Consider the following 42,601-nt stretch of genomic DNA (forward strand, 5'->3'; position numbering starts at 1 on the left):
CGCCTCTCGGCAAGCGCCTCACAACTCGCTTGCGACAGAGATTGCATACGCAGCGGGTCTCCGTGCACATGAATTGCTGAGCCTCCAAAGAACTCATCGCCGTGTAGCGGATGAACGTCCAACGCACGGGATGAAATTTGCGGGAATTCGGGAAACCACGATCAGCTACACCGTTCACGGTAAAGGTGGACTGGTTCGTGAGGTGCGTATCCCGATTCCGCTGGCTCAACGATTAGAGAGGACCCGGCTGGCGGCACCACGGGTCGTAACGGATCGCGGCATCAACTACCAGCAATTCTATGCAATAGGCGGCGGCCAGCCTTGGAGCAAAAGCGTCAGCACTGCCTCGAAGGAGGCTCTCGGCTGGTCAAATGGCGCACATGGTTTACGGCACACGTACGCTCAAGAGCGAATGGCTTCACTACAACGTCATCTCCCACGGAAACAAGCCTTGGAGGTGGTCTCACAGGAACTGGGCCACTTCCGCCCTGAGATTACCGAGGTCTACCTACGTTGAGCACCACCGTCGATCCAACCCTGATTCACAGCTGCCTTCTCTTCGTTTTAGGTGCTTCGCTCATTCTAATTGTCGTGCTCCTCCTACTACTTATCGAGAGCAAAGAAGCTATATCGCAAACTGAAACATTGCTGGATGCCAGCACTCAGCGACAGCTAGCTCTGCACAGAGAACAAGGCGAAGAAATTGAAGCTCTCGAACAGCTGCACCTTGAGCGCTTAGCTGCAACTGCAACGCATCATCGACGTGAGGTAGCTAGCCTTATGCAGATTCTCGGTATCGCAGACCAAGAGCGAGACGCCGCGATTAAGGCCGCCTCTGACGATCAGAGACAGGTCAAGTTGATGCACGACCGCATCGCTTACCTAAACGTGCTGATGGAGACATGGGCTACTGGCGACGATGCGACGGCCGCAGTCGTGAAACAAGCCCTCCAGAGGGATCGTAATCTCTTCACATAGTCAGTTATTAGCACCCAACTGCAAAGCAGCGATTAGATTTGATTAGTAAGTGATTAGCAGCCTCCCGTGGTACGGCCGACACCCTATTCCTACTGGGCTGGAGCGCGATTTTTCAAGTCGTCCAAGGGGTGCTGGAACGGTAATGGCGGGGGTGTCAGAACGGTATTCTAAGGGTGCTAGAACGGTATTCAGGGGCGCTGGAACGGCATCGGCAGGAGTGCTGGAACGGTATCGGCAGGGGTGCTGGAACGGTATCGACAGGAGCGCTGGAACGGTATCGGCAGGGGTGCTGGAACGGTATCGACAGGAGCGCTGGAACGGTATCGGCAGGGGTGCTGGAACGGTATCGACAGGAGCGCCGGAACGGCATCGGCAGGAGTGCTGGAACAGTATGACAGGAGCGCTGGAACAGCATCGCCAGGGGCGCTGGAACTTTATAAGTAGAAGGCTGGTACGTTACGAGCAGGAGTGCTGAAACGGTACCAGCGGGACTGGGACGGTATCAACGTTTCTTATCTAGGTGCCGCTTTTGAGAGGCGCTAGGAGTCGTCTTAACTTGGACCAAATGAGCTTCAACAAGATAGCTAAACGGTCTACCAACATTGGCACTTGCTTGCTTTACTGCCTCAAGAGACTTCAGCAAGTCCTTTTTAAAATCAATCAAGGAGCTTGCACGACTTCTGCACAACCTATGCAAAGTTTCGACTTTAAGATCATATGGCCGTGCGTGACTGGAATAGAATCCATGTAGCCACTGTGCAAGCGGCTTACCGCGCAGCGCATACCTTATTGACAAATCTACATCGGTGAATTGATCTTCACGAAAGAACACTCCGAGCTTCGGATTTAATCGTACGACATAAATTCGTTCACTTCGCTCATGATGATCGCGATAAACCTCATGAATCAAGCTGCCTTCATATGCGTACCGACCAACCTTCACCTGCAAAGCCGTAGCTTTCAAGCGACTGATGCTCAGGTCCAAAACACGTCGATTTTTACCCGAATCGGTTTTCCCCAAAACTTTTAAAAGGCGGTAGGCAGTAATTCTGCACTCGACTCCCAAATCTTGCATTCGCGCCAAATGTAGAACTGCTGTCCAAACGTCCAAATCACCTTGATCAAGGAGAGCACCTGTATAGAGGATACTGACACTACCTAGCGCATTGACCTCCATTTGTTCAACATAAGGACGCGCCCCCTTCCTCATGGCCCCAAACAACGCCGATCTAAGAGCCACATTAGGTACACGCCTAACTGAGTCGGACCAGTTTGGTAGTGATTCTCGCTTGGCTTCAACCTCGACCTCAACGTGCTTATCTTTTTCTTTACGCCTAGCAATAGAGCTCTTTCTAAGCTCCTCTATCTTGATATTTACGCGTGGTGGAAGTGGCGGATTTGTAGCCATCGTCAACGAACAGAGGAACTGATTTTATCCGCTACCCAAGCCTGTACCTGCTCGGCAGGCCATGCTACAGAATTCGCTCCGAGAGAGATTCCAGGAGGAAACTCGCCGGCTCGAATCAAACGGTAGATCTGAGACTTGCTTAGCCCTACTAGGGCACAGACTCCCGGCAGGCGAAGCAACAAAGGTGAAACAGATTGGTTAGCCATCTACAGGGCCTCCTGAGGCCGGATTGGATGGCTAGGCATTCAATGGCACCGCAGTAGAGGAGTCATGAGGAACCTCAAATTCTCATAGGGTTCCTCAAGATTTTCGCTAAGGATAAGTCACGCCTTTGTATCGGACTTGGACTGTATACCCATATATTTTCGCATGGTTCCATGATATGAAGGCATGTCAACTCCAGCCTCCTCCGCGAGAGCTATCAAGGTAGAGCACACATCAGAATTCTTACGCGGCGGGTTACTGAGCGTACAGGCATAACGTTTGATATTACTTGAGCTAACCTTATCATCATAATTAGTCGGCGACTCGCGATGAGCCTTATCAACTGCCTTTATTATATCAACCAGACCATTTACAATCTTGATGACAGTACCCAACTCCTGCTCGTTGAGCCCGCCATCGCTCCTACCCTTAGCTTTCTCAGCTAAATTAGTATTTAACAGAAAATCTGGACTTTCAAACCCTGCATTCAAAATCCACTCTACTAAGACGGACCCTGAAAAACAAACTACGCTATCAGGAACATCTATCGACCGCTGTGCCTCCTCACAATAACAGCTCAGTTTATTTTTATCACCCTTGCTCTGCGAGCAAAAAATCTCGTAGAAATACTTGCTCAACTCCTGAAAATAGATCACATGAGTTCCGGGGGATCGGTCATGACTTCCAAAACAACCAACCCAAAAAACATCATTAACCGAATTGGGAAGAAATCGATTTACACCGTACTCAACATATAATCTCTCAATCAGTTCATACAGCGCGTATGCAGCTTCTTGCGGGCTAATTTTGTAGAATCGAGCGTATCTCGGCACCAGATCAGACAGGCGCATAAAATCATCACTCACTGTGCACACTCTCTTCCTTTAATAGAAATCTCGGCAGCCCCACACGACAAAGCATCTAAATGGTTGGCATACCACTGAAGCATTTCACGACGCCCTTCAAGGTACTGAGCGTGATTATAGGTTCCTCGAATACTGTTCTTGTCCACATGCGCCAGTTGGGTTTCCACCCACTCGCTGCGGTACCCCTGCTCATGCAGGGTGGTGGACATTGTGTGACGGAATCCATGCCCTGTGGCTCTGCCGTCGTAACCCGAGCGTTTCAGCAGCTGATTGATGGCGGCCTCGCTCATCGGCTTAGCGGGGTCATTCCGACCAGGAAATGCGAGCGTGTAGCCACCGGTGATGCTTTCTAGCTCACGCAGTGCAGACACAGCTTGTTTCGGCAGAGGAACTAGATGGGCCCGGCGCATTTTCATCCGCTGAGCTGGAATCGTCCAAAGGGCATTTTCGAGGTCAAACTCAGACCACGGCGCCCCTCTGAGCTCAGCAGTCCGTACACCCGTGAGAATTAGCAAACGGGTAGCAATTTTCACCACGTCATGCCCTGGGCACGCCTGGAAGCCTCGAATCAGATCCGGGATTTCTGCGATAGGAAGGAAGGGGTAGTGCCGGGAGGTAGGCGTTTGAAGTGCCCCTCCGATATCTGCAATGGGGTTGTACTCGACCCTGCCGGTGGCAATCGCAAAGCGGTACACCTCTTGGCAGCGCTGTCGAACCTTGCGTAGCTTTTCTAAAGCCCCACGCGACTCTATGCGGCGGAAGACCTGTAACCACTGCATAGGCTTGATCTCAGACAGAGGCAAGCTTCCAACCTGCGGAAAGATGTCCAGCTCAAAAGCCTCGATGACGTCAGTCGCATACCCTTCTGACCAGCGTGCAGACTTATGCTGATGCCACTCCAGTGCGAGACTTTTGAAGGTATTGGCACGAGAAATTGCCGCCTGGGCCCGAGCGACCTTTCTCTCAAGGCCTGGATGCCGCCCCTGTGAAACCAGCTGGCGTGCATCAAACGCAAGCTGGCGAGCCTGCGCCAACGTCACGTTGTCGATAGTGCCCAAAGAAATGTGTGACTGCTTACCGTCCAGCCTGAATCGGAAGCGCCAAGACTTGCCGCCGGCGGCTCGAACCCAGAGGAATAAGCCACCTCCGTCAGCGAGGCCAAAGTCCTTTTCACGGGGTGCAGCGTTCTTCACTTGCAGCGCTGTCAAAGGCATGCGAGTACCCATAGATTATTGAACAGCGCAAAGGTACTCGCAGGGGTACTCAGATAGCAAGGGCTGGGATGGGACGGGATGGCACTGCATGAAACCAAAAGCCCGCACTAGGCGGGCTTCTGAGGGGTTTCATGCGACTGCTTGGCACTGCATGAACCTATTGACTGGTGCCGGAGACAGGAATCGAACCTGCGACCTTCGCGTTACGAGTGCGCTGCTCTACCGACTGAGCTACACCGGCGTGTAGCACAACGTACCACTGCTCACACCCGCAACGCAAACCCCTGTTTCCGCTAGTTTAATCCCCTACCCTCAAGCCCCCTTGCAACCCTTGGGCGCCAGGTCTTCCTCGATGTCAGTAGTGCACACCCACCCACTGGCCGAGCGAGTCAGGGTCAGTGCCTTACCCACCACATTGGCCGGTGCATCCACCAGCGTGCAAGCAATCTTCCCGCTGCCATCCGCCGCCTTGCCTTCGGCGGTGATCGCACAATGCGTCGTGGCAGATCGGCCACCCAGCTCGGCCACGCCCCCCACTTCTTTCCCGTCATTCAGGCGCAGGTCCATCGCTGTCTTCAGCGCGCTGATTTCCAGCAACCCGGCCGCCGCCTTGGAGCGTGCCTGGTGGTTGGTGTACATCGGTAAGGCGATGGTCGCCAGAATGCCGATGATCGCGACAACGATCATCAGTTCGATCAGGGTGATACCGCGTTGCCCTTTCATGAACGTATTTCCTTTTTCATTCGCTTACACGTTGAGGTCGGTTGCGCCCCAACCGGCAGCGGCGCAGTAGGCCTGAACAGACACCTTTTGTCACCCCTGCCCGCTTGGGCGTCATCTTCGCTGAACTACTCTAGTGAGCATCACGGACACGCGCCCTTGCATGGACGCGGCAAGCTGTTTCCAGGCTTGTCGCACGGGCAGAAAAAGGACCTTTGCATGACTTCATCTTCCCCCCTCTACCACTGGCATGGCACCGACGCCAACGGGACGCCGGTCAGCGGCCAAACACCCGGGCGCAGTCCGGCTTATGTGCGCGCCGGGCTGATTCGCCAGGGCATCACGGTGGCCAGTTTACGCCCGGCCAGCGGGCTGACGTTCAGTTTGCCGAAGCAGCGCGATAAGGCCGACCCGGCGGGTTTCAGCCGACAGTTGGCGACCTTGCTCAAGGCCGGCGTGCCGCTGCTGCAGGCGTTCGAGGTGATGGGGCGCAGTGGCTGCAATGCGGCGCAGGCGGCGTTGCTGGAGCGATTGAAACAGGATGTGGCCTCGGGCCTGGGGTTGGCGGATGCGTTGCAGCGCCACCCGGCATGGTTCGATGCGCTGTATTGCAACCTGGTGCGGGTGGGCGAGCAGTCTGGCACGCTCGATCGGCAACTGGAGCAGCTGGCGGGCATGCTGGAACAGCGGCGGGCGCTGCACAAGAAGGTGCGCAAGGCGATGATCTACCCGCTGCTGCTGTTGCTGACCGGGCTGGGGGTGTCGGCGATTTTGTTGCTTGAGGTGATTCCGAAATTCGAGAGCCTGTTTGCCGGTGTAGGGGCAGCTTTGCCGGCATTTACCCAGTGGGTGATCGACTTGTCCGCAGGGTTGAGTCGGTTTGCGCCGCTGTTGTTGGTGATGGCTGCGGTGTTAGGTTTTGCCGGGCGTCAGGTTTACCGGCAGCATGCGCCAGCGCGCCTGTGGCTATCTCGGCAGGTGCTGGGTTTACCGGTGTTCGGCAAATTGCTGGGGCAGGCGGCGCTGGCGCGGTTTGCGCGTAGCCTGGCAACGTCCTATAGCGCCGGGGTGCCGTTGCTGGATGCGTTGGGCACGGTGGCCCGGGTAACCGGTGGCGATCTGCACGAGCAGGCGGTGTTGCGGCTGCGCCAGGGCATGGCCAATGGGCAGGGGCTGAACCAGGCGATGGCGGGTGAACCGCTGTTTCCACCGTTGCTGGTGCAGCTGACGGCCATCGGTGAATCCAGCGGCACGCTGGACCAGATGCTGGAGAAGGCCGCCAGCCATTACGAGGAACAGGTCAGCCAGGCGCTGGACCAGTTGACCAGCCTGCTGGAGCCGGCCATCGTGCTGATCCTGGGCCTGCTGGTCGGTGGCCTGGTGGTTGCGATGTACCTGCCGATCTTCCAGTTGGGTAGCTTGATCTGAACATGACTTTATGGACTTTGCTGGCAGAGCAGCCGGCGTACTTCCTCACCCTGGCCACGCTGCTCGGCCTGTTGGTGGGCAGTTTTCTCAATGTGCTGGTGTATCGGCTGCCGATCATGCTGGAGCGGCAATGGCAGCGTGAGGCACAAGAAGTGTTGGGGCTGCCGGTTACGCAACACGAACGGTACGACCTGTGCCTGCCCGCCTCCCGCTGCCCACATTGCGCGCATCAGATTCGCGCGTGGGAGAACATTCCGGTCATCAGTTACCTGGCATTGCGCGGGCGTTGCTCAGCCTGCAAAACCCGTATCAGCCCGCGCTACCCGGTGGTGGAAATCGCCAGCGCGCTGCTGTCGCTGGTGGTGGCGTGGCGCTTTGGCGCTTCGGTAGAGGCGTTGCTGGCACTGCCACTGACCTGGTGCCTGCTGGCCCTGAGCCTGATCGATGCAGAACACCAATTGCTGCCGGATATGCTGGTGCTGCCGATGTTGTGGCTGGGGCTGATCGTCAATGCCTTCAACCTGTATGCCCCGCTTACCGACGCGCTGTGGGGCGCGGTGGCCGGGTACCTCAGCCTGTGGACGGTGTACTGGGTGTTCAAGCTGGTCACCGGCAAGGAAGGTATGGGCTATGGCGACTTCAAGCTGATGGCGCTGATCGGGGCCTGGGGTGGCTGGCAGGTGTTGCCGTTGACGCTGCTGCTGTCGTCGGTGGTGGGGGCGCTGGCTGGCCTGTGCCTGCTGCGTCTGCGCCGGCATGCCATGGGCACGGCGATGCCGTTCGGGCCTTATCTGGCGATTGCGGGGTGGATTGCCGTGCTCTGGGGTGATGAAATAGTCGCCTCTTACATGCAACTGCTTGGATACTGATGGCCACTGCAGCCTTTACCCCCTGGATTCTCGGCCTTACCGGCGGCATTGGTAGCGGCAAGAGCGCCGCTGCCGAGCGCTTCGTCGAGCTTGGCGTGCACCTGGTCGATGCCGATCAGGCGGCGCGCTGGGTGGTTGAACCCGGCCGCCCGGCCCTGGCCAGCATTGTCGAGCGCTTCGGCCCGGGTGTGCTGCAGGCCGACGGCCAGCTGGATCGCGCCGCCCTGCGCCAGCTGATCTTCGCAGACCCGGCGCAGCGCAAATGGCTGGAGCAACTGCTGCACCCGTTGATCGGGCAGGAGATTTTCAGCTACCTGGCCAAAGCCCAGTCGCCGTATGCGGTATATGTCTCGCCGCTGCTGATCGAGTCGGGGCAATACCATAAGACCCAGCGCGTGCTGGTGATCGATGCGCCGCAGGAACTGCAAATAGCCCGTACCCTGGCGCGGGACAACACCAGTGCCGAGCAGGTGCAGGCCATTTTGCAGGCCCAACTGGCCCGTGAGGATCGCCTGCGCCATGCCGATGACGTGGTGGTCAATGACGGCGACCTGGCCGCGCTGCATCAGCAGATTGACCGTCTGCACCACTTTTACCTGACTTTGAAAGGAGGCCAGCCATGAGCCAGCCATTGACCGTCGACTGCCCGACCTGTGGCGCACCTGTGGAATGGAACGAGAAAAGCGCGTTCCGGCCGTTTTGCTCGGACCGTTGCAAGCTGATCGACCTGGGGGCCTGGGCGGCTGAGGAACACAAGATTCCGGGGGCTGAAGAGTCTGAGGATGAGTTGTATTCGGGGGACCTGGAGCCGCGGCACTAAGCGGATTTCAAGGTGGCTGGGCTGGCCTCTTCGCGGGTAAACCCGCTCCCACAGAGAAAGTGCAACGCCAGTACCTGTGGGAGCGGGTTTACCCGCGAAAGCGCCGGCACAGCCACCACACATTTACCGATCATCTTCCTTCCACGGCGCCTGCAAGTACCGCGTGCGGTTGAACGTTTCCAGCCACTCCGGGCAAAACACCACCAGCGCACTGATCACCATGCCGTTGATGAACGCCTCGGGGAACATCATCAGCCACAGGTAGCCCACAAAGTCGCTCAGCCATTCCGGCATGGCGAAACGCCCATCCAGCCACAACACCCCTAGCGCTGCAGGCACGCAAACAAGCACGGTGAGCGCCGCAGGAAAGAACCCCGAACAAAATATATAAACAAACAGGTTTCGCGGCTGAGCGCGCTCGACCACGATCGCGCACACCTCGGTAATCAGCACCGGCAAGCCAATCAGCAACAAGCCATTCACCCCCAGCGCCGCCAAATCCTGCCGCCCCAACGCCAGCAGACCGAGCTGGGCCATGAACCCACCCAGCACCGCCAGGGGCCAGTCCAGCAACAGGGTAACTGCCGTCAGGCCGATGAAGTGGTACGACACACCGGTATCGAAATCACGCCTCACCAGCCACAACGCAAACAGGCAAAACACGGTGCCAAACAACAGATGCTGCCGGCGCCGGTCGGTGAACAGTTCTACCCAGCGCACCCGGCTGACCGCCCACACCAGCAACGGTACATAACCCAGCCAGCCAAGGGTAAGGGTGGTACCGGACAACACCTGCGCGCTGATCACCTGAGCAATGCCCCTTGCGGCCATGTGGATAAACCCGAGTCTACACCCATTCTCCGTTTCCTTCGGCTGCGGTAGGCTGGCGCCCTCATTCGATGCAGGAAGCATTGGCCATGCCGGAAGGAATCAACCCCACCCTGCTGCTGGCAGCAGCACTCAACGCCATCATTGGCGTACTTCACCTGGCTGTGATCGCCGTTGGGCCACGCTGGTACCGTTTGTTCGGGGCCGGCGAACGTATGGCGGTTGCCGCAGAAAAGGGCCGCTGGTACCCGGCGCTGATCACCGCCGCGATCGCCTTCGTGTTGCTGGCCTGGTCGGCCTATGCACTGTCGGCTGCCGGGGCAATCGGGCGGCTGCCGTTGCTGCTGCCGGCCATCTGCCTCATCACCCTGGTGTACCTGCTGCGTGGCTTGCTGGGGCCCAGATTGCTGGCGGGCACCGGGCGTTCGCAGCGTTTTATCGTGGTCAGTTCACTGATCTGCCTGGGCTTCGGCCTGGTGCACCTGGTCGGGCTGGTGCAGCAGTGGCCGATGTTGCGCTGATTCCCGCGCTTAAACAGCATCTTACCGTCATCGATTAGCGGCTAAGCTTGTCTGCATGGATGACTCAGACTACCTGCGCCTGCTTACCATCCAGGCCGAACAAGCCAATGCCTTTCTCTCCAACGCCCGCAAGTGGGAGCGGGAGCGTTGGGTGTGCCAGCGTCTGTTGCAGGGGTTGAACATTCCCTACCGCAGCGAGGACTTCACCCCGGCCGGCCAGGAGCCGCCAGACGTGCTGTTCCGCGATGCCGCGTTCGAGGTATTTTTCGTGCTCGACGAAGGCCGCCGGCTGAACGATGAATGGCGCGAAGAGCTGCAACGCCGGCGCAGTGCGTTTTCCCTGGCGCAGCTGGTGCGCCGCGAAGCGCGCCCCCGACGCATCAGTGCCACCGAGTTGCTGGGGCGCCTGGCGCCGACCTTGCGCAAGAAGGCGCACAACTATCGGGAACGCGGGCTGGAGCTGAACGAGCTGGACATCATCGCCTTCGCCAGCCTCAAGCGCGAAGTGCTCGACCTCAACACCCACTTCCCGCCGCCTACCGAATACCTGCGCCAGGGCTGGCGCTCGTTGTCGCTGGTGGGGCCGACCTTTGCCCGGGTGCTGTTCGCCCACCCAGACGCGCCAGACTTTTTGCGTGGCAACCTGGGCCGCAGCATCGTGTTCGACGTGGGCATCAGTCTTTGATCCAGTGCAGCGAATGTTTGCGATGGCGTACACTCGGCGCCAGGGATAGAAAGCATTATCATTTGTTTCAAGCGCTTGCGCGAACGCTGTAGCGTTTGCGCAGTCACAAACGTCTACCTGACGAGGCCCACCATGACCAGCCGCCTGAATCCGGAAGATCAGCGTCGTGTCGATGAGTATCTGCGAGCCCCCCAGCACCAAGTCGAGCGCAGGCCTTTCCGGCCGTGGCTGCTCCTTGTGCTGGTGGTGGCCGTGACCATCGGGTTGGGTCTCATCAGCCGCCTGCTCAGTGGACTGGTGCTATGAGCTGCTTCGCGCTCGCCCTCCCCTCGTGCAGTTTGCGGCAGGCCCTCTGGGCCACGAATTCCGTAAACCTTATGAGATATCCCCATGACTCATCGCATCGTGATTGTCGGCGGCGGCGCCGGCGGCCTGGAACTGGCGACCCGCCTGGGTAAAAGCCTGGGCAAGCGCAAGCAGGCCGAAATAACCTTGGTCGACGCCAACCTCACGCACATTTGGAAACCACTGCTGCACGAAGTGGCTGCCGGCTCGCTGAACTCCTCGGAAGACGAACTGAACTACGTGGCCCAGGCCAAGTGGAACCACTTCAACTTCCAACTGGGGCGCATGAGCGGCCTGGACCGTGAAGGCAAACAGATTCAACTGGCCGCCACCCTCGATGAAGAGGGCCGCGAGCTGCTGCCTGCGCGTACCCTGGGCTACGACACCCTGGTCATTGCCGTAGGTTCCAACACCAACGACTTCGGCACCCTGGGCGCGGCGCAGCACTGCCTGTTCCTGGACACCCGCAAGCAGGCCGAGCGCTTCCACCAACAGCTGCTGAACCACTACCTGCGCGCCCATGCCGGCGATGTGGCCAGTGAAAAAATCAGCGTCGCCATCGTCGGCGCGGGTGCCACCGGTGTGGAACTGGCGGCCGAGCTGCACCACGCCGCACACGAACTGGCGGCCTATGGCCTGGACCGCATCCAGCCCAAGGATATGCACATCACCATCATCGAGGCAGGCCCGCGCGTGCTGCCGGCGCTGCCAGAGCGCATCAGCGTGCCGGTGCACAAGACCCTTGAAAAACTGGGCGTGAAGGTGATGACCAACGCTGCGGTCAGTGAAGTGACCGAGGACGGGTTGAAAACCAAGGACGGCGAAGTGATCCAGGCCAGCCTGAAGGTGTGGGCGGCGGGTATCCGTGCGCCGGCCTTCCTGAAAGACATCGACGGGCTGGAAACCAATCGCATCAACCAGCTGGTCGTGCGCCCTACCCTGCAAACCACCCGCGATGACAACATTTTCGCTTTCGGTGACTGCGCCGCTTGCCCGCAACCAGGCAGCGACCGCAGTGTGCCGCCACGGGCACAGGCCGCGCACCAGCAGGCTTCGATGCTGGCGCAAAGCCTTAAGGCGCGCCTGGAGAACAAGGCGCTGCCGACCTACGAGTACAAGGACTACGGCTCGCTGGTGTCGCTGTCGCGCTTCTCGGCGGTAGGCAACCTGATGGGTAACCTGATGGGCAGCGTGAAGCTGGAAGGCTGGCTGGCGCGGATGTTCTACGTGTCGCTGTACCGCATGCACCAGATGGCGTTGTACGGGTTCTTCCGTACAGCGTTGATGATGCTGGGTAGCAAGATTGGCCGGGGTACCGAGCCGCGGCTGAAGCTGCACTGATTGAAAGCCAAGGGTCGCTGATGCGGCCCTTCTTTTTGCTCATCTACCGGCTGTGGGTTCAGCACTTTTTGCAAGGCAAAGAAAAAGGGCATCTCTTTCGAGATGCCCTTTGTTCATGGTGGGTCGTGTAGGATTCGAACCTACGACCAATTGGTTAAAAGCCAACTGCTCTACCAACTGAGCTAACGACCCAAAAATGGTCGGGGTGAGGGGATTCGAACTCCTGACATCCTGCTCCCAAAGCAGGCGCGCTACCGGACTGCGCTACACCCCGGGTCTTTCAAAAAAAAGGGCATCTCTTTGAGATGCCCTTCTTTACATGGTGGGTCGTGTAGGATTCGAACCTACGACCAATTGGTTAAAAGCCAACTGCTCTACCAACTGAGCTAACGACCCGGAAAATGGTCGGGGTGAGGGGATTCGAACTCCTGACATCCTGCTCCCAAAGCAGGCGCGCTACCGGACTGCGCTACACCCCGAGATTGGCTCCGCGACCTGGACTCGAACCAGGGACCCAATGATTAACAGTCATTTGCTCTACCGACTGAGCTATCGCGGAACTGAACTTCGGTACAACTTACCGATTTGCTACTCCGAAGACTGTGTTCGCTTCGGGCTCTTTGGCTTCTTCGCTTTCGCGTTGTCGCTGCTGAGGCCGGCTATTCTACATTCTTCGTTTTGCTTGTCAACCACTTTTTTTCAGTCAACTTACTGATTTGTAAGTTGTTTTGCGGTCACCGATGTCGCTGGTGATTCGCTTAGTGCCTGACAACGCGGCGTATATTAGGGGCACTCGGAAATTGATGCAAGCAAAAATTTCAAAAATTTCAGCAGGTTATCCAGAATATCCGCGAAACCCCGATTTTACTGGGGCCGGTATAGGTTAACGGCCAAAAAAAGCCCCGCAAATGCGGGGCTCATGGTGCAACAGAATCAGCCAAAGACGATTTCGTCGCCTTCCACCTTGGCGGTGATCGCCGTACCCGGCAAGAACTTGCCCGCCAGAATCAGCTGCGCCAGCGGGTTTTCGATCCAGCGCTGGATGGCACGTTTCAGCGGCCGTGCGCCATAAACCGGGTCGTAACCCACGGCAATCAGCTTGTCCAACGCCTCCGGGCTCAGGCTCAGCGACAGTTCGCGTTCCAGCAAGCGGCTGCGCAGGCGGCCCAGCTGGATTTCGGTAATGCCGGCAATCTGCTCGCGGCCCAGTGGTTCGAACACCACAACTTCGTCGATACGGTTGATGAACTCTGGGCGGAAGTGCGAACCCACCGCATCCATCACCGCTGCACGCTGCGCTTCGCGGTCGCCCACCAGTTCCTGGATCTGCGCCGAGCCCAGATTGGAGGTCATCACGATCACGGTGTTGCGGAAGTCCACGGTGCGCCCGTGGCTGTCGGTCAGGCGGCCGTCTTCCAGCACCTGCAACAGCACGTTGAACACATCCGGGTGGGCTTTCTCCACCTCATCCAGCAACACCACCGAGTAAGGCTTGCGCCGTACCGCTTCGGTCAGGTAACCGCCCTCTTCGTAACCGACGTAGCCTGGTGGTGCACCGATCAGGCGAGCCACGGAGTGTTTCTCCATGAACTCGGACATGTCGATACGCACCATGGCCTCTTCGGTGTCGAACAGAAACTCGGCCAGCGCCTTGCACAGCTCGGTCTTGCCCACACCGGTCGGGCCGAGGAACAGGAACGAGCCACTTGGCCGGTTAGGGTCGGACAGCCCGGCACGCGAGCGGCGCACGGCGTTGGCCACAGCAGTTACCGCCTCGCCCTGGCCAATCACGCGCTGGTGCAGCAGTTCTTCCATCTTCAGCAGCTTTTCCCGCTCGCCTTCGAGCATCTTGGCCACCGGAATACCGGTCCACTTCGATACCACTTCGGCAATTTCTTCCTCGGTCACCTTGTTGCGCAGCAACTGGTTCTCGGTCTTGCCGTGCTGGTCGACCATCTGCAGGCTGCGCTCCAGGTCCGGGATTACCCCGTACTGCAGTTCGGCCATGCGGCTCAGGTCACCTTTTCGACGGGCGGTTTCCAGCTCTTGGCGGGCCTGCTCGATCTTTAGCTGGATCTGCGCCGAGCCCTGCACTTCGGCCTTTTCCGAAGCCCAGATTTCTTCCAGGTCGGAATACTCACGCTCCAGCCGCTCGATTTCCTCGGTGAGCTTCTCCAGGCGTTTTTTCGCCGCTTCGTCTTCTTCTTTCTTCAGTGCCTGCGATTCGACCTTCAACTGGATCAGGCGGCGATCAAGGCGGTCGAGCACTTCCGGCTTGGAGTCAATCTCCATGCGGATGCGGCTGGCGGCTTCGTCGATCAGGTCGATGGCCTTGTCGGGCAGCTGGCGATCAGTGATGTAGCGGTGGCTGAGCTTGGCCGCAGCGATAATGGCGCCGTCAGTGATGGCCACCTTGTGGTGCACTTCATAACGCTCTTTCAGGCCACGCAGAATGGCGATGGTGTCTTCTTCGCTCGGCTCTTCTACCAGCACCTTCTGGAAGCGGCGCTCCAGCGCAGCGTCCTTCTCGATGAACTGACGGTACTCGTTCAGCGTGGTAGCGCCAACGCAGTGCAGTTCCCCACGGGCCAAGGCTGGCTTGAGCATGTTGCCGGCGTCCATGGCGCCCTCGCCTTTGCCGGCGCCGACCATGGTGTGCAGTTCGTCGATGAACAGGATGATCTGGCCTTCCTGCTTGGACAGCTCGTTCAGCAGGCCTTTCAACCGCTCTTCGAACTCGCCACGGTACTTGGCACCGGCAATCAGCGCGCCCATGTCCAGCGCCAGCAGGCGCTTGCCTTTGAGGCCGTCGGGCACTTCACCGTTGATGATGCGCTGGGCCAGGCCTTCGGCGATGGCGGTTTTACCCACGCCAGGCTCACCGATCAGCACCGGGTTGTTCTTGGTGCGGCGTTGCAGCACCTGCACGGTACGGCGGATTTCATCGTCACGGCCAATCACCGGGTCCAGCTTGCCTTCTTCGGCACGCTTGGTCAGGTCGACGGTGTACTTGTCCAGCGCCTGACGCGACTCTTCGGCGTTGGCATCGTTCACTGCCGCGCCGCCGCGCAGGTTGTTGATGGCATTTTCCAGGGCCTTCTTGGTCACGCCCTGGCTCAGCAGCAGTTTGCCGAGTTTGCTGTTCTCGTCCATGGCGGCCAACAGCACCAGCTCGCTGGAAATGAACTGGTCGCCCTTCTGCTGGGCCAGGCGGTCGGCCTGGTTGAGCAGGCGCGCCAGGTCCTGCGACATGTTCACGTCACCGGTGGGGTTCTGGATCTTCGGCAGCTGGTCGAGCTCTTTCACAAGCCCCTGGCGCAGGCTGTTGATGTCGAAGCCAACCTGCATCAGCAGGGGCTTGATGGAGCCGCCCTGCTGTTCGAGCAGCGCCTGCAGCAGGTGCACGGGCTCGATGGCGGGGTGGTCCATGCCAACGGCTAGGGATTGGGCATCGGATATTGCAAGTTGCAGCTTGCTGGTCAAACGGTCTATTCGCATGGTGTACCTTCCTTTAAAGGGCAGGTCGGAGCGATGGACAGCGCCTGTTTATGAAGAAACCTGCCTGAGATGACCTTATAGATAAGGCTGATTCTGGAAGATTCAAGCGTAGCGGGGTTGACCGGGGTCAACCTGTTGGATTGTCGCTGGGGCATTAGCGGGTAAACCCGCGAAGAGACCGGTACAGGCTAGCGCGGGTCCAGCCAGACCAACGATGCAAACCGCCCACCCTGCGGGGTACGGCGATAAGAGAAGAACCGCGCATCGCTGACCGTGCACAATCCGCCACCATACACAGCGGTCACCCCACGGGCAGCCAGGCGAATACGCGCCAGCTCGTAGATATCCGCCATCAACTTGCCCGGCCGCTCACCCTCGACAAAAGCACGGGCCGCTTCCGGATGCACCGCCGTAAAGGCTTCACGCACTTCCAGCCCTACTTCGAAGGCCTGCGGGCCAATGGCCGGCCCCAACCACACCAGCACCTCTTCTGGCGGCAGCGCCAGGCGGTCCAGCGTGGCTTCCAGCACGCCACCGGCCAACCCGCGCCAGCCCGCATGCGCTGCTGCCACGCGCGTCCCCGCCCGGTCGCAGAACAGCGCAGGCAGGCAATCGGCGGTCATCACGGTACAGGCAACGCCTGGCCGGTCGGTCCAGCTGGCGTCGGCCTCGGGCACCACGGCCGGGTCGGCATCCGCCACTACCAGCCCATGCACCTGCTTGAGCCAGGCCGGCTGGATGGCGAATTCGCCGCTCAGGCGACGGCGGTTCTCGGCGACCGCCGCAGGCTCATCCCCTACGTGGTCGCCAAGGTTGAAGGTTTCGTAGGGCGGCAGGCTGACGCCGCCCTGACGGGTGGTGACACAGGCGCGAACCGAGGCCGGGGCCGGCCAGTCGGGAAACAACAGCGACTGCGTCAGGCCACTCATCCGATAAAGCTCTCGCGGTCTTCGTTCAGCAGCGTCAGCAACCAGAGGAAGTCATCCGGCAGTGGCGACTCCCACTTCATGACTTCACCGGTAATCGGGTGGGCCAAGGCGAGGAAACGCGCATGCAGAGCCTGACGCGGGAAGGTTTTCACCGCCTCAACCATGGTTGGGCTGGCAGCCGGCGGAATGCGGAAGCGCCCACCGTACGTCTGATCGCCCACCAGCGGGAAGCCGACATGGGCCATGTGCACGCGAATCTGGTGAGTACGGCCGGTTTCCAGCTTGACCCGCACATGGGTGTGCGAGCGGAAGCGCTTGAGCACACGGTAGTGGCTGACCGCCGGCTTGCCGCCGTCGGTGACGGCCATGCGCTGACGCATACCGCCGTGGCGGCCGATCGGGGCATCGATCTTGCCACCGGAGGTCACCACGCCAATCACGATGCACTCATAGATGCGGCTGACCTTGCGGGCTTGCATCTGCTCAACCAGCTTGGTCTGCGCTTGCAAGGTCTTGGCCACCACCATCAGGCCCGTGGTGTCCTTGTCCAGGCGATGAACGATACCGGCACGCGGCACGTTGATGATGTCTGGCACGTGGTGCAGCAGCGCATTGAGCAGGGTACCGCTGGCATGGCCGGCGGCCGGGTGCACAACCAGGCCCGCAGGCTTGTTGATCACCAGGATGTGGTCGTCTTCGTAGACGATATCCAGCTCGATGTCTTCTGCGATCCACTCGCCCTGGGCCTCTTGCTCGGCCTCCAGAGCAAGCACGGAGCCACCATAAACGGTATCGCGAGGACGCACGACGGCGCCATCGACCGTCAGGCGGCCTTCTTTGATCCACGTAGTAAGCCGCGAACGCGAGTACTCGGCGAACAATTGGGCGGCGACCTGGTCGAGGCGTTGACCGCCCAGATCGGACGGTACCTCTGCGCTAAGTTGAATGATCTCGGACATGCTCGATTCGGCGGGCGCACAGCCTTTGGTTTCGGCTGCGAGCTTGTGGTTAAATACGGCTTCTTTTGTCCCGGGGTTGGCCGGGGCGCTCATCATAACAGGACGGCACCGCCCAAGACAGCGGCCGTCAAAGGGACGCAAGCCGCCATGCAAGTGAAACACCTGCTGCTGATCGCCATCCTCGGGCTTACCGCGGCCTGTTCCTCCAATAAAGAGGTCATTGACGAGAACCTCAGCGAAGCCGAGCTGTACCAGCAGGCGCAAGCTGACTTGGACAACTCCAGCTACACCAGCGCCGTGAACAAGCTCAAGGCTCTGGAATCGCGCTACCCGTTCGGCCGCTATGCCGACCAGGCGCAGCTCGAGCTGATCTACGCCAACTACAAGAACTCCGAGCCCGAGGCTGCCAAGTCGGCCGCAGAGCGCTTCATCCGCCTGCACCCGCAGCACCCGAACGTGGACTACGCCTACTACCTCAAGGGCCTGACTTCGTTCGACCAGGACCGTGGCCTGCTGGCGCGTTTCCTGCCGCTGGACATGACCAAGCGTGACCCGGGTGCCGCCCGCGACTCGTATAACGAGTTCGCCCAGCTGACCAGCCGCTTCCCCAACAGCCGCTACGCGCCAGACGCCAAGCAGCGCATGATCTACCTGCGCAACCTGCTGGCCTCGTATGAAATCCACGTGGCCGATTACTACCTGAGCCGCCAGGCTTATGTGGCCGCCGCCAACCGTGGCCGCTACGTGGTCGAAAACTTCCAGGAAACCCCCTCGGTCGGTGACGGCCTGGCGGTGATGGTCGAGTCGTACCAGAAGATGCACCTGGACGAGCTGGCCGCCAGCAGCCTGGAAACCCTCAAGCTCAACTACCCGGACCACCCGAGCCTGGTCGATGGCGAGTTCCAGCCCAAGCAGACCGAGTCTGACGGCCGCGGCTGGCTGTCCAAGGCCACCCTGGGCCTGATCGAAACCGACACCCCGCTGCCGCCGGGCGAAACCCGCGCCAACCAGGACGTGGTCAAGCAGTTCCAGGACGCGCGCGACGAGATGCCGCAAGAGCTGCTGCCGAAGGACGAGAACGGCGACCCGATCGTGCCGGAAGGCCCGAAAGAAGCCGAGAAAGACCGCTCCTGGTTCAGCTACATGACTTTTGGTCTGTTTGACTGACACACAGCGGTAAATGAAAGGGAGGCCTTGGGCCTCCCTTTTTTATTGGCCGCGTCCTAGACTGTCAGCTTCTTCAACCGACAAGCTGGACACCATGGTTCGCCTACTTTTCTGGATCGCCCTGATCGCCGCCGCGTTCTGGCTGTGGCGCAAGTTCAAAGTCAGCCAGCAATCGCACCCCGAGGCGAAGCTGGATGCGCCGCTGAAGATGGTGCGCTGTGCCCATTGTGGCGTGCATTTGCCCAACGACCGGGCGCTGCAGCAGGGCAATGAGTGGTATTGCAGCCAGGCACACCTGCAACAAGGCCCTGGCCGCCAAGGCTGAGCCAGTATCACCTGAATCCCTTCGCGGGCATGCCCGCGAAGAGGCCTGTGAACCCAGCATCACTTATCCCTTCCCGACCCTTTCGCACCAATTACGACCCCTTCCCCGCCATCAGCATTGACCCACCCTGGCAAAACTCGCTAAATCCTATTTATCCGCATAAATATGAAAAATAGCGAAATGCTCAAACCCAAACGCAAGCGCCAGAAGCTGTCCGATGTGATCGTCGAATCGGTCAAGCGCTCGATCGTCACCGAAGCGCTGCACCCCGGTGACCGCCTGCCCACCGAGCGTGAGCTGATGGAGCATTTCGAGTGCTCCAAGGGCACCGCCCGCGAAGCGCTCAAGGCACTGGAAGTCGAAGGCCTGGTCAGTACCCGTACCGGCCCGACAGGCGGCGCCTACCTCAATGAAGTAGGTACCGAGCCGGCCAGCCGCGCGCTGCGCAATTACCTGCACTTCCAGCACCTGGACGGCGAGCAGGTTTACCAGCTGCGCAAAGTCATCGAGGTCGAGCTGGCGGTGTCGGTGATGGGCAAGCTGAGCGAAGCCGACTACGCCGCGCTGCAGGCCAACATCGACTTCTGCAGCGCACCGGAAGACAGCGAGGAAGGCCAGCGCGAGCAACGCCTGGCAGAGCTGGAATTCCACACGCTGCTGGCCGACCGTTGCCCGAACCCGTTGCTGCGGTTCATGGCGGTGTTCCTCAACGACCTGCTGCGCGACCTGGTGGTGCTGAAAAAGGCCTACCTGCCCAAGCGCCAGCAGTTCGCCGCCGCCAACATCGACTACCACAAGCAACTGCTGACCGCCCTGCGCGCCAGCGACGAACCCGCTGTACGCCGGCTGATGCATGAGCACATGTGCGACGCCGAGCACCACATGACCGCGCTGGAAGGCGAGGTTGCCCGCAACTTCCTGCTGGAGTTCGACCACCACCACTGATGCGCCTGGAAAGAGGCCTGCACACAGGCCCGGCCGTACCCGCTTTGTCATTGCCACTCCTGCCTAATAACCACAACCAAGGAGTTACTCATGCAAAGACGTACCCTGCTCAAGGCAGGCCTTGCCCTGGGTGCCTTAGGTAGCCTCCCCTTGGGAGCGCACCGGGCATTCGCCGACCAACCGCTGACCTTCTATGGGCTCAAGTCCATGTCGGGCGCCTTCGCCAGTTACGGCAAGTACGCCGACATGGGGTCGCGCCTGGCCATCGCCGAGTACCCGCAGCTGCTCGGCCACCCGCTCAAGTACAAGGTCATCGACACCGAAGGCAACGCCGGCAAGGCGGTGCGCAAGGTACAGGAAGCCATCGGCCAGGATGGCGCACGCTTCTTCCAGGGCTGCACACTGTCGTCTTCGGCACTGGCGGTGTCGAAGGAAATCCACAAGGCCGGCGGCGTGTTCATGACGCCTGTGGGCGCCGACGAAATCACCGGTAAAGACTGCAACGCCTCGACCTTTCGCTGGTCGGTGCCCACCTACGGCGCCATCCGCGAAACCCTGGTGCCCATGAGCCGCCAGCTGCCCGAGGCCAAACGCTGGTACACCATCACCCCGCAATACGTGTTCGGCGACGCCCTGCTGGACAACGCCCGCAAGGTGTTTGCCGAGCTTGGCGTGGAACACATCGGCAACAGCTACCACTCGCTGCAGGAGCAGGAGTTCTCCGGCTACCTGACCAACGCCATCGCCGCCAAACCCGATGTGCTGGTGCTGCTCAACTTCGGCAGCCAGGCCTCCAATGCCCTGCGCCAAGCCGTCAACTTCGGCATCAAGGACCGCATGAAAGTACTGATGGTGTGGTCTGCCGGCCTCGACCAGTTCCAGGAGCTGGGCAGCGACGTGCTCGAAGGCGTGTACCTGGGTGCCCAGTACTGGCACCAGGTCGATACCCCGCTGAACAAGCAACTGGTTGCCGCCACCCGCAAGGCCTATGGCATCAACCCCAACTACCCGCTGGCTGCCGACTATATCGGCACCAAGGTCATGCTTGAGGCCATCATCAAAGCTGGCAGCCTGGAGGGTGCCGCCGTGTCTGCGGCATTGCAGGGCATGCGCTTCCAGGGCCCGACCGGCGAAGAACTGATCCGCCCTGGCGACCATCAGGTACTCAAGGATTACTACCTGCTGCGCGGCAAGCCTCAGGGGCAGATGCGCGACGAAGACGACCTGGCCGAAGTCATCAGCTCGGGCCGTTCGTTCGTCGAGGTCGACCACACCGGTTGCGCTCTGGCCTGAAGCCACGGCGTTAGTCACACACACTCGTACAGGCAGCCGCACCGCGCGCTGTCGAGGGCACGCTCATGCTCGATTTGTACCTGTTCCAACTGCTCAACGGCCTGGGCCTGGGGATGATCTACTTCCTCATCGCCGTGGGCCTGACGATCATTTTCGGCCTGCTCAACTTCGTCAACTTCGCCCACGGCGCGTTCTTCTTGCTGGGCGCCTACCTGTGCTACACCGCCGTGGCCATCACCGGCAACTTCTGGCTGGCACTGCTGATTGCACCGCTCGTGGTGGCCGCCCTGGCCTGGGCGGTCGAGCGCCTGTTGATCAAGCGCATCTACCACCTGCCGCACACCTTCCAGATCCTCGTCACCCTCGGCATCGCGCTGATCATCCAGGAAGCCTCGGTGCTGATCTGGGGCCCGGTGGGCAAGAACATTGCGGTACCGCCCGAGCTGCGCGGGGTGCTGATCCTCGGTGACTTCATCTACCCCTACTACCGCCTGTTCCTGATCGGTTTCGCCGCGCTGATCGGCCTTGGCCTGTGGCTGCTGCTGGAGCGCACCCGCTTCGGCGCACTGGTGCGGGCAGGTAGCGAAAGCACCGAAACCGTGTCGCTGCTGGGCACAAATATTTTCCGCCTGTTTTCCCTGACCTTCGCCCTGGGCGTGGGCCTGGCCGGCGTGGCGGGTGTGCTGTTCGCCCCGCTACGGGGTGCGCAACCCTTCGTCGGCCCGGAAATTCTCGGCATTGCCTTCGTGGTGGTGGTGATCGGCGGCATGGGCTCGTTCGGCGGTGCGCTGGTTGGCGGCCTGCTGGTAGGTGTGGTGCAAAGCATGATGACCAGCCTCTGGCCGCAAGGTGCAAGCCTGATGATCTACGGCGCCATGGCCGCCGTGATTCTGGTCCGTCCCTATGGCCTGTTCGGGAGAGCCTGAGATGAGCGAGAAAAATCCATTGCCAGTCGCTAAGGGCCGCGCCCCGGCGCTACTGTTGCTGGTGGTTGCCAGCCTGGTGGCGCTGCCACTGCTGCTGCCGTCGGCCACCCTGGCCACCGAGATACTGATCTTTGCCCTGGCCGCGCTGGCCTGCAACCTGCTGCTGGGCTACACCGGCCTGTTGTCGTTCGGCCAGGGCATCTTCTTTGGCGTGGGCGCCTATGGCGCGGCGCTGCTGATGATCCACCTGCAGTGGGGCATGTTCGCCGCGCTGCTGGGGGCTGCCGTGTTTGGCGCCTTCCTGGCATTGCTGGTGGGCGCACTGGCGATTCGCCGCACCGGCATCTACTTCGTCATGCTGACCCTGGCCTTCAGCCAGATGGCCTACTTCCTGGCCTACACCCTCAGCGGCTGGACCGGCGGTGACAACGGCCTGCTCGATGTGCCCCGGCCGAACATCGAAATCGCCGGCCATGTGCTGGTCGACCTGGCCGACCCGCGGCACTTCTATGTGTTTGTGGCGGTGCTGTTCCTGCTGATCTTCGCCGCAGCCCTGCGGGTCATCCGCTCGCCGTTCGGCAGCACCCTGCTGGCCATCCGCGAGAACGAAACCCGCGCCGCCGCCATCGGCTACGACACCCGCCACTTCAAGATCCTGGTGTTCATGCTGTCGGGCGCCATCACCGGTATCGCCGGAGCGCTGTACGCCATGCTGCTGCACTTTGCACCGCTGTCGAACATCGACCTGATGATGAGCGAGAACATCCTGATCATGACCATCGTCGGCGGCACCGGCTCGCTGTTCGGCTCGCTGCTGGGGGCCGGCGCCATCGTGCTGCTGGGCGACGTGCTGTCGGAGCTGTGGCCACGCTGGCTGATGCTGCTGGGGGTCATCCTGATCCTCGTCGTGGTGTTCATGCGTGGCGGCCTGTGGGGTGGCCTGGCCGAACTGGGCAAACGCCTGCTGGCCACCCGCAACGCCAACGACAAACCCCAGGCCAAGACCAAGGAGACCCTGTGATGAGCGACTACCTCCTGGAAACCCGCCAGCTGGAGCTGGCCTACGGGCCGTTCAAGGCGGTTGCGGGCGTTGACCTGAAAGTGCGCGCCGGCACCATCCACACCATCATCGGCCCCAACGGCGCCGGCAAGACCAGCCTGTTCCACTGCCTGACCGGCGAGCGCCAGGCCACCGCTGGCAAGATCCTGTTCAACGGCCAGGACATCATCCGCAAGCCATCCCACGGGCGGGTGGCACTGGGTATGGCCCGTTCGTTCCAGCTCACCAGCCTGTTCCAGAACCTGTCCGTGCGCGAAAACCTGCGCCTGGCCGCCCAAGGCCGTGATGGCCTGGGCGCGCTCAACTTCTGGCGCAGTGTCGAGCACAAGCGCAGCCACTGGAACACCGCCGACCAGGTGCTGGAGCGCCTGAAACTGAGCGCCCGCGCCGAAACCCTGGCCGGTGAGCTGTCGCACGGCCAGCAACGGGTACTGGAAGTGGGCATGTCGATCTGCGCCAGGCCCACCCTGCTGATGCTCGACGAGCCCACCTCGGGCATGGGTATCGACGATATCCCGGTAATGACCGACCTGATCAGCGACCTTGGCCGCGACCATACCGTGCTGCTGATCGAGCACAACATGAGCATCGTCATGTCGATCAGCCAGCGCATCACGGTGATGAGCCACGGTCAGATTCTGGTCGAGGGTACCCCTGAACAGGTGCGCAACGACGAGCGCGTTCGCACCGCTTACCTTGGAGAGGCCGCCTGATGCTCAACGTCGATTCGATCCACGCCTACTACGACAAGAGCCATGTGCTCGAAGGGGTTTCGCTCAAGGTCAAGGCCGGTGAACTGGTAACCCTGCTTGGGCGCAACGGTGCGGGCAAGACCACCACCTTGCGCAGCATCCTCGGCATCGTCCGCCCACGGCAGGGGCAGATCAGCTTCAACGGCCAGCCACTGGTGGGCCGCGAAATTTTCGATATCGCCCGGCTCGGCATTGCCCTGGTGCCCGAACACCGCGGCATATTCCGCCAGCTCAGCGTCGAGGAGAACCTGAAAATTGCCGTGCGCAAAACCAGCCGCTGGCAGCTGGAAGACGTTTACAGCATGTTCCCACGGCTCAAGGAGCGGCGCCGCAATGGTGGTTTCGCGCTGTCCGGTGGCGAGCAGCAGATGCTGGCCATCGCCCGCGCCCTGCTCAACGGCCCCAAGCTGCTGATCCTCGATGAACCCACCGAAGGCCTGGCCCCGGTGATTGTCGACGAGCTGGTGAAGATCCTGCGGCGCATCAAGGACGAGGGCCTGTCGATCCTGCTGGTGGAACAGAACCTGATGGTCTGCGATGCCCTTGCCGACCGCCATTACGTGCTGGAGCAGGGCCGGGTCGCCTACCAGGGCAGCGCGGCGCAGTTCCGTGAGGACCCGAGCATCAAAAACCGTTACCTGGCCCTGAGCGCCTGAAAGGAGAACGCCCATGAACACCCGCATCGATCCCTCACAGCACGTGCTCGGCCAAGGTTCGCAGGTCAACCGCGAGCGCCTGTGGCAATCGCTGATGGACCTGGCCCTGCTCGGCGCCACCGCCAAGGGCGGCGTGTGCCGCCTGGCGCTGACCGACCTCGACCGCCAGGCCCGCGACCTGTTCGTGCGCTGGTGCGAAGAAGCCGGCTGCACCGTCAGCATCGACGCCATCGGCAACATCTTCGCCCACCGCCCCGGCCGCAACCCTGCCCTGCCCCCCGTGATGACCGGTAGCCACATCGACACCCAACCCACCGGTGGCAAGTTCGATGGCTGCTATGGCGTCATGGCTGGCCTCGAAGTGATCCGCACCCTGAACGATCTCGACCTGACCACCGAAGCGCCCCTGGAAGTGGTGGTGTGGACCAACGAAGAAGGCTCGCGCTTCCCGCCCTGCATGATGGGCTCGGGTGTGTTCGCCGGTAAGTTCGGCCTGCAGGAAACCCTTGATAAGGTCGACGACCAGGGCCTGTCGGTCGGCGCCGAGCTGCAGCGCATTGGTTACGCCGGCCCGCGTGTGCCCACCGGGCATGCCGTCGGTGCCTACTTCGAAGCACATATAGAGCAGGGCCCGGTGCTGGAGGATCAGCGCACTACCATCGGTGTTGTCCAAGGCTGCCTGGGCCAGAAATGGTTCGATCTGGTGCTGACCGGTGTCGAGGCCCATGCCGGCCCCACCCCGATGCACCTGCGCAAGGACGCCCTGGTTGGTGCGGCCGAGGTGGTGGCTGCGGTCAACCGCGTGGCCCACGCCCACCAGCCACATGCCTGCGGCACAGTCGGCTGCCTGACCCTGCACCCGGGCTCGCGCAACGTCATCCCCGGCCAGGTACACATGACCATCGACTTGCGCCACCTCGACCCCGGGCAGCTCGCTGCCATGGTGAACGAAGTACGCACGGCCATCGAAAGCAGCACGGCCAGGCACGGGCTGAGCTATCAGCTGACCCCGACCGCCGACTTCCCGCCCCTGTACTTCGCCGAGCAGTGCGTGGACGCCGTGCGCCAGGGCGCACGCACGCTGGGCCTGAGCCATATGGATATCGTCAGTGGCGCCGGCCACGATGCCATCTTCCTCGCCGAGCTGGGCCCGGCCGGGATGATCTTCGTGCCATGCGAGGGTGGCATCAGCCACAACGAAATCGAAAATGCCGCGCCGCAAGACCTGGCCGACGGCTGTGACGTCCTGCTGCGTGCCATGTTCCAGGCCGCCAACCCGGGAGCCCGTTGAGATGACCCAGAAAACCGCGTTGGGTGAGTTCACCGCCGTCGAATTGCTCGAACTGTACCAGCGTCGTCAGCTGTCGCCGGTCGAGGTGGTCGACGACGTGCTGACGCGCATCGACCTGCACAATCCGGCAGTCAACGCCTTCTGCCATGTCGACGGTGAAGGTGCTCGCGCCGCCGCCCGCGCCAGCGAGCAGCGCTGGCAACGGGGCGAGCCCTGTGGCCGGCTGGATGGCGTACCCGCCTCGATCAAAGACCTGACCCTGACCCGTGGCATGCCCACCCGCAAAGGGTCCCGCACCACCTCCGGCGCTGGGCCGTGGGACGTCGATGCCCCCTTCACCGCGTTCATGCGTGAAGCCGGCGCAGTGCTGGTGGGCAAGACCACCACGCCGGAGTTCGGCTGGAAGGGGGTGACGGACAACCCGCTGTACGGCATCACCCGCAACCCCTGGGATACCAGGCTGACTGCCGGAGGCTCGTCCGGGGGGGCTGCGGCCGCCGCTGCACTGAACCTGGGGGTGCTGCACCAGGGTAGCGATGCCGGCGGCTCGATTCGTATCCCGTGTGCCTTTACCGGCACCTTCGGCATCAAACCGACCTTCGGCTATGTGCCGCAATGGCCGGCCAGCGCCATGACCGTGCTGTCGCACCTGGGGCCGATGACGCGTACCGTAGACGACGCGGTACTGATGCTCGACTGCGTCGCCCGCCCCGATGCCCGCGACGGGCTGGCCGGCGCACCACGGCAGGCGCCGTGGATGGGCCAGCAACAAGACCTGAGCGGCCTGCGCATCGCCTACAGTGCCAACTTCGGTTACGTGCAGGTCGACCCGCAAATCCAGGCACTGGTAGCGCAAGCAGTGCAGCGCCTGGCACGGCTGGGCGCGCAGGTGGAAGAGGTGGACCCGGGGTTCAGCGACCCGCTGGAAACCTTCAATACCCTGTGGTTTGCCGGCGCGGCGCGGTTGGCCAGTGCCTTGAGCGATGAACAGCGAGCATTGCTTGACCCCGGGCTACGCTGGATTGCCGAGCAAGGCGCCAGGATCGGCCTTGGCGAATACACCCAGGCGCTGGAAGCACGGGCGGCGCTGATTGCGCAGATGAATGCCTTCCACCAGCGCTATGACGTGCTGGTATCGCCGATGCTGCCGCTGGTGGCATTCGAAGCCGGGCACAACGTGCCGCCTGGGTCGGGGATGGCGCAGTGGATGGAGTGGACGCCGTTCAGCTATCCCTTCAATCTGACCCAGCAGCCGGCGGCTTCGGTGCCTTGTGGGTTTACCCACGAAGGATTACCGGTGGGGCTGCAGGTGGTAGCCGGGCGCTTTGCCGATGAGCAGGTGCTGCGGGTGTGCAAGGTGTATGAGCAGCATTACCCCAACAGGCACCTGCAGGCACCGCGTTGACTTCTTGGGGCTGCTTTGCAGCCCCGGCGATTTCAGCCCAAACGCCCTTCTGGCGCATACGGCGCCGGGTCGATGATAGGCTCGGCCCCGGTCAACAGGTCGGTGAACAACTGGCACGAAGCCGGCGCCAGCACGAGCCCGTTGCGGTAATGGCCGCAGTTCAGCCACAACCCCGCATACCCCGGCACCGGCCCGATATACGGAATGCCTTCCGGCGACCCCGGCCGCAGTCCCGCCCAGTGCCCAACCACGGTGGCCCCCTCAAGCTCAGGCAACAACTCCACCGCCGACGCCTTCAGGCTTTCCAGCGCATCCCCGGTCGGGGTTTTGTCATACCCGGCATGTTCCAGCGTACTGCCGACCAGAATGTGCCCATCGCGACGCGGGATTGCATAGCGCCCCTTGGCCAGCACCATGCTCGGCAAGAAGTCTTCGGCACACTTGAACAAAATCATCTGACCCTTCACCGGCTCCACCGGCAGCTCAAGGCCAAGGGTACGCAAGAGGTCGCCACTCCAGGCGCCCGCACTGAGCACCACCTCATCCGCCGCCAGCACGCCATCAGCCGTCTGCACACCGGCCACACGCCCGTCTTGCTGAACGAAGCCGGTGATCTGACAGTGTTCGCGCAGGGTTACGTTCGGCAGCGCCAGCAACGCCGCCTTCAGCGACTTGACCAGGCGCGGGTTGCGCACATTGGCCACGCCAGCCATGTAAATGGCGCGCTTGAAGCCCGGGCCCAGCACCGGCACCGCATCATACGCCGCCGAGATATCCACGGCACTCAGCGGCCGCTGTTCGCGCTCGGCCCAGGCCAGCGCTTCGGCCTCGTCGTCCAGGTCCAGCCAGTACAGGCCGGTGGTGTGCACTTCGGGGTCGACACCGGTGCTGGCGAACAAACGCTCGCCCAGCAGTGGATAAAAGTCCTGCGACCAGTGCGCCAGGGCGGTCACCGCCGGGCTGTAGCGCCACGGGTACAGCGGCGAAACAATGCCACCACCGGCCCATGACGACTCACGGCCGACCTCGCCCTGGTCACACACCACCACCTGCCCGACCTTCGCCGCCAGGTTGAACGCCGTCAGCAGGCCGATCACCCCGCCACCGACCACCACTACTTGCTTGCTCATCTGTCGATCCAACACCTGAAGTAAAACCGCGATGCACGGGGCATCATTCAACCTTCAGCTTCCCCAGCAGTGGGCGCCGTGTTCAACAGCACCCGGATTGCGCTGCACGCCGGCCTGGTCAAGCTGGAAGTCGCCACAGCCGTCCTGCGCCATCAGCCCATGCGGCAGCCGCCGGGCGCGCAGCGTGAAGGTGTCGCTGTCGCGCTGGGCCTGCAGGCTGTAATAGCGGGTGCCGTCGGGCAAGGCCGGGTCGCCTTCGGCGTATTGGCCGGTGCGCACGCGGTGGCGCTCCAGGCGCATGGCGGCATCGTGCAGCAGGCCAACCACTTCGCTGCGCGCGGCTCGCCGAAGCTGGTCGCTGTAACTGGGGTAGGCAATGGCTGCCAGAATGCCGGTCACGGCCAGCACAATCAACAACTCGATCAGGCTCAAGCCTTGCTGCATGTCAGTCTCCTCTCAGTCTTTGGCGCCAGGTGATGCGCTGGATTGTGTCGCCGGCCACGGCGTAGACGGCTTCCAGAACCTGCCGGGCTTGTGCTTGCCGGCTGACGGCGGTTACCCGGTACAAAGCAACTTGCGGCCCTTCCGGCATGTGCGCAGCGCGCTCGCTCATGCCTAGATGCTGGATCTGGAAGTAGCCGCTTTTGCTGCCCTGCCACTGCCCAGTCAAATCGTGCGGGTGGGGCGGGGGCAGGCACATCTGGCATTGGCCTGGAGGTGCCCGCAGCAGTTCATCTGCACCGGCCTGCAATGTGGCCTCTGCCTCTTCGAACGCCAGCAGGCCATCGCGCAGGTAGCCGGCCATGCGCGTCTCCACCAAGGCATCACGCAAGGCAGAGGCTGTGAGCAAGCCGAGCAGCAGGCTCAGTACCAACGCCAACAGCAGCACGACACCGCGTTGTCGCTTCATGAACTCGGCACCGGGTTACGCAGCGCCACACTCAACTCATGGCGCTGTTCGAGCTTGAGCGCGGGCTCGTATAACGTCAGCGCGATATCTACCCTTTCGCCCTGCGGCGTTTGCACGAGTTTGAAACTCGCCTCTTTGACATTCTCAACCAACGGCTGAAAGCTCTTTCTTCGCTTGAATTTCAGCTGATTGCCTTGGAGCTGGTAGACGTACCTGCTGATTGGGAACGCCAGTGGATAGCCCTCTTCTGGGTTCTCATCCACGCTGACTTTCTCGATGCAGTCAGTGTGCAAAAACCATTCAGACTTACCTGCATGTCCGGGAAGCTCCGCCACAACCAGGCTGAGGGTCGTGGAATCGACTTCCAACGGGCGGGCGAAAGCCTGCTGCGAGCCCGGGGCCTTGAAGTCTCGTGGCTGAATCCGCAGGCAGCCGAACATGCCTGCCATGCGGATATCCTGTGCCATACGCAACAACGCCTGACGTGCTTCATCCTGCATACGCACCGCCGTACTTTGCAGGCACCAGGTCTGGTGTGCCGAGGCAAAGAGCTGGCTGGCCGCCGCCAGCAGCATTAGCCCAATGGCCAGCGCCATCACCACCTCAAGCAGACCGAACCCACTCTGACGGTGGCTCATCGCCGCCTCCGCTCAAGCTCACTGTGCGCCGCCATAGCCGCCTGCCCATCACGGCGCGCGCCGTCCGCAGCCTGCAATGCCTGCAACTGCATCGCTGCTGTTGCGAACATGCCCACGGCCACAACCACCACTGCCAACAGCACCTCCAGAAGCATCATGCCCCGTTGCCTTGCGTGCATCCCTGCGCCTCCTGCGACTTTTCCCGCGATAGCCTTGAACCTGGCCGACTAGACCGCTTGGGCAGCGGACGTGAAGCTATAGCCAAGCACTTCCAGGGAGGAATGCACGGTGAAGCAACGTGGCGTAACACTGATTCAAATGTTGTCGGCCTTAGCTGTGGCCGTCTTGCTGACACAGCTCGGTATACCGGCCTACGCAACGATGAGCGATGACCTACACCGGGCGGCAGCGGCCCGCGATTTGGCGCAAGCACTGCGCAGTGCGCGCAGCCATGCCATGCTGCAAACCCAACCGGTGCTGGTGCAGGCGTTGGACGGTAATTGGGGGAATGGTTGGCGGGTAGTGCTGGAGCATAACCAGCAAGTACTGCGTGAACATCGGCTTTCTCGACCAATGAAAATCACAGCGAATACTGGCGGAGAAGTGAAGTTCAGTGCTTTGGGTGTTCCGATGCAGCCAAACAACGCCCAGATGAGCGGCAGGCTTGTAGTCTGCGATAAACCCACCAGTCCCTATCGTGTGTTTATGGCAAGCACCGGCAGAATAGACCTGCGCACAGACAATCCCAATGATCCTCTGTGCGCAGGTTCCTGATCAGATCAGCGAACGAACCCGCAGCTCTTTAGGCATCGAGAACGTGATGTTCTCTTCCCGCCCATCCAGCTCTTCAGCGCCAGTGGCGCCCCAGGCCTTGAGCTGCTCGATCACGCCACGCACCAGCACTTCTGGGGCAGAAGCACCGGCGGTGATGCCGATTCGAGCGGCCTGGTCGAACCAACCTTGTTGCAGGTCTTCGGCACCGTCGATCAGGTAAGCCGGGGTGCCCATACGCTCGGCCAGCTCGCGCAGGCGGTTGGAGTTGGAGCTGTTCGGGCTGCCCACCACCAGCACCACATCGCATTCACCGGCCAGCTGCTTCACGGCATCCTGGCGGTTCTGGGTGGCGTAGCAGATGTCGTCCTTGCGCGGGCCACCGATGTTCGGGAAGCGTGCACGCAGGGCGTCGATGACGCGGCTGGTGTCGTCCATCGACAACGTGGTCTGGGTCACGAAGGCCAGGTGATCCGGGTCGCGCACCTGCAACCTGGCCACATCCTCTTCGTCTTCGACGAGGTAGATGGAACCGCCGTTGCTGGCGTCGTACTGGCCCATGGTGCCTTCGACTTCCGGGTGCCCTTCGTGGCCGATGAGAATGCACTCACGGCCGTCGCGGCTGTACTTGGCCACCTCGATATGCACCTTGGTCACCAGCGGGCAGGTGGCATCGAACACTTTCAGGCCACGGCCAGCCGCTTCCTGGCGCACAGCCTGGGAAACACCATGGGCACTGAAGATGACGATGACATCGTCCGGCACCTGGTCCAGCTCTTCGACGAAGATGGCACCGCGGTTGCGCAGGTCTTCCACCACGAACTTGTTGTGCACCACTTCGTGTCGCACATAGATCGGCGGGCCGAAAACCTCCAGCGCGCGGTTGACGATCTCGATCGCCCGGTCGACCCCCGCGCAGAAGCCGCGAGGGTTGGCGAGTTTGATTTGCATGCTCGGCTCCAGGCTTACAGGGCCTTCACCTCGAGGATCTCCACCTCGAAGGTCAGGGTCTTGCCAGCCAGTGGGTGATTGAAGTCGATGGTCACCTGGTCGTCATCGAACGCTTTGACCACACCCGGCAGCTCGGTGTTGGCGGCGTCGTTGAAGATGATCAGCAGCCCCTCGGACAGCTCCATGCCTTCGAAGTTGGACCGCGGCATGACTTGCACGTTTTGCGGGTTGGGCTGGCCGAAGGCGTTCTCCGGGGCCACCACCACAGTACGCTTGTCACCGGCCTTGAAGCCGAACAGCGCGTTTTCGAAACCTGGCAGCAGGTTGCCGTCGCCCACCTTGAAGGTGGCCGGGGCCTTGTCGAACGTGCTGTCGACGGTGTCGCCGTTTTCCAGGTGCAGCGCGAAGTGCAGGGTGACTTCGGTGTTCTGGCCGATACGGGTGTCAGTCATGGACCGGATCCTCGGACTTCTTGCTCTTGAACATATCCAGCGCCAGCATCACCGCACCAACGGTAATGGCACTGTCGGCCAGGTTGAAGGCCGGGAAGTAATGGCGGTTCTGCCAGTGCACCAGGATGAAGTCGACCACATGGCCCAGCACGACGCGGTCGTACAGGTTACCGATCGCGCCCCCCAGCACCAGCGACAGCGCCACAGCCAGCCAGGTCTCGTTACGCCCCAGGCGCTTGAGCCACACCACCAGCACGGCACTGACCACCACGGCGATCAGGGCGAACAGCCAGCGCTGCCAGCCCGAGCTTTCCGCCAGGAAGCTGAAGGCAGCACCGGTGTTGTAGGCCAGGGTCCAGCTGAAGTAGTCCGGGATGACGACAATCTGCTGGTACATGGTCAAGGCGTTGTTGAAATACAGCTTGGTGGCCTGGTCGAGGACCAGGACCAGCAAGCTCAGCCAAAGCCATGCAAGGCGCCCGAAGCGCCCCGCTGCAGGGTTAGGCATAGTGACGCACCTCGCCCGAACCGCTCAGGTTGTCGACGCAACGGCTGCAGATTTCCGGGTGCTCCGGGTGGCTGCCGACGTCGGCGCGGAAGTGCCAGCAACGGCCGCACTTGGCGTGACCCGACTTGACCACTTTCAGCTTGAGGCCTTCGACTTCGGTGGCCACAGCATCCGCTGGCGCCTGCACGAACGACACCACGCTGGCGGCCGACGTGATCAGCACGAAGCGCAATTCGTCGCCCAGCTTGCCCAAGTCGGCGCTCAGGCCTTCGTCGGCGTACAGGGTGACTTCGGCCTGCAGGTTGCCGCCGATGACCTTGGCGGTACGCTGGTTTTCCAGCTCCTTGTTGACCGAGGCCTTCACCGCCATCACGCGGTCCCAGTAGGCGCGGTCCAGCTCGGTGCCTTCGGGCAGCTCGCTCAGGCCCTGGTACCAGCCGTTGAGCATCACCGACTCGTTACGCTCGCCCGGCAGGTACTGCCAGATTTCATCGGCGGTGAAGGCCAGGATCGGCGCGATCCAGCGCACCAGCGCTTCGCTGATGTGGTACAGCGCAGTCTGGCAGGAACGGCGGGCGACACTGTTGGCGCCGGTGGTGTACTGGCGGTCCTTGATGATGTCGAGGTAGAAGCCGCCCAGCTCCTGCACGCAGAAGTTGTGCACCTTGGAGTAGACGTTCCAGAAACGGTACTCGCTGTAGTGCTCTTCCAGCTCGCGTTGCAGCAACAGGGTGCGGTCCACGGCCCAGCGGTCCAGTGCCAGCATGTCTTCCGGGGCCAGCAGGTCGCGGGCCGGGTCGAAGCCGGACAGGTTGGACAGCAGGAAGCGTGCGGTATTGCGGATACGCCGGTAGGCATCGGCGCTGCGCTGCAGGATCTGCTCGGAAACCGCCATTTCACCGGAGTAGTCGGTAGCGGAAACCCACAGGCGCAGGATGTCGGCACCCAGGGTGTTGTTGACCTTCTCCGGCTCGATGGTGTTGCCCAGCGACTTGGACATCTTGCGGCCGTTCTCGTCCACGGTGAAGCCGTGGGTCAGCAGCTCGCGGTAAGGCGCATGGTTGTCGATGGCGCAACCGGTCAGCAAGGAAGAGTGGAACCAGCCGCGGTGCTGGTCGGAACCTTCCAGGTACAGGTCGGCGCGCGGGCCGGTAGCATGGCCGATGTCGTGCGAGCCACGCAGTACGTGCCAGTGGGTGGTGCCCGAGTCGAACCACACGTCGAGGGTGTCGGCGATCTTGTCGTACTGGTCGGCTTCAGCGCCCAGCAGCTCAGCAGCGTCCAGCTTGAACCAGGCTTCGATGCCTTCCAGTTCGACGCGCTTGGCCACGGCTTCCATCAGCTCGACGGTGCGCGGGTGCAGCTCGCCGGTTTGCTTGTGCAGGAAGAACGGGATCGGTACGCCCCAGTTGCGCTGACGGGAGATGCACCAGTCCGGGCGGTTGGCGATCATCGAATGCAGACGCGCCTGACCCCAGGCCGGTACGAACTTGGTCTCTTCGATGGCCTTCAGGGCGCGCTCACGCAGCGGCTCGCCAGTAGACGGCTGCTTGTCCATGCCCACGAACCACTGCGCGGTGGCGCGGTAGATCAGCGGGGTTTTATGACGCCAGCAGTGCATGTAGCTGTGGCTGATGGTTTCGGTGTGCATCAGCGCACCGACTTCGCTCAGTTTCTCGACGATGGCCGGATTGGCCTTCCAGATGAACTGGCCGCCGAAGAACTCCAGCGACTCGACATACACACCGTTGCTCTGCACCGGGGTGAGGATGTCGTCATTGACCATGCCGTAGCGCTTGCAGGTGACGAAGTCGTCTTCACCGTAGGCTGGCGAGGAATGCACCACGCCGGTACCGGCGCCCAGCTCGACGTAGTCAGCTAGGTAGATCGGCGACAGGCGGTCGTAGAACGGGTGGCGGAAGTTGATCAGTTCCAGCGCCGAACCTTGCGCGGTAGCGATGACCGAGCCTTCTAGGTTGTAGCGCTTGAGGCACGACTCGACCAGCTCTTCAGCCAGCACCAGCAGGCGCTCACCGGTATCGACCAAGGCGTATTTGAACTCCGGGTGGATGTTCAGCGCCTGGTTGGCCGGGATGGTCCACGGGGTGGTAGTCCAGATCACGATGGCGGCTGGCTTGGCCAGCGCATCCAGGCCGAAAGCGGCGGCCAGCTTGGCCTCGTCGGCAACCGGGAAGGCCACGTCGATGGTCTGGGATTTCTTGTCGGCGTACTCGACCTCGGCCTCGGCCAGCGCCGAACCGCAATCGAAGCACCAGTTCACTGGCTTGAGGCCCTTGAACACGAAGCCTTGCTTGACCATTTCGGCCAGGGCGCGGATTTCGCCGGCTTCGTTGGCGAAGTTCATGGTCTTGTACGGGTTGTCCCAGTCACCCAGCACACCCAGGCGAATGAACTCGGTCTTCTGCCCTTCGATCTGCTCGGCAGCATACTCGCGGCACAGCTCGCGGGTGCGGTCGGCAGACAGGTGCTTGCCGTGGGTTACCTCAACCTTGTGCTCGATCGGCAGGCCATGGCAGTCCCAGCCTGGCACGTACGGCGCATCGAAGCCGGCCAGGGTCTTGGAACGGACGATCATGTCCTTGAGGATCTTGTTCAGCGCATGACCGATGTGAATCTTGCCGTTGGCATAGGGCGGGCCGTCGTGTAGGACGAACTTGGGACGATCCTTGCCAATTTCGCGCAGCTTCTGGTACAGGCCAATGCTGTCCCAGCGCTGCAGGATCTGCGGTTCGCGCTGAGGCAGGCCGGCCTTCATGGGGAAGGCGGTGTCCGGAAGGTTAAGCGTGGCTTTGTAGTCGGTCATTTCAGGCTCTTCGTTAGCGGTTGAGCGTGCCAATGTGCACGTGCGGCGGCGATATCCGCATCGATCGCCGACTTCAGCGCCTCCAGGGAGGCGAATCGCTGCTCTTCACGCAGCTTGTGGTGGAACTCCACCGTCAGGCGCCGGCCGTAAAGGTCGCCGGCATAATCCAGCAGATGAATCTCCAGGTGCGGGCGCCCATCACCGGCAACGGTGGGGCGCACGCCGATATTGCCGACACCCGGCCAGGCCTTGCCGTCGATCTCGATGCTGGCCAGGTAGACCCCGGACAGCGGCACGCGGCGGCGCTTTAACTGGATGTTGGCGGTAGGTGTGCCGAGCTGGCGAGCCAGCTTCTGGCCATGCAGCACGCGGCCGGTGATGCTGTACGGGCGGCCCAGCAGGTGCTCGGCCAGCTCGAAGTTACCTTCGCTGAGGGCCTTGCGCACTTCGGTGCTGCTGACCCGCAGGCCGTCCTGGATCACCGTATTAGCGGCCTCGACGGTGAAGCCGTACTGCTTGCCGGCCTCGACCAGAAAGGCGAAGTCACCGGCGCGGTCACAGCCAAAGCGGAAGTCATCACCCACTTCAAGGTGACGCACACCCAGGCCGTCAACCAGGATGGCCTTGACGAAGGCATCGGCGCTGAGCTTGCTCAGTCGCTGGTTGAACGCCAGGCACAGCACCCGGTCGATACCTTCGGCGGCCAGTAGCTCGACCTTGTCGCGCAGGCGTGCCAGGCGCGCCGGTGCGGTATCGGGGGCGAAATACTCGCGCGGTTGCGGTTCGAAGATCACCACACAGGTCGGCAGGCCCAACGCCTGGCCGCGCTCGCGCAGGCGCGCCAGGATTGCCTGGTGGCCGCGGTGAACCCCGTCGAAGTTGCCAATGGTGGCGACACAGCCCCGGTGCTCGGGGCGCAGGTTGTGAAGACCTCGAACCAGCTGCATAACGCGCTTCTTGCTCATAAAGTGGCCGATTATAACCACACCCGGGCGCTGGTGACAGGCAGCAGCGCCCAAGGGCGGCGTGGAATGTGAAAAACCGACGCCTGACCCGTCCGAAGCCTCAGTGCAGGGCCTTGCGGGCGAAATGCCGGGGCCGGAAGCCGCACAGGTACAGGCAGCCGAAATACGTCATGACACCGGCCAGGATCAACGCCCCCAGCCGCAGGAAACGCTCCAGCATGATGCCCTGCTCCCAGGCCGGCATATAGTGCATGCCTGCCAGCAGTACAGCCGACATCAGCGTCACTGCCAAAACCAGCTTGAGCAGGAACACTGCCCAGCCTGGCTGCGGCTGGAACAACTGCTGACTGCGCAGCTTCCAGAACAGCAAGCCGGCATTCAGGCAGGCACCCAGGCTGATCGCCAATGCCAGGCCGGCATGCGCAAGCGGGCCGACCAGCGCAAGGTTGAACAACTGGGTACAGACCAGGGTGAAAATCGCGATCTTCACTGGCGTGCGGATATTCTGCTGCGCATAGAAGCCGGGTGCCAGTACCTTGACCAGAATGATCGCCAGCAAGCCTACGGAATACGCCATCAGCGCCCGCTGCGTCATGGCTGCATCAAACGCACTGAACTTGCCATATTGAAAGAGCGCAACAGTCAATGGCTCGGCAAGAATGGCCAATGCCAGGGTGCAGGGCAGCACCAGCAGGAAGCATAGGCGAAGGCCCCAGTCGAGAATCCTCGAGTACTCCTCGCGGTCCTTGTTGGCGTAGGTCTTGGCCAGGGTCGGCAGCAAGATGGTGCCCAAGGCCACGCCCAACACGCCCGAGGGCAGCTCCATGAGGCGGTCGGCGTAGTACATCCACGACACCGAGCCGGCCACCAGGAAGGAGGCGAATATGGTGTTGATGATCAGCGAAATCTGGCTTACCGAAACCCCGAGAATCGCCGGCAGCATCTGCTTCAGCACCCGCCATACCCCCGCGTCCTTGAGGTTCAGGCGCGGCAGCACGAGCATGCCGATCTTTTTCAGCGCTGGCAGCTGGTACAGCAGCTGCGCCAGGCCACCGGCCAGCACACCCCAGGCCAAAGCCATGATCGGTGGGTCGAAGTACGGCGTCAGCAGCACGGCGAAGGCGATCATCGCCACGTTCAGCAAGGTCGGCGTGAAGGCGGGTACCGAAAAACGGTTCCAAGTATTGAGGATCGCCCCGGCCAGGGAAGACAGCGAGATCAGCAATATATAAGGAAAAGTCACCCGCAACAGCGCAGTGGTCAGCTCGTATTTTTCCGCGCTGTCGACAAAGCCCGGGGCTGTGGCCCACACCACCCACGGTGCCGCGAGGATGCCGATGGCAGTCACCAAGGCCAGGACCAAGGTCAAAAGACCGCTGACATAAGCGATAAAGGTGCGCGTCGCTTCCTCGCCTTGCTGGGTCTTGTATTCGGCCAGGATCGGCACGAAGGCCTGGGAGAAGGCCCCTTCGGCGAAGATGCGCCGCAGCAGGTTGGGCAGCTTGAACGCGATGAAGAAGGCATCGGTGGCGACACCAGCACCAAAGATGCGGGCCAGGATGGTGTCGCGAACAAAGCCCAGCACCCGCGAAATCATGGTGATCGAGCTTACTGCAGCCAGGGATTTGAGCAGGTTCATCGAAAAGATTCACGCCAATGACAGAGGACGCTGCCAGACAGCGTCCGAATGTGCGATACTCCCGCGCCTTCGCAGGGGAGCCAAAAATTCCCGAGTGTACAGGTCGCGCAGCAGAAAGGAATCTTTCCCGCTTGTTGGCGCACCGCTCGGCGGAACCTTGCAGGTGGCCTTGACATCCGGTCGACTGATCGGCATGATTCGCGGCCTATTTTGTTTGCTATTTACCTAAAGTCTTTCGAGGAGCTCGACGGTGGCCAACACACCTTCCGCCAAGAAACGTGCAAAACAGGCTGAGAAGCGTCGCAGCCACAACGCCAGCCTGCGTTCCATGGTCCGCACCTACATCAAGAATGTAGTTAAAGCCATCGACGCAAAAGACGCCGAAAAAGCGCAAGCCGCTTACGTTCTGGCTGTACCTGTAATCGACCGTATGGCCGACAAAGGTATCATCCACAAGAACAAGGCTGCTCGTCACAAAGGCCGTCTGAATGGCCACATCAAGGCGCTGAAAGAAGCTGCAGCTGCCTAAGCGACGTGCTAGTCGAAAAGCCGACCCTAGGGTCGGCTTTTTGTTGCCTGCAATTTATTGGAATCATTCGACTCGAACATTGATAGTCAATTGACACAATAATACTCATCAATTGACGCTTGTAGGAACGGATTCACCCGCGAACACCGGCAGAGCCGGTGTCATGCATCGCAAGATTCCTCGCAGGTAAACCCGCTCCAACAATTCTTACTTGGCGATCTGAATCTTCGGCGCCCACTGCAGCCATTCATCCTCGGCCTTGTCGAACAAGGCGAAGGTCTGCTGTGGCCGAGCCGGGTTACCCATTTGCTCGCCATCTGGCGTAGCGAACGCGATACCACCGTCGATCAGGGTTTCCACCGACTCGGTACGCACCGTAGCCCCCTTGAACAGCCCCCAGTCGAAACCGAAGCCACTGCTGTTCCAGAAGCGGCTACCACTGCGCACCAAAGCCGCATAGCGTGGCTCGATAAGGATATGGATCAGCACGCGGTCGGCATTCTGGCCCAGCTCGAAGCCTGTTACCTTCCCCACCGCCACCTCACGGTAGGTCACCGGCACACCGGGCTTGATCGAGCCTCGGCGTGGCGCACTGAGCGTCAATGGCAAACCGACTTCTGGCCCCGCCACCTGCGGCGCATCAGCCAGGGCGATGAAATCGCGCTGCGGGCCACGGTCCTTGGCCGCCGGCTGCACTTCCAGGTACTGCCCGCCCACAAGGGTGTCGAGGTTTTCGGTGCGTACCAGGCCCAAAGCCGGCTTGACCACCCAGAACTGCGTCCCGACACGGGCGATACGGTCGGCCGACTCGGTAATGCGAGCGCGCAGAAGCACCGCCTGCAGGTCATCGGTAAGGTCGACGCTTTCGATACTGCCCACATCCAGGCCACGGTAGCGGATCGCAGTGCCCGGCTTCAGTCCATCTGCCCGGTCAACGCGGATGGTAATCAAGGTACCCGCGCGGTTTACCGCCTCTTGGCTATCATGCAGGCGGAAACGCGGAATATGGCGCTTGAGCGCTACATCGGGCCGCGGCGTGTCGAAGGCGATACCACCGGCCATCAGCGTTTGCAGCGACTCACTCTTGATCTTGATGCCCGACAGGCCGCCCGTCAGGGTGATACCACTGACGTTCCAGAAGCGCGACGAACCGTTGACCAGCTTCTCGTACTCTTTCTCGATATGCACGCCGATCAGAATGCGGTTGCTGTTACGGGCAAACTGGTAGCTCTGCACGCTGCCCACCTTCACCTGGCGGTACATCACCGGACTGCCGATTTCCAGTGAACCCAGGGTGTCGGCGAACAACACCATGTGCAGGCCCGGCGCCTTGAGGTCGAGCGGCGGCGCCTTGGCGCGGGCCTCGAACTCACGCTCGGGCCGTGCGCCCTTCTCGCCCGGGCGAATGGCGATGTAGTTACCTTTGACCAATGCCTCTAGGCCGGTGATACCCGCCAGGGAAATCGACGGTTTGACCACCCAGAACTGCGTGCCTTCGACCAGGTAGTCCTCGGTCAGCGGGTCCAGCGTCAGCTCCGCTGATGCACTGGCCAGGTTGTCTTCCATCTTCAGGGCTTTCAGCGAGCCCACCTGGATGCCCTTGTACATGACTGGCGTGCGACCTGCCTGCAGGCCTTCATAGTCACTCAGCTTCACTTTGACGCGGATGCCGGCCTGGGCTGCATCGAAGTCTTCATACAGACGGAACGGCAGGCTCGGATCGGTGGGCGGGCTGTCCTTGCGGTATTCCGGCGTGGCAAAAGCGATACCACCGGCCACAATGCTCGACAGCGACTCGCTGCGCACCTTAACACCCGAAAGCGAAGCATCGATGCTGACGCCGCTGGCGTTCCAGAAGCGCGTGTGCTTGCGCACCAGGCTGGCGTAGGCTGGCTCGATGAAGACTTTGACCTCTACAGTGCTCTGGTCCTCGGACAAGCGGTAGCTTTTTACGCGACCAACCTGGATCTGCTTGTAGAACACAGGGCTGTCACGGTTGAGCGAGCCCAGCCTGTCAGCCTTGAGCGTCAAATGCAGGCCCGGCTCCGTGTCCGAGAGCGGTGGTGCCACCTTCAATGCGGTGAAGCGCTTTGTGCGCTCCCCCTCCCCCGGGCTAACGGCGATGTAGTTACCCGATACCAACGTTTCAAGACCGGAAATACCCGCCAGGCTGACACTCGGCTTCACCAGCCAGAAGCGCGTGCCTTTGGTCAGGTGAGGCTCGGCGGCCTTGTTCATCTCGATGGTAGCGATCACACCCTGGTTGTCGCCCTTGGCGTCGAGCACCAGGCTCACCACCTTGCCAACCGGCATGCCCTTGTAGATCACCTCAGTCTTATTGGCGACGATGCCCTCGCCTGACTCGAAACGGACTTCAATTTGCACACCGGCATCACGGTAGGCTTGCCATGCGAGCCAGCCACCGATCATCAAGGCGATCAAAGGCAGGATCCAGATGGCCGACCAGTTCGAGGCTGGGCGGGTTTTAGCCGTTGGCAGGTCACTCATGGTCGTCATCCGACTCCGTGTTATCCCAAATCAGTCGGGGATCGAAAGTTAAAGCGGCAAGCATTGTCAGGATCACCACAGTTGCGAAGGCGACAGCGCCCAGGTTGGCTTCGACACTGGCTATTCGACCGAAATTCACCACCGCCACCAAAATGGCAATGACGAAGATATCCAGCATGGACCAGCGCCCAATGAATTCGATAAAGCGGTACATCAAAATCCGTTGTCGGGCAGACAGCGGTTGCCGGCGCTGAACGGAGTACAGCAGCAAGCCGATTCCCACCAGCTTGAACGTGGGCACCAGGATACTGGCAATGAACACCACAGCCGCGATGGGCACCATGCCGTGCTTGAGCAGCGTGATGACGCCGGACATGATCGTGTCGGGGCTGCCCTGACCGAGCGTACTCACGGTCATGATCGGCAGCATGTTGGCCGGGATGTACAGGATTGATGCAGCAATCAGTAATGCCCAGGTACGCACGATGCTGTTCGGCCGGCGCGCATGCACGATGGCCCCGCAACGCGTACAGGTCTGTGAAATGCTGTCGGGCTCTTGCCGGTTCAGCTCGTGACATTCATTGCAGACAAGAATGCCCGCATCAATCGCCCGCATGCAGGTCCTCCCCCGATAGTGCACTCCAGATCTGGTGAGGTGACATCACCACTTCGAGCCACACCTGAATCAATAGCAGGCTGATGAAGCAGAACAGCCCCAGGCCCACCGTCAATTCGGCCAGGTCCACCAACTTGACGATGGCCACAAGCACACCCATGAAATAAACCTCGAGCATGCCCCAATCACGCAGGTGGTGATAGATGCGGTAGAACAGCAGGCCGAAGTTACGCCCCATATTCAAGCGAATGCTCAGCAGCACTGCCAACTGGCAAAGCAGTTTTGCCAGGGGGATGGCCATGCTGCACAAGAAAACCACCACGGCTACGCCGCGCATTCCTGAGTTGTACAGGCCCAGCACACCACTCCAGACGGTGTCGTCCGAAGTCTGGCCAAGCAGATGCAGCTGCATGATTGGCAGGAAATTGGCTGGCACGAAAAGCAACAGGGCGGTCAGTACCAACGCCAGACTGCGGTTGACCACATTGTGCCGATGAGCGTAGAGCTCGTAGCCACAGCGCGGGCATTGGGCTTTTTCGTCGTGCTGGAGCACGGGCTTGCGCAGCAGCAGGTCGCACTCGTGGCAAGCGACAAGCTCGTCCAGCGGCAACTGGGCCAGGGTTTCAGGTTCGACAGGGTTTGGCATATAGCGCTTCTGAATAGGTGCGTGGGGCTATTCTAGTGTTCTGGCTCGAATTGTGGGAGGGAGACCTGTGGCAGCGGCTTT

The 42,601-nt window shown here is 61.3% G+C and carries 44 protein-coding genes and 6 tRNA genes; 21 read left to right on the plus strand and 29 right to left on the minus strand.

Going from position 1 to position 42,601, the window contains the following annotated elements:
- The first annotated feature begins 513 nt into the window (after positions 1–513).
- Positions 514–978, plus strand: a complete 465-nt coding sequence (locus ACF8MI_RS14120) for a hypothetical protein (protein WP_200929070.1) — start codon at positions 514–516, stop codon at positions 976–978.
- Positions 979–1,480: 502 nt separating this feature from the next.
- Here ACF8MI_RS14120 and trfA read toward each other — a convergent pair.
- The 6 genes from trfA to ACF8MI_RS14150 form a co-directional block, all read right to left on the minus strand.
- The gene (gene trfA, locus ACF8MI_RS14125) at positions 1,481–2,386 is read right to left on the minus strand and encodes a plasmid replication initiator TrfA (protein WP_200929069.1); all 906 of its coding nucleotides are present in this window, start codon (positions 2,384–2,386) and stop codon (positions 1,481–1,483) included.
- Between the two features lie 2 nt (positions 2,387–2,388).
- A complete protein-coding gene (locus tag ACF8MI_RS14130; RefSeq protein WP_081502512.1) occupies positions 2,389–2,592 on the minus strand; it encodes an AlpA family transcriptional regulator in 204 nt (67 codons plus the stop codon).
- Between the two features lie 117 nt (positions 2,593–2,709).
- Complete coding sequence (locus tag ACF8MI_RS14135; RefSeq protein WP_216891712.1) at positions 2,710–3,456, minus strand: hypothetical protein; 747 nt, start codon at positions 3,454–3,456, stop codon at positions 2,710–2,712.
- Positions 3,453–4,670, minus strand: coding sequence for a tyrosine-type recombinase/integrase (locus tag ACF8MI_RS14140; RefSeq protein ID WP_200929067.1), 1,218 nt, complete (start codon positions 4,668–4,670; stop codon positions 3,453–3,455). Before ACF8MI_RS14140 ends, ACF8MI_RS14135 begins: the two co-directional genes overlap by 4 nt.
- Before the next feature lie 165 nt (positions 4,671–4,835).
- A tRNA-Thr gene (locus tag ACF8MI_RS14145) sits at positions 4,836–4,911 on the minus strand.
- A gap of 71 nt (positions 4,912–4,982) precedes the next feature.
- Positions 4,983–5,393, minus strand: a complete 411-nt coding sequence (locus tag ACF8MI_RS14150; protein WP_200929066.1) for a pilin — start codon at positions 5,391–5,393, stop codon at positions 4,983–4,985.
- Positions 5,394–5,609: 216 nt separating this feature from the next.
- On the opposite strand from ACF8MI_RS14150, the gene ACF8MI_RS14155 reads away from it, so the two are divergent.
- From ACF8MI_RS14155 to yacG, 4 genes are read left to right on the plus strand one after another with little or no spacing between them, the layout of a single operon-like run.
- On the plus strand, positions 5,610–6,818 hold the full coding sequence (locus ACF8MI_RS14155; RefSeq protein ID WP_200929065.1) for a type II secretion system F family protein: 1,209 nt from the start codon (positions 5,610–5,612) through the stop codon (positions 6,816–6,818).
- Positions 6,819–6,820: 2 nt separating this feature from the next.
- A complete protein-coding gene (locus ACF8MI_RS14160) occupies positions 6,821–7,687 on the plus strand; it encodes an A24 family peptidase (RefSeq protein ID WP_104833507.1) in 867 nt (288 codons plus the stop codon).
- Entirely contained in the window at positions 7,687–8,310 is a 624-nt protein-coding gene (gene coaE, locus ACF8MI_RS14165) for a dephospho-CoA kinase (RefSeq protein WP_016713386.1), read from the plus strand. Before ACF8MI_RS14160 ends, coaE begins: the two co-directional genes overlap by 1 nt.
- Complete coding sequence (yacG, locus tag ACF8MI_RS14170; RefSeq protein ID WP_016484797.1) at positions 8,307–8,507, plus strand: DNA gyrase inhibitor YacG; 201 nt, start codon at positions 8,307–8,309, stop codon at positions 8,505–8,507. Before coaE ends, yacG begins: the two co-directional genes overlap by 4 nt.
- Before the next feature lie 123 nt (positions 8,508–8,630).
- Here yacG and ACF8MI_RS14175 read toward each other — a convergent pair whose 3' ends face one another.
- The gene (locus tag ACF8MI_RS14175) at positions 8,631–9,338 is read right to left on the minus strand and encodes an energy-coupling factor ABC transporter permease (protein WP_200929064.1); all 708 of its coding nucleotides are present in this window, start codon (positions 9,336–9,338) and stop codon (positions 8,631–8,633) included.
- A gap of 86 nt (positions 9,339–9,424) precedes the next feature.
- On the opposite strand from ACF8MI_RS14175, the gene ACF8MI_RS14180 reads away from it, so the two are divergent.
- The 4 genes from ACF8MI_RS14180 (at position 9,425) to ACF8MI_RS14195 (ending at position 12,227) form a co-directional block, all read left to right on the plus strand.
- Complete coding sequence (locus tag ACF8MI_RS14180) at positions 9,425–9,856, plus strand: hypothetical protein (RefSeq protein ID WP_060500126.1); 432 nt, start codon at positions 9,425–9,427, stop codon at positions 9,854–9,856.
- A 55-nt stretch (positions 9,857–9,911) separates the two neighbouring features.
- A complete protein-coding gene (locus ACF8MI_RS14185) occupies positions 9,912–10,541 on the plus strand; it encodes a DUF1780 domain-containing protein (RefSeq protein WP_013970766.1) in 630 nt (209 codons plus the stop codon).
- 132 nt (positions 10,542–10,673) lie between these two features.
- Positions 10,674–10,847, plus strand: coding sequence for a DUF3094 family protein (locus ACF8MI_RS14190; protein ID WP_013970765.1), 174 nt, complete (start codon positions 10,674–10,676; stop codon positions 10,845–10,847).
- An 84-nt stretch (positions 10,848–10,931) separates the two neighbouring features.
- A complete protein-coding gene (locus tag ACF8MI_RS14195; RefSeq protein WP_060500123.1) occupies positions 10,932–12,227 on the plus strand; it encodes an NAD(P)/FAD-dependent oxidoreductase in 1,296 nt (431 codons plus the stop codon).
- A gap of 116 nt (positions 12,228–12,343) precedes the next feature.
- On the opposite strand, the gene ACF8MI_RS14200 is transcribed toward ACF8MI_RS14195, so the two are convergent.
- The 8 genes from ACF8MI_RS14200 to rluD all read right to left on the minus strand — a co-directional run bounded on the left by ACF8MI_RS14200 (position 12,344) and on the right by rluD (position 17,613).
- Positions 12,344–12,419: transfer RNA gene (locus ACF8MI_RS14200), tRNA-Lys, on the minus strand.
- A 5-nt stretch (positions 12,420–12,424) separates the two neighbouring features.
- Positions 12,425–12,501: transfer RNA gene (locus ACF8MI_RS14205), tRNA-Pro, on the minus strand.
- A gap of 46 nt (positions 12,502–12,547) precedes the next feature.
- Positions 12,548–12,623: transfer RNA gene (locus tag ACF8MI_RS14210), tRNA-Lys, on the minus strand.
- A 6-nt stretch (positions 12,624–12,629) separates the two neighbouring features.
- A tRNA-Pro gene (locus ACF8MI_RS14215) sits at positions 12,630–12,706 on the minus strand.
- Between the two features lie 4 nt (positions 12,707–12,710).
- Positions 12,711–12,786 (minus strand) — tRNA-Asn (locus ACF8MI_RS14220).
- A 374-nt stretch (positions 12,787–13,160) separates the two neighbouring features.
- Positions 13,161–15,725, minus strand: a complete 2,565-nt coding sequence (gene clpB, locus ACF8MI_RS14225; RefSeq protein WP_200929063.1) for an ATP-dependent chaperone ClpB — start codon at positions 15,723–15,725, stop codon at positions 13,161–13,163.
- A gap of 188 nt (positions 15,726–15,913) precedes the next feature.
- Positions 15,914–16,654: a peptidoglycan editing factor PgeF gene (gene pgeF / locus ACF8MI_RS14230; protein ID WP_200929062.1), complete on the minus strand. Its 741-nt coding sequence runs from the start codon at positions 16,652–16,654 to the stop codon at positions 15,914–15,916.
- The gene (rluD, locus tag ACF8MI_RS14235; RefSeq protein WP_026020366.1) at positions 16,651–17,613 is read right to left on the minus strand and encodes a 23S rRNA pseudouridine(1911/1915/1917) synthase RluD; all 963 of its coding nucleotides are present in this window, start codon (positions 17,611–17,613) and stop codon (positions 16,651–16,653) included. Before rluD ends, pgeF begins: the two co-directional genes overlap by 4 nt.
- Before the next feature lie 147 nt (positions 17,614–17,760).
- On the opposite strand from rluD, the gene ACF8MI_RS14240 reads away from it, so the two are divergent.
- From ACF8MI_RS14240 to ACF8MI_RS14285, 10 genes are all read left to right on the plus strand, one after another.
- Entirely contained in the window at positions 17,761–18,780 is a 1,020-nt protein-coding gene (locus ACF8MI_RS14240) for an outer membrane protein assembly factor BamD (protein ID WP_016713393.1), read from the plus strand.
- A 94-nt stretch (positions 18,781–18,874) separates the two neighbouring features.
- Positions 18,875–19,105 (plus strand): PP0621 family protein, encoded by a 231-nt coding sequence (locus tag ACF8MI_RS14245; RefSeq protein ID WP_016713394.1) that lies wholly within the window; start codon positions 18,875–18,877, stop codon positions 19,103–19,105.
- A gap of 180 nt (positions 19,106–19,285) precedes the next feature.
- A complete protein-coding gene (locus tag ACF8MI_RS14250; protein WP_003247561.1) occupies positions 19,286–20,050 on the plus strand; it encodes a FadR/GntR family transcriptional regulator in 765 nt (254 codons plus the stop codon).
- Positions 20,051–20,140: 90 nt separating this feature from the next.
- Positions 20,141–21,343, plus strand: a complete 1,203-nt coding sequence (locus ACF8MI_RS14255; protein ID WP_060501396.1) for an ABC transporter substrate-binding protein — start codon at positions 20,141–20,143, stop codon at positions 21,341–21,343.
- A gap of 65 nt (positions 21,344–21,408) precedes the next feature.
- Entirely contained in the window at positions 21,409–22,269 is an 861-nt protein-coding gene (locus ACF8MI_RS14260) for a branched-chain amino acid ABC transporter permease (protein ID WP_016713397.1), read from the plus strand.
- A 1-nt stretch (position 22,270) separates the two neighbouring features.
- Positions 22,271–23,290 carry a branched-chain amino acid ABC transporter permease gene (locus ACF8MI_RS14265; protein ID WP_025754951.1) on the plus strand — a complete coding sequence of 340 codons (1,020 nt, stop codon included), beginning with the start codon at positions 22,271–22,273 and terminating at the stop codon, positions 23,288–23,290.
- Positions 23,290–24,042 carry an ABC transporter ATP-binding protein gene (locus ACF8MI_RS14270; RefSeq protein WP_060501394.1) on the plus strand — a complete coding sequence of 251 codons (753 nt, stop codon included), beginning with the start codon at positions 23,290–23,292 and terminating at the stop codon, positions 24,040–24,042. The genes ACF8MI_RS14265 and ACF8MI_RS14270 overlap by 1 nt, the downstream gene beginning before the upstream one ends.
- A complete protein-coding gene (locus ACF8MI_RS14275) occupies positions 24,042–24,737 on the plus strand; it encodes an ABC transporter ATP-binding protein (protein ID WP_200929061.1) in 696 nt (231 codons plus the stop codon). The genes ACF8MI_RS14270 and ACF8MI_RS14275 overlap by 1 nt, the downstream gene beginning before the upstream one ends.
- A gap of 13 nt (positions 24,738–24,750) precedes the next feature.
- The gene (locus ACF8MI_RS14280) at positions 24,751–26,028 is read left to right on the plus strand and encodes a Zn-dependent hydrolase (protein WP_392517571.1); all 1,278 of its coding nucleotides are present in this window, start codon (positions 24,751–24,753) and stop codon (positions 26,026–26,028) included.
- Between the two features lies 1 nt (position 26,029).
- Positions 26,030–27,433: an amidase gene (locus ACF8MI_RS14285; protein WP_156868211.1), complete on the plus strand. Its 1,404-nt coding sequence runs from the start codon at positions 26,030–26,032 to the stop codon at positions 27,431–27,433.
- 32 nt (positions 27,434–27,465) lie between these two features.
- On the opposite strand, the gene thiO is transcribed toward ACF8MI_RS14285, so the two are convergent.
- From thiO to ACF8MI_RS14310, 5 genes are read right to left on the minus strand one after another with little or no spacing between them, the layout of a single operon-like run.
- Entirely contained in the window at positions 27,466–28,563 is a 1,098-nt protein-coding gene (gene thiO, locus ACF8MI_RS14290; protein WP_200929060.1) for a glycine oxidase ThiO, read from the minus strand.
- A 54-nt stretch (positions 28,564–28,617) separates the two neighbouring features.
- Positions 28,618–29,007 (minus strand): type IV pilin protein, encoded by a 390-nt coding sequence (locus tag ACF8MI_RS14295; protein WP_060501385.1) that lies wholly within the window; start codon positions 29,005–29,007, stop codon positions 28,618–28,620.
- 1 nt (position 29,008) lies between these two features.
- Complete coding sequence (locus ACF8MI_RS14300) at positions 29,009–29,473, minus strand: hypothetical protein (protein ID WP_060501382.1); 465 nt, start codon at positions 29,471–29,473, stop codon at positions 29,009–29,011.
- On the minus strand, positions 29,470–30,111 hold the full coding sequence (locus tag ACF8MI_RS14305) for a PilW family protein (protein WP_200929059.1): 642 nt from the start codon (positions 30,109–30,111) through the stop codon (positions 29,470–29,472). Before ACF8MI_RS14305 ends, ACF8MI_RS14300 begins: the two co-directional genes overlap by 4 nt.
- Complete coding sequence (locus ACF8MI_RS14310) at positions 30,108–30,290, minus strand: pilus assembly protein PilV (protein WP_200929058.1); 183 nt, start codon at positions 30,288–30,290, stop codon at positions 30,108–30,110. Before ACF8MI_RS14310 ends, ACF8MI_RS14305 begins: the two co-directional genes overlap by 4 nt.
- A 109-nt stretch (positions 30,291–30,399) precedes the next feature.
- Here ACF8MI_RS14310 and ACF8MI_RS14315 point away from each other — a divergent pair, with 109 nt between their 5' ends.
- A complete protein-coding gene (locus ACF8MI_RS14315; RefSeq protein WP_164524103.1) occupies positions 30,400–30,885 on the plus strand; it encodes a GspH/FimT family pseudopilin in 486 nt (161 codons plus the stop codon).
- Here ACF8MI_RS14315 and ispH read toward each other — a convergent pair whose 3' ends face one another.
- From ispH to murJ, 6 genes are all read right to left on the minus strand, one after another.
- Positions 30,886–31,833, minus strand: a complete 948-nt coding sequence (gene ispH, locus ACF8MI_RS14320) for a 4-hydroxy-3-methylbut-2-enyl diphosphate reductase (protein ID WP_119368748.1) — start codon at positions 31,831–31,833, stop codon at positions 30,886–30,888. It lies immediately after the preceding gene.
- 14 nt (positions 31,834–31,847) lie between these two features.
- Positions 31,848–32,285, minus strand: a complete 438-nt coding sequence (gene fkpB, locus ACF8MI_RS14325; protein WP_003247607.1) for an FKBP-type peptidyl-prolyl cis-trans isomerase — start codon at positions 32,283–32,285, stop codon at positions 31,848–31,850.
- Positions 32,278–32,793 (minus strand): signal peptidase II, encoded by a 516-nt coding sequence (gene lspA, locus ACF8MI_RS14330; protein ID WP_016713412.1) that lies wholly within the window; start codon positions 32,791–32,793, stop codon positions 32,278–32,280. Before lspA ends, fkpB begins: the two co-directional genes overlap by 8 nt.
- Positions 32,786–35,617 carry an isoleucine--tRNA ligase gene (gene ileS, locus ACF8MI_RS14335; protein WP_156868209.1) on the minus strand — a complete coding sequence of 944 codons (2,832 nt, stop codon included), beginning with the start codon at positions 35,615–35,617 and terminating at the stop codon, positions 32,786–32,788. Before ileS ends, lspA begins: the two co-directional genes overlap by 8 nt.
- Complete coding sequence (ribF, locus tag ACF8MI_RS14340) at positions 35,614–36,564, minus strand: bifunctional riboflavin kinase/FAD synthetase (protein ID WP_060501367.1); 951 nt, start codon at positions 36,562–36,564, stop codon at positions 35,614–35,616. The genes ileS and ribF overlap by 4 nt, the downstream gene beginning before the upstream one ends.
- A gap of 118 nt (positions 36,565–36,682) precedes the next feature.
- Entirely contained in the window at positions 36,683–38,221 is a 1,539-nt protein-coding gene (gene murJ, locus ACF8MI_RS14345; RefSeq protein ID WP_060501365.1) for a murein biosynthesis integral membrane protein MurJ, read from the minus strand.
- A gap of 250 nt (positions 38,222–38,471) precedes the next feature.
- Here murJ and rpsT point away from each other — a divergent pair, with 250 nt between their 5' ends.
- Positions 38,472–38,750, plus strand: a complete 279-nt coding sequence (rpsT, locus tag ACF8MI_RS14350; protein WP_003247625.1) for a 30S ribosomal protein S20 — start codon at positions 38,472–38,474, stop codon at positions 38,748–38,750.
- Between the two features lie 207 nt (positions 38,751–38,957).
- On the opposite strand, the gene ACF8MI_RS14355 is transcribed toward rpsT, so the two are convergent.
- Genes ACF8MI_RS14355 through ACF8MI_RS14365 form a run of 3 tightly spaced genes read right to left on the minus strand, consistent with a single transcriptional unit; the run spans position 38,958 to position 42,520 of the window.
- Positions 38,958–41,258, minus strand: a complete 2,301-nt coding sequence (locus ACF8MI_RS14355) for a PqiB family protein (RefSeq protein ID WP_200929451.1) — start codon at positions 41,256–41,258, stop codon at positions 38,958–38,960.
- Positions 41,251–41,874, minus strand: a complete 624-nt coding sequence (locus ACF8MI_RS14360; RefSeq protein WP_156868207.1) for a paraquat-inducible protein A — start codon at positions 41,872–41,874, stop codon at positions 41,251–41,253. Before ACF8MI_RS14360 ends, ACF8MI_RS14355 begins: the two co-directional genes overlap by 8 nt.
- Positions 41,861–42,520, minus strand: a complete 660-nt coding sequence (locus tag ACF8MI_RS14365; RefSeq protein ID WP_060501360.1) for a paraquat-inducible protein A — start codon at positions 42,518–42,520, stop codon at positions 41,861–41,863. Before ACF8MI_RS14365 ends, ACF8MI_RS14360 begins: the two co-directional genes overlap by 14 nt.
- Positions 42,521–42,601 lie beyond the last annotated feature (81 nt).

Source organism: Pseudomonas sp. yb_9, assembly GCF_043103635.1.
In the GTDB taxonomy this organism is placed as follows: domain Bacteria; phylum Pseudomonadota; class Gammaproteobacteria; order Pseudomonadales; family Pseudomonadaceae; genus Aquipseudomonas; species Aquipseudomonas monteilii.

Bases quoted from the DNA above. Each gene is read 5' to 3' on its own strand.
- trfA (WP_200929069.1), bottom strand. From the start codon at position 2,386: ATGGCTACAAATCCGCCACTTCCACCACGCGTAAATATCAAGATAGAG.
- ACF8MI_RS14130 (WP_081502512.1), bottom strand. From the start codon at position 2,592: ATGGCTAACCAATCTGTTTCACCTTTGTTGCTTCGCCTGCCGGGAGTC.
- ACF8MI_RS14140 (WP_200929067.1), bottom strand. From the start codon at position 4,670: ATGCCTTTGACAGCGCTGCAAGTGAAGAACGCTGCACCCCGTGAAAAG.
- ACF8MI_RS14150 (WP_200929066.1), bottom strand. From the start codon at position 5,393: ATGAAAGGGCAACGCGGTATCACCCTGATCGAACTGATGATCGTTGTC.
- ACF8MI_RS14155 (WP_200929065.1), top strand. From the start codon at position 5,610: ATGACTTCATCTTCCCCCCTCTACCACTGGCATGGCACCGACGCCAAC.
- ACF8MI_RS14160 (WP_104833507.1), top strand. From the start codon at position 6,821: ATGACTTTATGGACTTTGCTGGCAGAGCAGCCGGCGTACTTCCTCACC.
- coaE (WP_016713386.1), top strand. From the start codon at position 7,687: ATGGCCACTGCAGCCTTTACCCCCTGGATTCTCGGCCTTACCGGCGGC.
- yacG (WP_016484797.1), top strand. From the start codon at position 8,307: ATGAGCCAGCCATTGACCGTCGACTGCCCGACCTGTGGCGCACCTGTG.
- ACF8MI_RS14175 (WP_200929064.1), bottom strand. From the start codon at position 9,338: ATGGCCGCAAGGGGCATTGCTCAGGTGATCAGCGCGCAGGTGTTGTCC.
- ACF8MI_RS14180 (WP_060500126.1), top strand. From the start codon at position 9,425: ATGCCGGAAGGAATCAACCCCACCCTGCTGCTGGCAGCAGCACTCAAC.
- ACF8MI_RS14185 (WP_013970766.1), top strand. From the start codon at position 9,912: ATGGATGACTCAGACTACCTGCGCCTGCTTACCATCCAGGCCGAACAA.
- ACF8MI_RS14190 (WP_013970765.1), top strand. From the start codon at position 10,674: ATGACCAGCCGCCTGAATCCGGAAGATCAGCGTCGTGTCGATGAGTAT.
- ACF8MI_RS14195 (WP_060500123.1), top strand. From the start codon at position 10,932: ATGACTCATCGCATCGTGATTGTCGGCGGCGGCGCCGGCGGCCTGGAA.
- clpB (WP_200929063.1), bottom strand. From the start codon at position 15,725: ATGCGAATAGACCGTTTGACCAGCAAGCTGCAACTTGCAATATCCGAT.
- pgeF (WP_200929062.1), bottom strand. From the start codon at position 16,654: ATGAGTGGCCTGACGCAGTCGCTGTTGTTTCCCGACTGGCCGGCCCCG.
- rluD (WP_026020366.1), bottom strand. From the start codon at position 17,613: ATGTCCGAGATCATTCAACTTAGCGCAGAGGTACCGTCCGATCTGGGC.
- ACF8MI_RS14240 (WP_016713393.1), top strand. From the start codon at position 17,761: ATGCAAGTGAAACACCTGCTGCTGATCGCCATCCTCGGGCTTACCGCG.
- ACF8MI_RS14245 (WP_016713394.1), top strand. From the start codon at position 18,875: ATGGTTCGCCTACTTTTCTGGATCGCCCTGATCGCCGCCGCGTTCTGG.
- ACF8MI_RS14250 (WP_003247561.1), top strand. From the start codon at position 19,286: ATGCTCAAACCCAAACGCAAGCGCCAGAAGCTGTCCGATGTGATCGTC.
- ACF8MI_RS14255 (WP_060501396.1), top strand. From the start codon at position 20,141: ATGCAAAGACGTACCCTGCTCAAGGCAGGCCTTGCCCTGGGTGCCTTA.
- ACF8MI_RS14260 (WP_016713397.1), top strand. From the start codon at position 21,409: ATGCTCGATTTGTACCTGTTCCAACTGCTCAACGGCCTGGGCCTGGGG.
- ACF8MI_RS14265 (WP_025754951.1), top strand. From the start codon at position 22,271: ATGAGCGAGAAAAATCCATTGCCAGTCGCTAAGGGCCGCGCCCCGGCG.
- ACF8MI_RS14270 (WP_060501394.1), top strand. From the start codon at position 23,290: ATGAGCGACTACCTCCTGGAAACCCGCCAGCTGGAGCTGGCCTACGGG.
- ACF8MI_RS14275 (WP_200929061.1), top strand. From the start codon at position 24,042: ATGCTCAACGTCGATTCGATCCACGCCTACTACGACAAGAGCCATGTG.
- ACF8MI_RS14280 (WP_392517571.1), top strand. From the start codon at position 24,751: ATGAACACCCGCATCGATCCCTCACAGCACGTGCTCGGCCAAGGTTCG.
- ACF8MI_RS14285 (WP_156868211.1), top strand. From the start codon at position 26,030: ATGACCCAGAAAACCGCGTTGGGTGAGTTCACCGCCGTCGAATTGCTC.
- thiO (WP_200929060.1), bottom strand. From the start codon at position 28,563: ATGAGCAAGCAAGTAGTGGTGGTCGGTGGCGGGGTGATCGGCCTGCTG.
- ACF8MI_RS14295 (WP_060501385.1), bottom strand. From the start codon at position 29,007: ATGCAGCAAGGCTTGAGCCTGATCGAGTTGTTGATTGTGCTGGCCGTG.
- ACF8MI_RS14300 (WP_060501382.1), bottom strand. From the start codon at position 29,473: ATGAAGCGACAACGCGGTGTCGTGCTGCTGTTGGCGTTGGTACTGAGC.
- ACF8MI_RS14305 (WP_200929059.1), bottom strand. From the start codon at position 30,111: ATGAGCCACCGTCAGAGTGGGTTCGGTCTGCTTGAGGTGGTGATGGCG.
- ACF8MI_RS14310 (WP_200929058.1), bottom strand. From the start codon at position 30,290: ATGCACGCAAGGCAACGGGGCATGATGCTTCTGGAGGTGCTGTTGGCA.
- ispH (WP_119368748.1), bottom strand. From the start codon at position 31,833: ATGCAAATCAAACTCGCCAACCCTCGCGGCTTCTGCGCGGGGGTCGAC.
- fkpB (WP_003247607.1), bottom strand. From the start codon at position 32,285: ATGACTGACACCCGTATCGGCCAGAACACCGAAGTCACCCTGCACTTC.
- lspA (WP_016713412.1), bottom strand. From the start codon at position 32,793: ATGCCTAACCCTGCAGCGGGGCGCTTCGGGCGCCTTGCATGGCTTTGG.
- ileS (WP_156868209.1), bottom strand. From the start codon at position 35,617: ATGACCGACTACAAAGCCACGCTTAACCTTCCGGACACCGCCTTCCCC.
- ribF (WP_060501367.1), bottom strand. From the start codon at position 36,564: ATGCAGCTGGTTCGAGGTCTTCACAACCTGCGCCCCGAGCACCGGGGC.
- murJ (WP_060501365.1), bottom strand. From the start codon at position 38,221: ATGAACCTGCTCAAATCCCTGGCTGCAGTAAGCTCGATCACCATGATT.
- ACF8MI_RS14355 (WP_200929451.1), bottom strand. From the start codon at position 41,258: ATGAGTGACCTGCCAACGGCTAAAACCCGCCCAGCCTCGAACTGGTCG.
- ACF8MI_RS14360 (WP_156868207.1), bottom strand. From the start codon at position 41,874: ATGCGGGCGATTGATGCGGGCATTCTTGTCTGCAATGAATGTCACGAG.
- ACF8MI_RS14365 (WP_060501360.1), bottom strand. From the start codon at position 42,520: ATGCCAAACCCTGTCGAACCTGAAACCCTGGCCCAGTTGCCGCTGGAC.